General features: G+C 64.3%; 50 protein-coding genes and 2 pseudogenes (2 of these 52 cut by a window edge). 22 read left to right on the top strand and 30 right to left on the bottom strand.

The annotated features are described in order from the left end of the window. The 12 genes and pseudogenes from ACTIFP_RS16630 to ACTIFP_RS16575 all read right to left on the bottom strand — a co-directional run. On the bottom strand, positions 1–70 hold the beginning of the coding sequence (locus tag ACTIFP_RS16630; protein ID WP_439569806.1) for a MaoC/PaaZ C-terminal domain-containing protein. Its footprint begins 836 nt before the window's first position; the window shows 70 of its 906 coding nt (coding positions 1–70); the start codon lies at positions 68–70; its stop codon lies beyond the left edge, outside the window. After that, positions 30–941: an SDR family NAD(P)-dependent oxidoreductase gene (locus ACTIFP_RS16625; RefSeq protein ID WP_439569805.1), complete on the bottom strand. Its 912-nt coding sequence runs from the start codon at positions 939–941 to the stop codon at positions 30–32. Before ACTIFP_RS16625 ends, ACTIFP_RS16630 begins: the two co-directional genes overlap by 41 nt. 35 nt (positions 942–976) lie before the next feature. Beyond that, on the bottom strand, positions 977–1,756 hold the full coding sequence (locus ACTIFP_RS16620) for an SDR family NAD(P)-dependent oxidoreductase (protein WP_439569804.1): 780 nt from the start codon (positions 1,754–1,756) through the stop codon (positions 977–979). 54 nt (positions 1,757–1,810) lie between these two features. Then, the gene (locus ACTIFP_RS16615; RefSeq protein ID WP_439569803.1) at positions 1,811–2,782 is read right to left on the bottom strand and encodes a hypothetical protein; all 972 of its coding nucleotides are present in this window, start codon (positions 2,780–2,782) and stop codon (positions 1,811–1,813) included. A 210-nt stretch (positions 2,783–2,992) separates the two neighbouring features. After that, entirely contained in the window at positions 2,993–4,180 is a 1,188-nt protein-coding gene (locus ACTIFP_RS16610; protein ID WP_439569817.1) for an FCD domain-containing protein, read from the bottom strand. Positions 4,181–4,291: 111 nt separating this feature from the next. Further along, positions 4,292–4,483: pseudogene (locus ACTIFP_RS16605) on the bottom strand (hypothetical protein); the annotation flags it as partial. Between the two features lie 119 nt (positions 4,484–4,602). Then, positions 4,603–5,397 carry an enoyl-CoA hydratase/isomerase family protein gene (locus ACTIFP_RS16600; RefSeq protein WP_439569802.1) on the bottom strand — a complete coding sequence of 265 codons (795 nt, stop codon included), beginning with the start codon at positions 5,395–5,397 and terminating at the stop codon, positions 4,603–4,605. After that, on the bottom strand, positions 5,390–6,229 hold the full coding sequence (locus tag ACTIFP_RS16595) for an enoyl-CoA hydratase (RefSeq protein ID WP_439569801.1): 840 nt from the start codon (positions 6,227–6,229) through the stop codon (positions 5,390–5,392). The genes ACTIFP_RS16600 and ACTIFP_RS16595 overlap by 8 nt, the downstream gene beginning before the upstream one ends. Further along, entirely contained in the window at positions 6,226–7,335 is a 1,110-nt protein-coding gene (locus ACTIFP_RS16590) for an acyl-CoA dehydrogenase family protein (protein ID WP_439569800.1), read from the bottom strand. Before ACTIFP_RS16590 ends, ACTIFP_RS16595 begins: the two co-directional genes overlap by 4 nt. 5 nt (positions 7,336–7,340) lie before the next feature. After that, on the bottom strand, positions 7,341–8,528 hold the full coding sequence (locus ACTIFP_RS16585; protein WP_439569799.1) for an acyl-CoA dehydrogenase family protein: 1,188 nt from the start codon (positions 8,526–8,528) through the stop codon (positions 7,341–7,343). Positions 8,529–8,533: 5 nt separating this feature from the next. Next, the gene (locus ACTIFP_RS16580; RefSeq protein ID WP_439569798.1) at positions 8,534–10,882 is read right to left on the bottom strand and encodes a TonB-dependent receptor; all 2,349 of its coding nucleotides are present in this window, start codon (positions 10,880–10,882) and stop codon (positions 8,534–8,536) included. Between the two features lie 191 nt (positions 10,883–11,073). Further along, positions 11,074–12,309 carry a CaiB/BaiF CoA transferase family protein gene (locus tag ACTIFP_RS16575; protein WP_439569797.1) on the bottom strand — a complete coding sequence of 412 codons (1,236 nt, stop codon included), beginning with the start codon at positions 12,307–12,309 and terminating at the stop codon, positions 11,074–11,076. Between the two features lie 104 nt (positions 12,310–12,413). Here ACTIFP_RS16575 and ACTIFP_RS16570 point away from each other — a divergent pair, with 104 nt between their 5' ends. Then, positions 12,414–13,316 (top strand): SDR family oxidoreductase, encoded by a 903-nt coding sequence (locus tag ACTIFP_RS16570; RefSeq protein ID WP_439569796.1) that lies wholly within the window; start codon positions 12,414–12,416, stop codon positions 13,314–13,316. Positions 13,317–13,350: 34 nt separating this feature from the next. Here ACTIFP_RS16570 and ACTIFP_RS16565 read toward each other — a convergent pair whose 3' ends face one another. The 6 genes from ACTIFP_RS16565 to ACTIFP_RS16540 all read right to left on the bottom strand — a co-directional run bounded on the left by ACTIFP_RS16565 (position 13,351) and on the right by ACTIFP_RS16540 (position 19,621). Continuing rightward, on the bottom strand, positions 13,351–13,659 hold the full coding sequence (locus tag ACTIFP_RS16565; RefSeq protein ID WP_439569795.1) for a hypothetical protein: 309 nt from the start codon (positions 13,657–13,659) through the stop codon (positions 13,351–13,353). Positions 13,660–13,698: 39 nt separating this feature from the next. Beyond that, entirely contained in the window at positions 13,699–16,059 is a 2,361-nt protein-coding gene (locus ACTIFP_RS16560) for a CoA transferase (protein ID WP_439569794.1), read from the bottom strand. A gap of 36 nt (positions 16,060–16,095) precedes the next feature. Beyond that, the gene (locus ACTIFP_RS16555; RefSeq protein WP_439569793.1) at positions 16,096–17,439 is read right to left on the bottom strand and encodes an amidohydrolase family protein; all 1,344 of its coding nucleotides are present in this window, start codon (positions 17,437–17,439) and stop codon (positions 16,096–16,098) included. A 92-nt stretch (positions 17,440–17,531) separates the two neighbouring features. Next, entirely contained in the window at positions 17,532–18,656 is a 1,125-nt protein-coding gene (locus ACTIFP_RS16550) for an acyl-CoA dehydrogenase family protein (RefSeq protein ID WP_439569792.1), read from the bottom strand. 245 nt (positions 18,657–18,901) lie between these two features. Continuing rightward, positions 18,902–19,315 carry a ribbon-helix-helix protein, CopG family gene (locus ACTIFP_RS16545; protein WP_439569791.1) on the bottom strand — a complete coding sequence of 138 codons (414 nt, stop codon included), beginning with the start codon at positions 19,313–19,315 and terminating at the stop codon, positions 18,902–18,904. Positions 19,316–19,327: 12 nt separating this feature from the next. Next, positions 19,328–19,621, bottom strand: a complete 294-nt coding sequence (locus ACTIFP_RS16540) for a hypothetical protein (RefSeq protein WP_439569790.1) — start codon at positions 19,619–19,621, stop codon at positions 19,328–19,330. Between the two features lie 367 nt (positions 19,622–19,988). On the opposite strand from ACTIFP_RS16540, the gene ACTIFP_RS16535 reads away from it, so the two are divergent. The 12 genes and pseudogenes from ACTIFP_RS16535 (at position 19,989) to ACTIFP_RS16480 (ending at position 31,047) form a co-directional block, all read left to right on the top strand. After that, positions 19,989–22,235 carry a TonB-dependent receptor gene (locus tag ACTIFP_RS16535; protein ID WP_439569789.1) on the top strand — a complete coding sequence of 749 codons (2,247 nt, stop codon included), beginning with the start codon at positions 19,989–19,991 and terminating at the stop codon, positions 22,233–22,235. Between the two features lie 123 nt (positions 22,236–22,358). Beyond that, positions 22,359–22,838, top strand: a complete 480-nt coding sequence (locus ACTIFP_RS16530; protein WP_439569788.1) for a MarR family winged helix-turn-helix transcriptional regulator — start codon at positions 22,359–22,361, stop codon at positions 22,836–22,838. Next, a pseudogene (locus ACTIFP_RS16525) lies at positions 22,747–23,430 on the top strand (acyl-CoA dehydrogenase family protein); the annotation flags it as partial. The gene ACTIFP_RS16530 and the pseudogene ACTIFP_RS16525, both read left to right, overlap by 92 nt. Before the next feature lie 81 nt (positions 23,431–23,511). Beyond that, positions 23,512–24,015, top strand: a complete 504-nt coding sequence (locus ACTIFP_RS16520; protein WP_439569816.1) for an acyl-CoA dehydrogenase family protein — start codon at positions 23,512–23,514, stop codon at positions 24,013–24,015. Beyond that, positions 24,012–24,893, top strand: coding sequence for an SDR family oxidoreductase (locus ACTIFP_RS16515; protein ID WP_439569787.1), 882 nt, complete (start codon positions 24,012–24,014; stop codon positions 24,891–24,893). Before ACTIFP_RS16520 ends, ACTIFP_RS16515 begins: the two co-directional genes overlap by 4 nt. Next, positions 24,890–25,702: an enoyl-CoA hydratase/isomerase family protein gene (locus tag ACTIFP_RS16510; RefSeq protein ID WP_439569786.1), complete on the top strand. Its 813-nt coding sequence runs from the start codon at positions 24,890–24,892 to the stop codon at positions 25,700–25,702. Before ACTIFP_RS16515 ends, ACTIFP_RS16510 begins: the two co-directional genes overlap by 4 nt. Then, a complete protein-coding gene (locus ACTIFP_RS16505; protein ID WP_439569785.1) occupies positions 25,699–26,103 on the top strand; it encodes a PaaI family thioesterase in 405 nt (134 codons plus the stop codon). The genes ACTIFP_RS16510 and ACTIFP_RS16505 overlap by 4 nt, the downstream gene beginning before the upstream one ends. Further along, positions 26,100–26,876: an SDR family NAD(P)-dependent oxidoreductase gene (locus ACTIFP_RS16500; protein ID WP_439569784.1), complete on the top strand. Its 777-nt coding sequence runs from the start codon at positions 26,100–26,102 to the stop codon at positions 26,874–26,876. Before ACTIFP_RS16505 ends, ACTIFP_RS16500 begins: the two co-directional genes overlap by 4 nt. Further along, a complete protein-coding gene (locus ACTIFP_RS16495) occupies positions 26,806–28,461 on the top strand; it encodes an AMP-binding protein (protein WP_439569783.1) in 1,656 nt (551 codons plus the stop codon). The genes ACTIFP_RS16500 and ACTIFP_RS16495 overlap by 71 nt, the downstream gene beginning before the upstream one ends. Positions 28,462–28,547: 86 nt before the next feature. Then, complete coding sequence (locus ACTIFP_RS16490; protein WP_439569782.1) at positions 28,548–29,471, top strand: phosphotransferase family protein; 924 nt, start codon at positions 28,548–28,550, stop codon at positions 29,469–29,471. Next, positions 29,468–29,932, top strand: a complete 465-nt coding sequence (locus ACTIFP_RS16485) for a hypothetical protein (protein ID WP_439569781.1) — start codon at positions 29,468–29,470, stop codon at positions 29,930–29,932. Before ACTIFP_RS16490 ends, ACTIFP_RS16485 begins: the two co-directional genes overlap by 4 nt. Beyond that, the gene (locus ACTIFP_RS16480; RefSeq protein WP_439569780.1) at positions 29,932–31,047 is read left to right on the top strand and encodes a hypothetical protein; all 1,116 of its coding nucleotides are present in this window, start codon (positions 29,932–29,934) and stop codon (positions 31,045–31,047) included. Before ACTIFP_RS16485 ends, ACTIFP_RS16480 begins: the two co-directional genes overlap by 1 nt. Positions 31,048–31,215: 168 nt before the next feature. Here the strand turns inward: ACTIFP_RS16480 and ACTIFP_RS16475 are convergent, their stop codons facing one another. Then, the gene (locus ACTIFP_RS16475; RefSeq protein ID WP_439569779.1) at positions 31,216–32,130 is read right to left on the bottom strand and encodes an acyl-CoA dehydratase activase; all 915 of its coding nucleotides are present in this window, start codon (positions 32,128–32,130) and stop codon (positions 31,216–31,218) included. Positions 32,131–32,499: 369 nt separating this feature from the next. Here ACTIFP_RS16475 and ACTIFP_RS16470 point away from each other — a divergent pair, with 369 nt between their 5' ends. From ACTIFP_RS16470 to ACTIFP_RS16460, 3 genes are all read left to right on the top strand, one after another. Next, positions 32,500–33,291: an SDR family NAD(P)-dependent oxidoreductase gene (locus ACTIFP_RS16470; protein ID WP_439569778.1), complete on the top strand. Its 792-nt coding sequence runs from the start codon at positions 32,500–32,502 to the stop codon at positions 33,289–33,291. Between the two features lie 73 nt (positions 33,292–33,364). Continuing rightward, on the top strand, positions 33,365–34,546 hold the full coding sequence (locus tag ACTIFP_RS16465; RefSeq protein ID WP_439569777.1) for a 2-hydroxyacyl-CoA dehydratase subunit D: 1,182 nt from the start codon (positions 33,365–33,367) through the stop codon (positions 34,544–34,546). A 27-nt stretch (positions 34,547–34,573) separates the two neighbouring features. Then, positions 34,574–35,950 (top strand): 2-hydroxyacyl-CoA dehydratase subunit D, encoded by a 1,377-nt coding sequence (locus tag ACTIFP_RS16460; protein ID WP_439569776.1) that lies wholly within the window; start codon positions 34,574–34,576, stop codon positions 35,948–35,950. A gap of 64 nt (positions 35,951–36,014) precedes the next feature. Here ACTIFP_RS16460 and ACTIFP_RS16455 read toward each other — a convergent pair whose 3' ends face one another. Then, positions 36,015–38,177, bottom strand: coding sequence for a molybdopterin-containing oxidoreductase family protein (locus ACTIFP_RS16455; protein WP_439569775.1), 2,163 nt, complete (start codon positions 38,175–38,177; stop codon positions 36,015–36,017). Then, a complete protein-coding gene (locus tag ACTIFP_RS16450; protein ID WP_439569774.1) occupies positions 38,174–40,054 on the bottom strand; it encodes an AMP-binding protein in 1,881 nt (626 codons plus the stop codon). Before ACTIFP_RS16450 ends, ACTIFP_RS16455 begins: the two co-directional genes overlap by 4 nt. A gap of 285 nt (positions 40,055–40,339) precedes the next feature. Here ACTIFP_RS16450 and ACTIFP_RS16445 point away from each other — a divergent pair, with 285 nt between their 5' ends. After that, on the top strand, positions 40,340–42,574 hold the full coding sequence (locus ACTIFP_RS16445) for a TonB-dependent receptor (protein WP_439569773.1): 2,235 nt from the start codon (positions 40,340–40,342) through the stop codon (positions 42,572–42,574). A 41-nt stretch (positions 42,575–42,615) separates the two neighbouring features. Here the strand turns inward: ACTIFP_RS16445 and ACTIFP_RS16440 are convergent, their stop codons facing one another. From ACTIFP_RS16440 to ACTIFP_RS16430, 3 genes are all read right to left on the bottom strand, one after another. Next, entirely contained in the window at positions 42,616–43,335 is a 720-nt protein-coding gene (locus ACTIFP_RS16440; protein WP_439569772.1) for a TetR/AcrR family transcriptional regulator, read from the bottom strand. A 179-nt stretch (positions 43,336–43,514) separates the two neighbouring features. After that, complete coding sequence (locus ACTIFP_RS16435; RefSeq protein WP_439569771.1) at positions 43,515–44,657, bottom strand: CaiB/BaiF CoA transferase family protein; 1,143 nt, start codon at positions 44,655–44,657, stop codon at positions 43,515–43,517. 192 nt (positions 44,658–44,849) lie between these two features. Beyond that, a complete protein-coding gene (locus ACTIFP_RS16430) occupies positions 44,850–47,153 on the bottom strand; it encodes a TonB-dependent receptor (RefSeq protein ID WP_439569770.1) in 2,304 nt (767 codons plus the stop codon). 192 nt (positions 47,154–47,345) lie between these two features. Here ACTIFP_RS16430 and ACTIFP_RS16425 point away from each other — a divergent pair, with 192 nt between their 5' ends. Beyond that, positions 47,346–47,876, top strand: coding sequence for a winged helix DNA-binding protein (locus ACTIFP_RS16425; RefSeq protein ID WP_439569769.1), 531 nt, complete (start codon positions 47,346–47,348; stop codon positions 47,874–47,876). Here the strand turns inward: ACTIFP_RS16425 and ACTIFP_RS16420 are convergent, their stop codons facing one another. The 6 genes from ACTIFP_RS16420 to ACTIFP_RS16395 are packed head-to-tail and all read right to left on the bottom strand — an operon-like array spanning position 47,877 to position 54,258. After that, positions 47,877–49,487 (bottom strand): acyl-CoA carboxylase subunit beta, encoded by a 1,611-nt coding sequence (locus tag ACTIFP_RS16420; protein WP_439569768.1) that lies wholly within the window; start codon positions 49,485–49,487, stop codon positions 47,877–47,879. It abuts the gene before it with no gap. A 3-nt stretch (positions 49,488–49,490) separates the two neighbouring features. Further along, positions 49,491–49,952: an acetyl-CoA carboxylase biotin carboxyl carrier protein subunit gene (locus ACTIFP_RS16415; RefSeq protein WP_439569767.1), complete on the bottom strand. Its 462-nt coding sequence runs from the start codon at positions 49,950–49,952 to the stop codon at positions 49,491–49,493. Then, on the bottom strand, positions 49,952–51,430 hold the full coding sequence (locus tag ACTIFP_RS16410; RefSeq protein WP_439569766.1) for an acetyl-CoA carboxylase biotin carboxylase subunit: 1,479 nt from the start codon (positions 51,428–51,430) through the stop codon (positions 49,952–49,954). The genes ACTIFP_RS16415 and ACTIFP_RS16410 overlap by 1 nt, the downstream gene beginning before the upstream one ends. A gap of 4 nt (positions 51,431–51,434) precedes the next feature. Next, entirely contained in the window at positions 51,435–52,211 is a 777-nt protein-coding gene (locus tag ACTIFP_RS16405; protein ID WP_439569765.1) for an SDR family oxidoreductase, read from the bottom strand. After that, complete coding sequence (locus ACTIFP_RS16400) at positions 52,208–53,068, bottom strand: SDR family oxidoreductase (RefSeq protein WP_439569764.1); 861 nt, start codon at positions 53,066–53,068, stop codon at positions 52,208–52,210. The genes ACTIFP_RS16405 and ACTIFP_RS16400 overlap by 4 nt, the downstream gene beginning before the upstream one ends. Then, positions 53,065–54,258, bottom strand: a complete 1,194-nt coding sequence (locus ACTIFP_RS16395) for an acyl-CoA dehydrogenase family protein (protein ID WP_439569763.1) — start codon at positions 54,256–54,258, stop codon at positions 53,065–53,067. The genes ACTIFP_RS16400 and ACTIFP_RS16395 overlap by 4 nt, the downstream gene beginning before the upstream one ends. Positions 54,259–54,438: 180 nt before the next feature. On the opposite strand from ACTIFP_RS16395, the gene ACTIFP_RS16390 reads away from it, so the two are divergent. From ACTIFP_RS16390 to ACTIFP_RS16375, 4 genes are all read left to right on the top strand, one after another. Further along, complete coding sequence (locus ACTIFP_RS16390) at positions 54,439–55,971, top strand: AMP-binding protein (RefSeq protein WP_439569762.1); 1,533 nt, start codon at positions 54,439–54,441, stop codon at positions 55,969–55,971. Beyond that, positions 55,968–56,747, top strand: a complete 780-nt coding sequence (locus ACTIFP_RS16385) for an enoyl-CoA hydratase/isomerase family protein (RefSeq protein WP_439569761.1) — start codon at positions 55,968–55,970, stop codon at positions 56,745–56,747. Before ACTIFP_RS16390 ends, ACTIFP_RS16385 begins: the two co-directional genes overlap by 4 nt. Positions 56,748–56,891: 144 nt before the next feature. Further along, positions 56,892–57,335: a hypothetical protein gene (locus ACTIFP_RS16380; RefSeq protein ID WP_439569760.1), complete on the top strand. Its 444-nt coding sequence runs from the start codon at positions 56,892–56,894 to the stop codon at positions 57,333–57,335. Between the two features lie 103 nt (positions 57,336–57,438). Next, positions 57,439–57,671 carry the beginning of a TonB-dependent receptor gene (locus tag ACTIFP_RS16375; protein ID WP_439569759.1) on the top strand. Its footprint extends 1,939 nt past the window's final position, so the window shows 233 of its 2,172 coding nt (coding positions 1–233); it begins with the start codon at positions 57,439–57,441; the stop codon falls past the right edge of the window.

Below are 57,671 nucleotides of genomic sequence, written 5' to 3'. Positions count from 1 at the left end.
GCAGATACTGGGGATCGAAAGGCATCGGACTATACCGGATCCCAGGCAAAAATGTCGCCCGACCGCTCAAGCTTATGAAAGCTCGGCCGAAAGGCGGGCAGCAGATCGGAAGCAATGCTCTCCGGCGTCCAGCCTTCCGATCGATGCATCGAACGGATCGGCCTCGGAACCGAGAAGAGAAATATCTCGTTCTTGCGAACGGCAAAAATCTGCCCGGTCACATCTTTTGCGGCGTCGGAGGCCAGAAATATTGCGAGCGGCGCGATCTTCTCGGCAGACATGGATTTTATGCGCTCGACCCGTTCGCGCTCGGCATCATTCTGCGCCGGGATCGTCGCCGTCATGCGGCTCCAGGCGAAGGGTGCAATACAATTTGATGTTACGCCCGAACGCGCCATGTCGAGCGCGATCGAGTTCGACAGCCCGACTACGCCCATTTTTGCAGCCGAGTAATTCGCCTGACCAAAATTGCCGATCAGTCCCGAGGTCGAAGTGAAGTGGACGAATGCGCCGCTGCCTTGTTCCTTGAATTGCAGCGCGGCGGCTTTTGACGTGTAAAAATATCCATTGAGATTGATGCGGATCACATCGTCCCAATCCGGCTGACTCATCTTGTGGAAGATGCGGTCGCGCAGCACTCCAGCGTTGTTCACCAGCGCGTCGAGGCGACCATAGGTCCGCACGGCATCCTCGACGATCGAAGCCGCTCCCTGGGGAGAGGAAATGTCGGCAGAATTAGCAATGGCGCGTCCACCGTTCGTCTCGATCTCCTGAGCGACTTCGAGGGCCGGTCCGCGATCGGCGCCTTCGCCCTCCTGCGTCCCACCGAGGTCGTTGACGACAAGCGTTGCGCCCTCGCGCGCGGCCAGCAAGGCAATCTCCCGCCCGATGCCCCTGCCCGCACCGGTGACCGCCATCACCTTCCCATCCAACATTCCCATAATCGCTCGTCCCCGAAAATTGCGCCCCGGCGCCGCTACAGTTGCAATCCACCCGCGACCGGAAGCGAGGCACCGCTGATGTACCGCGACTGCTCGGATAAGAAGAAGACCACGGCGTCCGCGACGTCCGACGCCTCGCCGGCTTTCTGGAGCGGGATTTGGGCGGTGAATTTGCGCACATAACTGGCGTGCTCGTCGTTATCGAGATAGTGCGCGCCGAGTCCGGCGGCGATCCAGCCCGGACCGACACAATTGGCCCGGATATTGAAGCGGCCTTCTTCGCGGGCAAGGCCACGCATGAGGCACTGGATCGCGGCCTTGGGCGCTGCCGACATGATGTCCTTGGGTGGCGGACGGTCGGCCGCGCCCGTGATGACCGCCACATAATTGCCGCCGCCCCCCGCCTTGACGTGCGGGAGCGTCGCCCAGACCAGGTTGAAGCAGCCCTCGACATCGGTGCGCATGGTTTGCGCCCATTCGGCAGGCTGAATCGCGTTGATATAGGCAAAGTTGAAGGCCGGTCCCGCCGCATAGACCACCGAATGAAGCCGGCCGAGCTGTGCGACGGCCTCTTTCGTGAAGGCGTCGATCGCCTCAGGGTCGCGAAGGTCGACCTGGCCGACAAGCGCTTTGCAGCCGGCCGCCCGTACGCGTTCGGCCACGGCCTCGGCCGCGTCGCGGTTGGTCGAATAGGTGAGCGCGACGTCCGAGCCGCGGCGCGCCAGCTCTTCCACGACAGCGGCACCGAGCCCGCCACTGCCTCCAGCGACGAGCGCGAAACCGTTCGCGAATTCAGGGGAAGGTGTTTGTGTCATGATGGCAGCCTCGTTGATGATGGGATGGGCAAGGTCGTCGGTGAAGATCCGCGCCTACGGTCCGATGGGAAGCGGATGCCAGGCCGAACTGGGCAGATCCCAGTCCGCCGCCGCCGCGAGGCCTTCGAATGCATCTCCCACCAATGCTCGAAAGTCGCCGTGGTTCGTCATCGCTTCCGCATAGGCGGTATTTGTATATTCCCGGTGCGCGACGCGGTTGCCCCGATCGTCGAAGGTAAGGACTGTCGCGCCGTGATTGCGAAAGGTGCGGCCCGTGTAGAAGGTCGCCTGGCTGACCCATTCCATGAAAGCCGTCGAGCTATCGTCCGCCGCATCCCATGTCGAAAAATGCGTGAAGGCGAGCGAGATTTCGTCATCCTGTCCCGGCGGCGTGAACATGCGGATGAGCGCGGTGGTATAGGGGCTGGCTGGATCCATCGACAGCGATTCCGCCGGTGACCGGCCCGCGAGGACCCAGCATGTCCCCTGGAAGTCAGTATAGCCGTCGGGCGAAACGGGAAAGGGCGCCTCCTCGCCCATGACATGCCGGCCGAAATGCAGCATCGCACGCTGGCCGTGGGTCAAGGGCTTGGCATAGACCGGCGTCGGATCGCTTCCGAGGGTTGCCGATGGCGACGGCGCCCACGGCCGCCAGTCGATCGGCGGCAACGCGGCGCTGTGGTAGCCGGGGAGGTGAAGCAGCGTCTCGACGGGTAGCTGCTCAGCCCACCCAGCCAGACATTGTTCGACATGGGCGGTGTTCAGGAAGTTTCGGACGCGCCGCAAAGCCCCATCGTCGAATTCGAAGATCGCGAGGCCGCCATTTGCAAATGGGATGCCATTCCACGTTTCTCCCGCACAGCGATATTCGCAGAAGATCGTGTCGGCAGCGGCGGCCGACCAGATACGCGCTTCGGTGAACGACAAGCCGTCCGGAAAGATCGCGCGTTCGGCTTGGCGGATCGCCGCATGCTGCTCTGGCGTCGCGACAACCCCGGCGCGATGCCAGTTTGTGCCCTGATGCATCACGCTGAGATTAGGATGTAGGGCAACGCCCGAGGCCTCGATCGACCGCAGCGAATTATAATGAGACGGGTCGAGAAACGCCCGTAACTGGCTCCCATAGTCCATGTCGGCTGCAACTCTTGCTGCTTCGGAGGGCGGCATTCCGCTCCGAAAGCAGTTTAAACAGTATCCTATTCATCGAGTCAAGTCGGCGTTTGGAACCCACCCTTCCTAGCGCAGCGTCGACCAGGGATGAGCAAGCCGGACGTGGTCGACCATGAATCGGCGCGCCAGCGCCGGGTCGCCCGCAATGATCGCCTCGACGAGATTGCGATGGCTATCGTTGAGTTTTTCGATCACTTCAGCGGGGAGTTCGGGTGGCAGCGACGGCCAGATCGCGGCCATGATAACCCTCAGAAAGAGCGCGAGCGCCCGGTTGCCGCTGATATCGGCGACAAAGATCTGGATCATCGCGGCCGCCTCGATCAGTTCACCGCTTTCGCATTCATGCTGATGCCTCAGCATCTTGCGCAACATGTCCTGATCGGATGCCGTCCGGCGTTCCGCCGCCAGACTGGCGACCGCAATCGCAATCGTTCCGCGAAGCTCGTCGAGATGGACACGGGCCAATCCGAGATGCCGCAAATAGCCGCCCGCTACGCGCAATGTGTAAGCCGGGCTCGCTTGCCCCACCAACAGTCCGCCGCGATTTCCGCGGCGCGTGAACAGCAGGCCATGCAATTCCAAAATGCGGATCGCTTCACGAAATATGGCGCGGCTCACCCCGAATTGAGCGACGAGATCCGGTTCGGTGCCCAAATGATCGCCGAACTCGAAATCGCCGTGCACGAGCCGATGCGCCAGCCTTGTGGCGACGGTCTGGGCAAGCTTGGGACTATAACCCTCGCCTACCGGGCTTTTCTGCTGCTCGGGCAGCAGGCCTTCGCGTGCCTCACTTTCGTGCAAGCTCGCGAACCCCGCCGTGACACTTTTCTTGCGCAGGGCAATATCGGTCCGCATCGCATTCTCGGCACCGGCGGCATCGCGGGCGATGACCCGTTCGACCACCGCCTGTTTGGTCGCGCGCGCGACCTGAAAATCCTGCTCGAAATTATACTCGGCGAGGCTCAGCTCGCCCGCGATACTTTCGACTATCGAGCGATAAATGGCCGCGTTGAATGCCGCCAGCGCCGGATTGTCCGACATGGTCCCGATCAATTCGCGAATCCGCATGTGGATCGCCACCGAACCCGTCTCGGGATCGCTCGCGTTGAGCTCGTCCATCAATTGCCGAAGATGCTCGGCTTGGGCGAAATCGCCATGCTCGGCGGCGAGGATCGCGGCCCGCGTCTCGAGCGCTTCGAGCGCTTCGAACAATTCGTCGACGCTGACGTCGATGATCTCGAAATAGGTGGCCATCGCCTGAATCGAAAATTGTTCGGCCGTTCGGGCGACGAACAATCCGCCATTGCCGCCGCGCCGTGTCCGCGCCACGCCATGCGCCTCGAGCTGCCGAATGGCTTCGCGTAGCGTCGATCGGCTGGCGCCGAATTGGCGCATCAGATCGACCTCGGCACCGATCGGATGCCCCACGCCAAGGTTGCGATCGAGAATGTCCTCGCGAATGGCGTCGGCCACACCGCTCGCCCGCTTGTTGCCGGACGTCGAAAAGCGGGGAACGATGGACTCGAGCAGCTGACGTTCGTTCGGCACTAAAGCCATTTTTTGCCCGGTACTCCCGCTTCAACCGCGACCCCTTCTCGCGCCACAGGTGGAATAGGGGCGATCCCGGTTCAACGCAACCGGCGCCCGATCGAACGCAGCGGCGACGGTGCGGCCCCTCAATGCGACGCGAACGCAGGCCGCCGCTTTTCACGAAACGCCGTCACGCCTTCAGCGAAGTCCTCGCTGCCGAAGGCAACCGACTGCATGGCCGCTTCAAACTCGAGAAAAGCCTCAAGAGACATCTCTTCCCCGCGATTGAGAAGGCGCTTCGCCAGCCCCACGGCGTAAGGCGCACTGCCAAGTTCGGTCGCAATGGCAAGCGCTTCGTCGAACAGTTTGTCCGGTTGCGACAGATGCACAACGATACCGAGATCGGCAGCCTCGGCGGCATCGACGCGTTTGTTTCGCAGGAGAATATCGCGTGCGCGATATCGCCCGATGGCGCGGGGCAACAGATAAGCCAGGCCGAGATCCGGGACCGCGCCGATTCCGAGGAAACTCGAACGAAACACGGCGGCATGGGAGGCGCAGATGACATCGCCCGCGAGCGCGAGCGCAAAGCCGGCACCGGCGGCGGGACCATCGATAGCGGTGATGACCGGCTTGTCGCACGCGAGAAGCGGGAGCAGCCAGCTTTGGCTACCGAGCACGCGCGCGCGGGTGCTCACCGCGGCGCGATCATCGAGGCTCGCGACATCCGCGCCGGCGCAAAAGGCGCCGCCGCGCCCGGTTATCATCAAGGCGTGTACGGCCGGGTCCGCAATCGCACCATGGATCGCGGCGCCAAGAAGGGACTTGATTTCGCTCGTCAGCGCATTGCGGCGAGCAGGATCGTTCAACTCGATAATGGCGACAGCGCCTTCACGCCTGCTGATCAGGACGGCCTCACCACCCGCATTCGCTTCAGTCATCCAAGGGCCCTCGTTTGAGTATGGCGCCGATCTTGTCGAAGGCGCCGGGGTCTGCGGACACGCCGTGGAGTGCCCATTGCTGCGCGTGCGCCAGATGCTGGATCGCCATGGCGTGGCGCAGCGCGGAGTAGAAACCTTGCTCGTCCTGCGCGGCGTTGACGGCCATCTTCGCAAGGCGCGTCCCCATCGGCGGCATCGCCGCGATCGACCGCGCCAGCTCGAGACAATGCGCCTCCAGTTCGGCGCGCGGCACGACGCGATTGACCATCCCGGCGCGCTCTGCCGCCGCAGCGGTCAGTCCCTGTCCGGTAAACAGCATTTCCTTGGCCTTGCGGGGACCCAATTCCCAGGGATGGGCGAAATATTCGACGCCGTTGAAGCCCGCTCCGACGACCGGATCGGTGAACGTCGCATCCTCGCTCGCCACCACCAGATCGCAAATCCACACCAGCATCAAGCCAGCGGCGATCACCTTGCCCTGCACTTCGGCGACGAGCGGCTTGGGGATGTTGCGCCAGCGCCAGCAGAGTCCGAAATAGGCTTCTTCCTCGAAGGCCATATAGCCTTCCTGCGCCGGCTGATCGAACCCGCCCCAGACGCCCCGGAGATCGACATCGGCGAGATGCGGGTCGAAGTCCGCCAGATCATGGCCGGCGCTAAAGTGGCGTCCCTCCGCGGCCAATAGGATGACGCGCACGGCCGGGTCGCGCGATGCGTCGGTCAGCGCCTTGTCGAGGTCATAGAGCAGGCGATTATTCTGCGCGTTGGCCCGATCGGGTCGCGCAAGGACGATACGCCGAATGCCCTCTTCCGGATTCTCGATTTTGATCAAGATGATAGTCCTTCACGCGCCATTTCCGACTCCGGTGCAGGTGTGGTGCCATTGCCGAGCGCCTCATGTCCGAGCCGGGCCAGCCGCGCGTCGGGCGGTTCACCGAGTTGCTCGTTGAGCAGCGCCCGTTTCAGGAACCGATGCGCCTCATGCTCCCAGGTGAAGCCGATACCGCCGTGAAGCTGGATCGCGTCGGTGGCGACCTTGCGATAGGTTTCGCAGCAGAAGAGCTTGGCAGCGCTCGCCGCTTCCAATGCATCCGATGCGCCCTCGGCGCGTGCGACGCACGCATGACCGTAGAGCGCGTCGGCCGCCTCGATCATCGTATAATGGTCGGCTAACCGGTGTTTGATGGCCTGGAAACTCCCGATCGCACGGCCGAACTGATGGCGCAGTTGGACATATTCGAGCGTAAGTTCGAAAATCTGCCGCGCGCCGCCGACCGAATCGCCCGCGATACCCAGATCGAAGTGGCTGACGATCAGATCGTCCAGCGTCTCGCGGCGCTCCGCCAGCAGCAGATGCTGATCGGCCGCAATGCGGGTGCGATCGAAGCGGAACGCTCCCATGCTGCGCGACTGGTCCCACAAGGGTTGCTCCGCCGCACGGACGGCGAGAGGAAGCGCGACAGAAAACCAGGCATCGGCCCCCTCGAAGTCGGCTACCAGTAGTGCGTGGGTGGCGCCGGTCGTGAAGGTCATGTTCGACGCCGTTCCGTCGAGAAGGAGATCACTCCCCTCGCAGGCGGCGGACAGGCTCCGCACGCGCGGATCGGCGGGACTTGCAAAGCGGACGTTGCCCTTCGCAATCTCACGAAGCAGATCGTCGCCGCGACCCGTGTTCGTAGCCAGCAATATGTCGATTGCGATCATGGTCGGTAAAATTGCGGCGGAGCTGCGCGCACGGCCCATCTCGAGATAGACTGCCGCAAGCTGTACAGCGGACTGTTCGAGGCCGCCAAGCCGGCCGGGCACCGTCAGGCCTGGCACTCCAATCGCCGCCAGTTTCTCCCAGCCCATGTTGCCGCCGCTCGGCAATGCATCGTCCGCCGCCAGAGCGCTTCGGACCGCAGCCGTGAGTTCTTCTTCGTCAAGCAGTTCGGCCATGTCGCTCACGCGCGGGTTGACGCTGCGAGTTCGCGCGGCAGTCGGAGGACGCGTTCGGCGATGATATTTCGCTGGATTTCGTTCGTTCCACCGGCGATCGTCCACATGTAGCTGTTTAGAAAATCGAACATCCAGTTACCCGTCTCCTGTCCCGCGCCTCTGGCGAAGGGGTCGCTGACCTGGCCTTCCAGTCCGCGCGCGCGTAAGCCAAGTTCGGTGAAATCTCGCAGGACCGCAGCGTAGAATTGCTTGGCTACCGACGCATCGCCGTCCCGCTCGTTACCCGCCATGCGTCGCTCCATCAGGCGGGCGACGAGGGCGCGCAGCGCGCGGAGACGAATCATCGTTTCCGCGAAACGTTGAAAGAGCGCGGAGTCCTTGCTCTCCGCAACCGCGGTCCCGAGGAGCCGGCCAGCCGAGCCGCTCATCCGCTCGACGAACTCGACGAGAGTCAAACCGCGCTCGGCGGACAATGTCGTTTGTGCGACTGCCCAGCCCTGCCCTTCATCGCCGACGCGATTCACGATCGGGATAGAGACATTGTCGAGGAATATCTCGGCAAATTCCTCATCGCCGCTGATCTGCCGGATCGGCCGCACTTCGACACCGGGCGATGTCATATCGAGGAGCAGATAGGTAATCCCCGCTTGTTTCGGTCCGTCGCGCGAGGTCCGGACAAGCAGCATGCACCAGTCCGCATGCGCGCCCATCGTCGACCATATTTTCTGACCGTTGACGATATACGCATCGCCGTCGCGTACGGCGGTAGCAGACAGGGCGGCGAGGTCCGACCCGGCGCCAGGTTCGGAGAAGCCCTGGCACCAGACGGCCCCGTTCAGGATCTCGGGAAGATGCTTCGCCTTCTGGTATTCGGTTCCCCACTCCTGCAGCGTCATCGCCGCGTGATACAGCGAGAGGAAATGCAGTCCGAGGCGCGGCGCATCGGCGCGGGCGAGTTCCTCGAAGATCGCAACCTGCTCGCCCAGCGACCGTCCCCCGCCTGGCCAGTCCGCGCTCCAGTGACCCGTTACGAACCCCGACGGCACGATCTTCGCGAACCAGGCGCGCTGGAACGCGACGAACGCTTCGCCCGATGCGCCCACCATCCTGGCCCGCCAATCACCATCGAGATTAGCCTCGAGCCAAGCCCGGACCTCGCGGCGCAGGGGCTCCGATGATGCCTGATCGCTCACCCGAGCTACCGAAACCGATAGCTGAGGCGCAGCGAGAGCTCGCGTCCGCGCCCGACATAGCCGAGTGTATCGGCCCGGACGCCCGCTGCCGTGCCCGTTCCGGACCCCGTGAAGGGAGCGTCTGTGGTCCGCTGGAAATAATATTCGTTGGTCAGATTGCGACCGATGAGCGCGAGTTCAAGCCCCGAGTTCGTGCGATAACCGATCGAGGCATCGACCAGCCAATAGCTGTCCTGGATTGTCCCAGGCCCCAATGTCGTGTCGGTGAAATAGCCATCGGTGTAATTGGCGTCCGCCGACAGGAAGATCTTGTCGTCCACCCCGACCGGAAGCTCGTAAGTCGTGCCGACCCCGGCGGTCCATTCGGGCGCCCGCGCCAGCACGCGGCCGGAGAGGTCCTGCAACGCCGATGTCCCGACAAGGACACATCCCTGTGCCGGCGTCTGACCGGCAAAGCAGGGCGCATTGGCGTAACTGTCATAACGGGCCCGGTTATAGGAGGCGGCGCCGCGGAGCGAGAAGGCATCGGTGAGCTGCCATTGGGCGTCGAGCTCCAGGCCCTCGGACTTAGAAGAGGCAGCGTTGGTGATGTTCGTCTGCGCAAGCGCCGAATCGACCGACGAAACCTGCTGACCCTTGATGTCATAGCGGTATGCCGCGAAGTTGATCCGCAGGCGCCGGTCGAACAGAAGCGCCTTCACGCCGGCTTCAAAGCCTTCGACTGTTTGCTGATCATAGGAGCGGTCAAGCGCAAGATTGCCCGATCCGCCGTTGAAGCCGCCGGAGAGAAAACCCTGTTTATATGCGGCATAGACTGACAGATCGTCGGTCGGCTTCCAAGTGATCGTCGCTTCAGGAGAGAAGTCGCTCCACTCGCCGTCGGGTACGACCGTCCCGCCGGGAAGCGCCGGATTCACCGGTTGTCCGGTCAGCGCGAAGACCGGGCGGAACTGCTTCTCTTCGTGCGAATAGCGGCCACCGGCGGAGAGTTCGAGCGTCGGCACAGGTTCGAACGTGACCTGACCGAAGGCTGACCAAGCCTTGCCGTCCTGCTGCGCGATCGTCGGATCACCAAGTCCCGAATAGGTCGGGGCAAGGCCGTTGCGCGCGAGGACCGACAGATAGCTGATCTTCGTGTCCTGATAAAAGCCGCCGACCATGAAGTTCAGCGGCCCGTCGAAGTCGCTGGCGAGCCGCAACTCCTGGCTATATTCATCGAGTTCGACATCGCCCGCCGCAACGAGCAACCTAGCAAGCGCCGCCGGGCTGTCCGCCGAGTTGGCATTGAAATTATCAAAGAAATTGAGATCGGTACCGAAGTAGCTGCTCTGCGACGTGAGCGTCAGACTGTCGCTTGGCCGGAAGTTCATCTCCAGACCCGCGAGATATTGCTTCTGGTCGAGATACGGCACGCCATCGCGATAAATCGGATTGAGCACCCCGAAATTGGTGCCGATGTCGGCGCGGACGATCGTGTCGTTTGCGGTGCAATCGTCATTGGTGCCGATGCCGAGCTGCGCTGCTCCGAACGGGCATGCGACGCGCTGGGTGTTGGCAGCGATACCGGCGTTGCGGACCCGCCCGTAGGTGAGTTTCAGCCGTGCATCGAAGCTGTCCGAGGGCTCGAACTTGAGCGTCAGCCGCGCGCCGATCTCATTCTCGCTGGGCAGCTTGCGTTCGCGCGCGCCATATCCGGGAACCGCGGGAGCGACATTGTCGACCCAGCCTTCCATGTCCGAATAAAGCACCGCAAGACGCACACCCAAAGTTTCGCCGATCGGCGCCGACAAAAAGGCCTCGCTGCGAACCTGTTCGGCTTCAAACTCGTATCCGACATTAAAACCGGCCTCGAGCCGGTCGCCGGGATCAGCCGAGCGGATCACCACGACGCCGCCGGGGCTGTTCTTGCCGAAGAACAACGCCTGCGGGCCGCGCAGCACCTCGACCTGCGCCATGTCGAACGAACCAAGCCGCTTCGGCGACGAGCGGGCGATCTGGACGCCATCGATGCTGAAGGCGACGGCCTGGTCGCCTAGCGTGTTCGTTTCGCCGGCCCCGATTCCGCGCAGCGCGATGATGCTGCCCATCGGGCCGCCCGACGAGGGGCCGATGAAGAGATTGGGAACGACGCGCGCAATCGATTCAAGATCGACGATCTGCCGGCGGCTGAGTTCTTCGCTGCCGATCGCTGAAATCGCGACGGGAACATCGAGCGAGGTTTCCGCCCGCTTGCGCGCTGTGACGATGATATCGCCGTCGCGGGCCGACGCGCTTTCATCGGCCACGGCGGGAACGGGCTCCTGCGCAGCGGCCGCACCGACCATGCCCCCGAACGCCGCAACAAATGCAATCATACTGACCGACCCACGAATGGCCGGATTCGCCTCGTATTTCAGCATCACTTTTCTCCCAATGCGAATCCGCCCCAATTATGTCGGAGTCTGGATCGTGGCCGGGCCACAACGCTCGAACAGTCTACCAAATTTCCTCAATAGTGCACCATTAAAAATTTCAACGCATGATTTCGATGGTCCCGCCCTACGCGTCAGCCAATGATTCCACGTGTTTGGAGACCCTCCAGATCAGCAGAATCCACTCCGATTTCTTCGAGAAGCGAGGCCGAATGCTCGCCCAAGGCCGGCGCCGGCCGCGGTTCGCCGTAGCGCGCGCCATCTATGATGGCGGGATAGCCGATGTAGGTGAAGGGGCCCGCGGCGGGGTGGCTGGCGTCAATCATGATCCCGCGCTGTGCCAGGTGCGGGTCTTCCGACAGATCCGAAAAAACGTGCGATGGTCCCATGGGAATGTTGCGGTCGGCGGCGAGCTTCACCCATTCGGCCTGTGTCCGGCTCTTGAAAATACCGGCAAGCTTTTCGCGCAATCCATCGGCCCCGGCAAAGTCGACCGGCCCGGCGCCCGGTCCGTCGAACAGATCGGGGCGGTCGATCGCGTCACAGAAATTGCGCCAGAACTTCGGCTCGATCGCGCAGAACAGCAGGTGCTTGCCGTCGGCCGTCTCGTAGAGCTGATATTTGGCGGAGCCGGCGCCTTCGGGCGTCGCGCCCTCCCACAAGCCGGTGCGGTCGCGGATACGCGCGGCATTCAGCTCATAGACCGCACCGATCCATGATGCAGCGAGCACGCCATCGGACGCCGCGACGTCGATAAATGCGCCCTCCCCGGTGCGATCGCGCCGCGTCAGCGCGGCCAGCGCCGCCATGACGGCGAAGGGGGCGCCCTGCGCCGGCCCGGAGCCCGCATCCTCGGTTCCGCCCATGATCTGGCGGCCCCGGACGACATGCAATTGTCCCGAGCCATCCCGCTCGGCCGGCATCCCGCCAACGAGAGCATTCATCTGCTTTCCGTGGGTTGGTATCGCGGCATAAGGCCCTTCCGAGCCATAGCCCGAATATTGGACATAGATGATATCCGGCTTGACCGCCTTTTGCGCCGCATATCCGATACCGAGACGATCGGAGGCGTCGCCGGCGAAACCATCGACAAAAATATCGACGGTCTGCAGGAGGCGAAAGAAGAGCGCCCGCCCCTCGTCCGAGCGGAGATCGAGGGCCAGGCTACGCTTGTTCTTGTTCAGTTGCAGATGCGCCGGGCTCCAATGCGGAGCGAGCTGGCCGAGCATGTCGCGCAGGTAATCGCCCCGCCCGACCGACTCCAGCTTGATCACGTCGGCGCCCAGATCGCCGAGGAGCATCCCGACATTGCCGCCGTTCAGCAGCACGGCCGATTCCAGTACGCGAACGCCCTTCAGCAATCCGAACATCCGAACCTCTCCAAACCCGGTGCCTCGTCTCGCCACCTTGAATAGTATTCTATTCAAATGTAAAGCCCCGATATTGGAACGATGATCAAAGTGGGAGAAAAGACGTGGACGCCAGCCAGCTGATGTTTCGCAGCGACGTGATGAAGGGCGAACGGATTCTCGTCACCGGCGGGGGATCCGGTCTCGGTCGGGGCATGGCGGAAGCGTTTTTGCGCTGCGGCGCCGAAGTCATCATCTGCGGCCGGCGCGGTGCCGTCGTCGAGGCAGCGGCGCACGCCATGCGCGAGGCCTGCGGCGGGACCATTGTATCTTACGCCTGCGATATCCGCTCCCCCGACGCGATCGGCGCGATGCTCGATCAAATCTGGGCGGAAGGGCCACTGACCGGCCTCGTCAACAATGCGGCGGGGAATTTCCTGTCGCGGACCGAGGATCTGTCGATGGGAGGATTCGACGCCATCGCGAACATCGTATTCCGCGGCACTTTCGCCATGACGCTCGATATCGGCAAGCGCTGGATCGAGGAAGGCCGCGGCGGCAACATCCTTTCGATCCTGACCACCTGGGTCTGGAACGGCGGACCGTTCACCGTGCCCTCGGCGATGTCGAAGGCGGGGCTCAACGTCATGACCCAGTCGCTGGCGGTCGAATGGGCGCGCTATGGCATTCGCGCCAATGCGATCTGCCCCGGGACCTTCCCGACCGAAGGGATGACCGAGCGTCTTTATCCGGCCGGAACCGATGCGCCAGCCGACGTCACGCCGAAGTTCAACCCGATGGCGCGTGTCGGCGAAATGCACGAACTGTGCAATCTGGCGATTTTGCTGATGGCGCCGGGTGCATCGTTCATCAACGGCGAGACGATCGCGATCGACGGCGGCTCCTATCTGTCGGGCGGGCGCGAACAACGGCTGGCCAGCTGGACCGACGAGCAATGGGTCTCGGCCCGCGAGGCGATCCGGGCAGCCAATGATGCCGACAAGCGCAAACGAACCGCCGTGCCGTGATGATATGCAAATTCGGAAACGATCCCGGCCGGGATCAGTCGGAAGACGGAAGTTTCTTGGCCTCCTTAAGCGCCATCGGCCGGCCATCGAAAGAAAGCCCCCCCGCCCCGCCCCGGCTGCACAGCAGTTCCAGACCGCTCTCAAGATCGGCATAGCGCTTCGCGGTTAGCGTGCCCTGCTGCCAATCGTCCCCCGGACTGCCGCCTGGTTCACGAGGCGTACCGTGCGGCACCACCGCTTCCCCGCCGCAACGCAGTTCGCCGGCGGCCGAGGGCGGGCGCACGATGACAAACTCGCCATCGCAAACGCCGCTCGACCAACGCGATCCCGGCTTTATGTCCATCGTCGAATCCCCTCTATTGTCATTTGATGGACGGTGTCCTCATCGGACAACGCCCTCGCGCCGCAGCGTTTCAATGTCCTGTTTCGCATAGCCGAGCGACAACAGGATCGCGTCGCTATGCTCTCCCAAGGCCGGCGCGAGCCGATGGGGGGCACGCTCCGCGTCGCTGATGCACAGCAAATGGGCAATCTCGCGGACCTTACCCTTTTTAGGGTCTTCGACCTCGGCGACGCGCCCGGCCACGCGCTCGGCCGGATCGTTGAGAAAAGCGGTCACGAAATCTGCGCCGACCGGCTGGGCCATGAAGTCTGACGACGATGCAAGACACTCGGCGGTTGTCCGCCGCTCGAATGCAGCCCGGAGCCGGTCGGCAAGGGCATCGCGGTTTGCCAGCCGTGCTTCGAAGGTCGCGAACATCGGATCGGTCAGGATCGCCATATCGAGGAGCCTCTCAAGAGCGATGACGTGACGATCCTCGGAAGCAGCCACGCAAATCCAGCCATCGGCGGTCTCGTACAAACTCTCCAGCGCATCGGTTCCCATCTGGAGAACGTCGAGCCGCCCTGCGCCGACCGGTTCGCCGTCGGGTCCGCGAACGACGTGCGCCATCAGCCCCATCGCCGCGTTGAGCTGGGGATTCTCGGACGACAGCACGCGTCCTGTTCGTTTGCGCTCGATCAGCCCGATCAGCAACGCGACCGCGCCGAGGAGGCCGTTCCCCGGATCCTCGTTGCCGAGCGACGGCATCGGCTCGTTATATTGGCCCGCGACTTCCAGCGAGGCGCCCACATAGCCGGAGAGCATTGGCGCGAAGCTTTGACGCAGGCGATGCGGGCCGCTGGATCCCCAGCCCGGTGCGTACAGATAAAGGGCTTGCGGATTGACCGCACGAACTTGATCGATACCCAGGCCCAAGCGTTCGGCGGCGCCCGGACGCATATTGTGATGAATGGCGTCGGCCCAGCGGATAAGGCCGCCGATGGCAGGCGCCATTCGCGGATCCTTGAGGTTGGCGGAAAGCGAGCGCTTACCCGCTTGCGCCGAAAAGAAGGGCCGTTCGATCCCGCGCAATTGATCGCCGGCCGTTGTCTCCACCTTGATGACGTCGGCACCGAGATCGGCAAGCAGGCGCGACGAATAGGGCCCGGCATAAAATGCCCCGAGATCGAGAATGCGCACGCCATCGAGCAACGGGCGACGATCAATCTCAAAGCTGGCTTCCCGACGCCAAGGCGAGATGATTTCGGGCTCGTCGAGTGCCGCAAGCAGCGCTTGCGTGTGTTCGCCCGAACGGGGCGCCGGCGCCGGCGCCCCCGGGGCCGCCTCGCCGCCGAAGCGGATCGCGGGCGCAACCTGCTCGACGCTTCCGAGCACGGGATCGTCGACCTGCACTGTCATGCGGTTGTTCCGGACTTGCGGCTCGTCGAAGACCCGCGTCGGCTGCAGATGCTCGATCGCACAGACATCGGCTTCCATAAGCCGCTGGACCCAATAGGAGCGGGGGTACGAAGCGAATATATTGTGAATATTGTCCTCGATATAGCTGGCCTCGTCGGGCGTCAGCGGCGTGCCGACGTCGCCGCCGCCGGCGGTCGCGGCGATGCGATCGTCGAGGCCCAGAACCGCCATCAACCTACCGAAGGCCCCGACCGCCGCGGTGTGGATCCCGATATATTCGCCGTCGCCACACAGAAACGAGCGCGTGATCATGCGCGTCCTGCTCGCCCCCCGCGTCGCGGCGGTGTCGATCGTCGCGGCTGCCGGGTCCACTACATCCTTTTCGCCCCAGAACATCGAGTGAAAAGACAGGGCGCCGTCGAGCAGCGAGGTCTGGACATGGCGGCCGACGCCATCGTCGAGCCGCCGAAACAGCGCCGCGAGCGCCCCGATGACGGCAAGTTGAGCCGCGCCGAGGCTGGCGAACGGGATTGCCTGGAAAATGGGCCCGTCGCGATGACCTGGCTGAAGCGCCATGGTCGCGCAAAGCGCGTGGATCAGCGCTTCGCTAGGCGCGAGATCCCGATACCGCGGATCTTCGCCCGCCGCAGTGATCGAACAGCGGATCAGGTGAGGATGGTCCTGATGCAATTGGGCGAACCCCAGGCCCAAAGCCTCCGCTTCACCGGGACCGAAGCTGTCGATCATGATGTCGGCACGCGCAGCGAGGCGCAGCAGCCGCGCGCGATCGGCGGCCGACCCGCCGATATCGAGAGTCACGCTTCGCTTGTTGCGGTTGAAGACCGACGCGGCGGCCGGGTGCCGCGCGCGCGCCGGATCGCCGCCGGGCGGTTCGGCCCATATGACGTCGGCGCCATAATCGGCGAGCAGTCCGCTCGCCTGGGGCCCGGCCAGCCCGAGCGAGCAATCGAGCACCCGGAGCCCGGCAAGGGGTCCATTCATTCTGCTATCCTCATCGGCATTGGCGAAACATGCCCCTCAGGCAGCAGACGACCGCTCGTCTTCCAGCGGATCCATGAGGTTCTTGGGGAACAGCTTCATGATGTCGCTCGCGCGGACGACCCCGTCATGATCGCGCGGCGGTACCCCGCCACCGGTGATCGGCGTGAGATCGACCGATTTCCCCAGTTCACGAAGCATGGCGACGTTGCAGTTTTCGCGGCCGAGGCGCTCGACCGCATCCCAGCGATATTCGCGCGCCGCATTGCGGAAGGTGATCTTGTCGATATCTTCCTGACCGATCGCGCCGTCCTTGAACTCGCCGGACCAGAGCTGCTCGGGCGTGTTGGGCCAAGTGATGTCGGCATGGGGATAGTCGTTTTCGAACGTGATCGTGTCGATCCCGATCTGATGGCGCATCTCGACGCCGCGCTCGTCCTGGATGAAGCTGGAGATGAAATGCTCGCGATAGACATCGGTCGGGCGTTTGCCGTCCTTCCAGACGTGCCCCATCCAAGGGCCGTGGTTATGCTCGACCTGCTCGGCGCGTTCGAGAAAATAGGGCAGCCAGCCGATACCGCCTTCGGAAAGGATGATCTTGAGGTCGGGATAGTCCTGGATCGGATCGGACCAGAGCCATTCCGAAAAGGCCGCCATCGCCGACATGTGGCACTTGTTCAAGAATGACGCGACCGGAGAGTCGGCGCTGATATGTTCGGACCCCGTACCCGACAGGGCGCTGACGTGAATCGACAGCGGGAAGCCTTCGTCGTTGGCCACCTTCCAGAGCGGCGCCCAATAGGGGTCGTGAATCGTCGGGAAGCCCAGTTGCTGGGGCAGGGTCGGAAAGGTCGCGGTCCGCGCGCCCTTGGCGATGCCGCGCTTCAGTTCCTTGACCGCTTCGTCGACATCGAACAGCGGCAGGCCGACGATCGGGATAAAGCGATCGGGTGCGGTCGCGCACCATTCGTCGATATGCCAGTCGTTATAAGCCTGGATCAGCGCGAGCGCGAGCTTGCGGTCCTTATGGACCTGGAATAGCTCGAGCGCGAAGCCCGGGAAGGTCGGAAAGTTGACGCCGGCGAAAATGCCGTTGACGTTCATGTCGTCGATCCGCGCCACGGGATCGTAACAACCCTTGCGGATATGGTCGAAGCTGTTCGGCTCGAACCCGAGCTCTTCCTTGGGCCGACCGGCGACGGCGTTGAGCGCGAAGTTGATCGTGAACTTGCCCTCGAACTCCCAGTTGAATTCGCCATTGTCGGTTTCCCGGCATTTGGGCGCGCGATCCTTGTAGATCAGCGGCAGATGCTGATCGAAAATATGGGGCGCCTCGACGATATGATCGTCGACGCTGAAAATGACCATGTCTTCCTTGCGCATAACTCTCTCCCGAGACCGTTGGTCGGCATCTTTCGATATTAGTGCACTATTCAAGAGGTGATTGCAACGGCCTTCGACGCCAAACCTGTCTTTCAGAGCGAGCGTGCGATGATCAATTTCATGATTTCGCTGGTTCCGCCGCCGATGCGCGACACGCGCGCGTCCTTGAACATCTGGGCGATGGGATAATCGTTGATATAACCATAGCCGCCGTACAACTGGAGGCAGCGATCGACGATCCGGCCCTCCGTCTCCGTGATCCAGAGCTTGGCCATCGCGGCGGTCACCGAATCCAAGGCTCCGTCGAGTTGCATCGCGATGCAGTGATCGGCCATCAACCGCGCCAGCACCGCCTCCGTCTTGCACTCGGCAAGCACGAAGGCGCTGTTCTGGAACGCCAGGATCGGCCGGCCGAACACCTCGCGACCCTTCACATATGCGATGGTTTCGCGCAGCGCCCGATCGATCAGGGCGACCGCTTCCAGGGTGCTGATCATGCGTTCGGGCACCAGATTGTGCGTCATCTGGCGAAACCCCTCGCCTTCGCGCTCGCCGAGCAGGCAGCTATCCGGAACCTCGACCTGATCGAAAAAGAGTTCGCATGTTCCGTAAGGGGTGACGCCGATGGTCTCGAGCGGCTTTCCGCGGCTGAACCCCTTTAATTCCGCGGTTTCCACCATGAACAGCGATATGCCCTCGCGCCCTGCGTCCGCGTCGGTCTTGCACGCGACCATCAGCAAATCGGCGATATTGCCGAGTGTGGTGAAGATTTTCTGGCCGTTGATGACATAGCCATTGTTCGTGCGGCGCGCCGTTGTACGAATTGCCGCCAGGTCGGAGCCGGCGCCGGGTTCGGTCATCGCCATCGCGCCAATCATCTCGCCCGACGCCATCTTCGGAATCCAGCGGCGCTTCTGCTCTTCGGTCGCGAATTCGACGATATAGGGAGCAACCCCTATATTCTGCACACCGATGATCATGCCGGAAGCACCGTGCGCGCCGAACCGGTCGATGATGATCGCCTCATGCGCGAACGTGCCGCCGCCGCCGCCATATTCGGTGGGCGCGCTGGCCATAAGCAGTCCGGCGGCGCCGGCTTTGCGCCAAGTCTCGCGCGGCACGGCATGGTCCGCGCGCCATCTTGGAATTTCCGGCACGCATTCGCGTGTCACGAAGCGGTCGACCATATCCGAGAACATCTGCAGTTCGGAGGTCATCCAGGGCGGCGAAGATACACGGTGAGCCGACATCATGGTGCGCCTTGTCCGTACGCGCTTCCGGCGCGATGATCACCGCAGCCAAAGGCGATGAAGTGTAACAAATGGGATACTATCCGGCACAGGCGGATACGCGCAAGGCCAAAAGTGTTTGCCAAGATCCGCGGGATCATCCGCGCCTCCACGAAGGGCAATTCTCGCATCCTGCCAATATTGTACGGCCTCTCGACCGATGCATCATCAGGTCAACTGTCCCTGTCGCGCGACACTTCATCGGACAGCTTCGGTCCTGCCTCCATGCGACGGCTCAAGGAATCGACGAATGCCTCCCATCGTTTTCGGCCGGTCGCCTGCGCGGCGGCCAACGCTGCATCAGGCAGCGGCGTCGTGTAGATAAGCCAATGGCGCACGAACAGCGCAAGCGCCTCGCCTGTCAGCTCGCCATGCCATTCGAGCAGGTCGAGCTGCCGCGACATCCGGTCAAGCCGCCGCGTAAAGACCGCCCCGATTCGCTCGCCATGATCGGACGTGAGCAGCGAGGTCAACGCGGCTTCGACAACCTCGGCGCGCGTCACCCGCCGTTGGCGCGCCCGCTCGGCGACCAGTTTCACAAGTTCGGGATCGAGCCGGAAGACCTGTTTGATATGCGGTTTCGTCACCGTTCGATCCCGTCATCGGGATCGAACGACGCCGTGCGCGCATTGCGCGCCAGGCGCCTGTCCGCGGCGGTGCGCAAGCGGGACCCAGGCTCGAGGCACCGCGTACCCGTAGAAGCGGGACAGCACGAACGCATGGAGCACGGCGACATAGGCCGTGTCCGGGCTCTGCGCGAACGCATCCTGAAGAGCGAGCGTGCGCCATGCGGTGAGATCGGACACCAGCCGCTCTGACAGCGGCTTCAGCCCGGTCTCTTCCTCTTCGGGTTCGGCGACAGCCTGGTCGGACGTCGCGGGCGCCGCGTCCACGCGCTTGACTGCTCCATCTTCGCTCGGCGCGTCATCACCGGCTTCCTCGCCCCCCACCGGTTCGGCTTCGGGCTCAAGCTCGGCCGAGGGCGCCTTCTAGGGCAGACCTCGGCCGCCGCCGGCGCTTTGGAACGCCATGCCTTAGCAAGGTCTTTAACCCCTTTAAGAAACACGTTGACATTAGATAAAGTGGTTCACTAATATCGCCACTCCAGAAGCGCACATATTCTGGCAGCCAAAGGGCGCGACGCTACGGCATGAGCCGTAACGTTAGACACCCGGTTATGGGAGACGGATTATGAACAAGATTAGCAAGTGGGGTTTGTTCCTTTCATGCGCTTCGACTCTTGTCGGCGTGCAACCGGCTGTGGCGCAAGATGATGCTCCATCGGAAACACCGGCGGCCGCTGAAACTGACGCACCCGCCTATGGAGACATTCTCGTCACCGCGCAGCGGCGCGAGGAGCGCATCCAGGACATCCCGATCGCGATCACCGCGCTCGGCGGCGACCAGCTCTCTAGCGCCGGCATGGTAAGCCTCGATTCGATCGCGCCGCGCGTCCCGAGCGTCTATTTCGGGAGCTTCGGAGCGTTGCGCCCGCAGCTTTACATCCGCGGCATCGGCACGCGTTCCTTCGATCCGGGTTCCGAGAGCTCGGTCGGCGTCTTCGCCGACGAGGTATATCTTGGCCGATCGAGCGGCTCCTTCGGATCGCTCAAGGATATCGAGCGCGTCGAAGTCCTGCGCGGCCCTCAAGGCACGCTTTACGGACGCAACACGATCGGCGGTGCGATCAATGTCATCACCAAGGCGCCGACCGCGACCTTCGAGGCCGTCGCCGAGGCGGGGATCAGCAATTTCGACGGCTGGGAAGTCTTTGGCGCGGCAGGCGGCCCGATCACGTCCAACGGGACGATCCAGTTCCGCGTTGCCGGCTGGCACACCGAACGCGATGGCTATGTGACCAACCTCGCGACGGGCACCAAGTTCCAGGGGGTGGACAACACGGGCGGGCGAATTCGGCTCGCGATCGAGCCCACCGATGGTTGGCGCATCGACCTGACCGGCGAATATCTTCATGACGGCGACAAGGCGGGGTTCGGCGGCATCAACCAGGGCACCGGCCGTACGGCTGGAGGCGCTCCCGCCAACCCCGGGTCGGTCTTCTTCGCGTCCCCTGCGCGTCTGCCCAACCTGATCCGGCCCGAAAGCCTGCGTGCCGGCTTCCTGAACTTTGACCCGACGCTTGATCGCGACAGCTACAGCGGTGTCGCGCGGGTCGAGGGCGATCTTGGCTTTGCGACGCTCACCTCGATCAGCGCCTATAAAAAGCTGAAAGTACGGGACAGCCGCGACCTCGACGGCTCCTCGCTCGATACGCTGAGCCAGATCGGTATCGAACGGTCGAACCAGTACACACAAGAGCTTCGCCTGACCTCGAATCCCGACGGCGCGACCTCTTTCGACGGCAAGCTCGACTGGATCATCGGGGCTTTCTACTACAAGGACAAGAGCTCGCGCGATGACATCTTCCGGGTAGGGGTGGACAGCGCGCCGCGTGTCGCATTCGCCGGCGCGCAAGTACCGCCGGTCGCATCGACCCCGGCAACCGACACTGTTTCGGCCGACTATAACATCAAGAGCTACGCGATCTTCGGCCAGGCGACCATTCACTTCACCGACGCGCTCGAGCTGACCCTGGGCGGTCGCTACACGGAAGACAAGAAACGGATCGCTTTCGTCGACACGACCACGGATGCGCTTCCGATCATCGCTGCGGCTTTCTCAGTCAATGTCGCGCGCAAATATACGAGTTTCGACCCGCGCGCGGTGCTCAGCTACAAAATTTCGCCGGACCTCAGCGTTTACGCCAGCTACTCGACGGGGTTCAAATCGGGCGGCTTTCAATATGCACCGTTCAATGCCGCGGCAGCCGGAACAGTCTTTGCGCCCGAAGACATCAAAACTTATGAGATCGGCGTGAAATCAGACTGGCTCGACCGCCGTCTGCGCGTCAATCTTTCGGCCTTCCATTATGACTATGCCAATCTGCAGGTATCGCGCATCATCGACACCGCTTCGGGGCCGCAGACGCTGATTACCAATGCGGCGGGCAGCAAGGTCGACGGGGTCGAGCTCGAAGTCTCGATGCACCCATCGGATAATCTCGATTTTGGCTTCAACTACGGTTATCTCGATGCGAAATATGACAATTATGTCTTCAACCTCGGGCAGAATCTGACGTTCGATGGCACGACACTTGTTCGCGCGCCCAAGCACAGCATCAGCGTCAACGGCGAGTGGCGAATTCCGTTCGGCGATAACAAGGTGACGCTCGCGGCGAGCTATTCACTGCTCAGCGACTTCTTCCACGAACCCGGCGAAGGCAATCCCATCTTTGGCTCGGGAATTCCGCTCACCGCGGAGGAAGGCTATGGCCTGCTCGACTTGCGCGCCTCGGTCGATTTCGCCTCCAACTTCCGGCTGACCGCTTATGCCAGCAATGTGCTCAACACCGATTACCGCCGCACGGTAAATGCCCTCGGCGCGACGGTCGTTGGCTTTGCCGGGCAACCCCGGATCATCGGCCTTCGCGGTACTTTCACCTACTGATAAAAGGGGAGCCGGTACGCGGCGTCCCATCGCAGTGTCCCGGCAAGGTCCCCAGATGATTGGAAGGTAGAAGGAATGCGTGGAGCGGAGCGGCTGGCGGCAGTAGACAAAAGTGTGGCACCGATGGCTGCCGCATTGCCCGACCTGCCTATGGACGAAACGATCATGGTGCGGCTTCTACGCATTTGCGTGGTCGGTCTCGGGCAATTTTTCGAACCGGTTTTCCGCCACATGGGCCTGTCGGAAAGCTCGTTCCACGTGCTCTGCCTGCTAATGGCCGAACAGGATGGTGAAGCACCGCCAGCCAAGCTCAGTGAGCTCATCGGGGCTAGCCGTGCCCATATGAGCCAGATTGTCGACGTGCTGTCCCGCGATTCCCTGGTCGAACGGATCAGCGACCCCAACGATGCCCGGCGCCATAGCGTCCGGATAACGTCCAGCGGACGCGCGCGAACGCAAAAGGGCCTTCGCGACTTCGCCGCGCCGATGCAGCGCGCGTTCGCCGGGCTGAATGCCGACGAGTTCGCGCAACTGGCCGCTTTGCTCCGCAAAGCGGTCATATCCTTCGACAACGACGCCTTCGAACCGCAACGCGACACATGAGAGACGAGACAGCATGATTTTCACGGACGACCAACTGGCCCTACAGGATGCGGCGCGACGCTTTGCCCGTGAGCGGCTGTTGCCCAACTATCTCCAGCGCGAAATTGATGCGGCGCTCGAGCCGGGCCTAGTACGCGAGATGGGCGAGATGGGCCTGCTCGGAATAGACCTGCCGGAAGCCTATGGCGGCATGGGCGCAAGCGCTGTGACCGCGGGAATCATTGCAGAAGAACTCGCCTATGGCGACTTCAATGTCTCGGCGCTGGCGGTGGTCCAGTCGCTTTGCGGGACAATTGTCGTTCGCAACGGGACAGATTCCGTTAAGGATGAATGGCTGCCCAAGGTCTGCCGCGGCGAGGCAACGCTAGCCTTGTCCATCACCGAACCCCATGCCGGGTCGGACGCCACCGCTCTGCGTCTTCGTGCCCGCAAGGACGGGGACGATTATATACTCGACGGCGAGAAGGCGTCGACCAGCTTCGCCGGCCAGGCAAGCGTTTACGTCGTCTTCGCGCGCATTGGCGACGGGACGGGATCCAGCGGCGTCACGGCTTTCCTGGTGCCTGCCACGGCCGAGGGGCTCTCGACGACGCGATACCGCGACGTTGGCAGCCATGCCTCAGGCCGAGGATCGGTCTTCTTCGACGGCGTTCGCGTTCCCGCTTCGCATCGGTTGGGGGCCGAAGGGCGCGGCTTTACCGAAGTCATGGCGGGCTTCGATTTCAGCCGCGCGCTGATCGCGCTGCAATGCATCGGCGCAGCGCAGGCCTCGATCGACGAGGCGTGGGCGTATTCGGCCGAACGCGAGGCATTCGGCGGGCCAATCGCCCAGTTCCAGGGAGTAACCTTTCCGATCGTCGAGGGCGAAACGCAGATCGCGGCGGCGCGCCAACTGGCCTATCATGCCCTCGCGCTTCGCGACGCAGGACAGCCGCACACGGTCGAGGCGGCGATGATCAAATGGTTCGGACCGCGCACGGCCTTCGATGTGATCCACCAATGCTTGCTGACCTTCGGACATTATGGATGGTCGATGGATCTGCCGCACCAGCAGCGGATGCGCGACGTTATGGGACTCGAGATCGGTGACGGTACCGCGCAGATCATGAAGCTTATTGTCGCTCGCGCGCGTGTCGGGCGCGCCGCCGACCCCAAGCGTCAGGCGGTGACCGCATGAGCTACGCATCGATCTTTCGCCCCGGCCTCTATGCTGGCCAGATCGTGGTCGTCACCGGCGGCGGCAGCGGAATCGGCCGTTGCACCGCGCACGAGCTCGCGGCGCTCGGGGCCACGGTCGCGCTGGTGGGGCGCAAGCTGGAGAAGCTGGAGACGGTAAAGGACGAGATCGTCTCCGATGGCGGCAAGGCCTCGACGCATGTCTGCGACATTCGCGACGAGGAACAGGTGATCGCGATGGTCGATGCGGTACTGGCAGCGCATGGCAAAATCGACGGGCTGTTCAACAATGCCGGCGGACAATATCGCGCGCCGCTGCGGGACATCACGACGCGCGGCTTCGAGGCCGTGGTGCGCACCAATCTGACTGGCGGCTTCATCGTCATGCGCGAAGTCTATGTCCGGTGGATGGAGGAACATGGTGGAGCGATCGTCAACATGATCGCCGATATCGAGAATGGCTGGCCGAATTATGCGCATTCGGGCGCTTCGCGCGGCGGCATGCTGACCCTGAGCGAAAGCGCAGCGAGCGAGTGGGCGGCTGCTAATGTGCGGGTGAATTGCGTTGCGCCGGGTGCAATCGCCTCGAGCGGCCTCGACACCTATGACGCGGCCGACACCCCCTATATACAGAATGACATCGCGCGCGAAATTCCGCTGCAGCGCTTCGGGTCCGAAGCCGAAGTGTCGGCCGCGATCGTCTTTCTGCTTTCGCCCGCCGCCGCCTTCGTCACCGGCGCGACGATCCGCGTCGATGGAGGGGCGCCCAATGCGCGGCGCGTCTGGGGACCGCTTACACCATCCGACAAGAGCCAGCCGTATGACGGCTTTCATCGCGCGGCACCGCCCGCCATCCTCGCCGCCAAGGACAAGTCATGACCGAGAAAGTTCTGTACGATAAACGTGGGCCGATCGCCTATATCACCCTCAACCGGCCAGAGGTGAAGAATGCCATCGACCTCGATGTGCATGATCGCCTGCGCGAGATCTGGATCGACTTTCGCGATGACGAGGATCTGCGTATTGCGATCCTCACCGGTACCGGTGATGCCTTCTGCGCGGGTGCCGATCTCCGTACGCATGTTCCCGAGTGGGACGGGGTCGGTCCGTCGCTCGGCCGTGACAAGCTCGACGACGGTTTCGCCGGCGGCATCACCCGCGGGCTTCACCGCATCTACAAGCCGATTATCGCCGCATGCAATGGCTGGGTGCTCGGCGGCGGGCTCGAGCTGGCGATGGCGTGTGATATCCGCATTGCATCGGAGCGCGCGCAGTTCGGCTCCTTCGAATTGCGCCGCGGCATGCATCCTGCCGACGGTGGCATCGTCCGGCTGGTCAATACCTGCGGCGTCGGCATCGCGCTCGAAATGGAGCTCACCGGCGAACCGATCGACGCGCAGCGGGCGTTGATGACGAATATGGTCTCGAAGGTTGTGCCGCACGATGCGTTGATGGCGGCAGCAGAGGATATGGCGGCCCGCATATTGCGCAACGACCGGCGCGCCGTCGAGTCGGCAAAGGAAACGATTTTCGAAGTTGTCGGACGGACGCTCGACGAACAGCTGAAGGTCGAATGCCTGTTCGGCTATGCGCTGTGCGGAGGCAATCCTGAACTCGTCCGTCGATCGGAAGAATTCCTGGCCAAGCAGGACCGCGGCCGCGTCGGCAAGAATGCGTCGGCGCTGTGAGCAAGGATGTGCCCGAAGGGTTCGAACCGCTTGTTCTGGACTGCGGGTACAACGACGCGTTCGGCCCCGCCTATGTCAATCTCGCCGAACACAAGATCGGTTTCCGCGTCGGGCCGCAGCATCTGAACCCCGTCGGCGGCTGCCACGGGGGCGCGATGGCGACCTTCGCAGACATGCAGATCAGCGCAGTCGGCCCCGAAGCCTATGACGCGCATCGTGCCACAATCAGCCTGACGGTCGAGTATCTCGCGCCGGTCGGGCCGGGGGTGTGGGTCGAGGCCGAGGTCGTCTGCCCTAAGGCCACGCGAACGCTGGTCTTCACGCAGGCGATCATCACGGCCGATGGCGAGCCGGTAGCGCGCACCTCGGGCATTTATCGCAACGCGAGCAAGGCGCCATGATGGAGAAGCCGCTTTGTGAATGCGGGGTCGCCATTTTGGGCGGCACGGCGGGTGTCGGGTTCGAGGCGGCCGCGCAATTTGCCGAAACCGGGGCGCGTGTCGTTGTTCTCGGTCGCAACGACGACCGCGGCGCGGCGGCCGTGGCCAAGCTGCTAGCGCGTGTACCCGGCGGTTCGATCGCCTTCGTTCGCGTCGACGCGGCCGACGCTCAAGACGCCGTGCGCGCGGAAAACGAGGCGCGCGTCCTTCTCGGGCAGATCGACGTCCTGATGTGCACCACCGGCCCCAGCCACCCCCCGGAATTGCTCCACGAAATCCCCATCGACGAGGTCATGCCGCGGATCGATGAAATCACCCGGCCGCCGCTCCACATGATGAGTGCCGTGCTTCCGGCGATGCGCGCCGCCGGCGGCGGCGCGATGGTTATCGTCGCATCCGATGCCGCCAAGACCGCCACCCCAGGCGAAACGCTCGTGGGAGCGGCGATGGGGTGCATCGTGATGTTTGCACGCGCCGCCGCGCTTGAGGAAAAGCGCCGCGGTATCCGCATTAACCTGCTGACGCCGTCGCTGATCGCCGACACGCCCGGGGCGGCGCTCATCGACAGCAGTCCCTTTGCTGCCAAACTGTTCCAAAAGGCTGCTGCGATGGCGCACCTGGGCGTCGCCGACGCAAGCGACCTGGCGGCGATGGCGCTCTACCTTGCCAGCCCGGCCGCACGCCGCATCACGGGCCAGGCGATCAGCATCAACGGCGGCATCTCGGTGGCCTGATATGAACCAGCACAGCCTTTCCGATTCCCAACTCGCCAACTGGCAGTTCGACAATATCCGCAGTATCGCCGATATCGCACCTTATTGGGCGACCAAGACGCCCGACGCGATCGCGCTTATCGATGGTGACCGTAGGCGCAGCTATGAGTCGTTAGACGAGCGCAGCAACCGTATCGCCAGCCAGCTGATCGCAATTGGCGCAGGACCAGGGGCGCTAGTCGGCTATTTCGGCAAGAATAGTATCGAGTTCTGGGAGCTCTGGTTCGGCGCAAGCAAGGCGGGCTGCGCGCTCGCGCCGTTCAACTGGCGTTGCGCGTCCGCCGAACTGGTCCAGATCGTCGATAATGCCAAGCCCGCGCTGGTCGTGGTCGCCGCCGAATTCGAGACGGTGTTTGCACAGGTCCGCGATGGCTGCTCCACCCATTTCCCGATCATTATGTTCGGTGCGGAAGACGATGCCTATGGTGACTGGCTGGCCGCAGGAGATGCCGGCGCGGTGACCCGCGACGTCGATGCGGATGAAATCGGTCTCGTCTCCTTCACCTCCGGCACCACCGGCCTGCCCAAGGGCGTCGCCACGACGCAGGGCAATTTCGCCTGGTCTTTCCTGTGCACCGCACTCGAACCCGCGCTGGCTTGGGAGGCAGGCGACGTCATGTTGATGGCCATGCCCAATTTTCACCTCGGTGGCAGCTGGCTGTGCCTATACGCGCTGCTCAACGGAACGGCGATCACCATGGTGCCACAGTTCGACCCCGACCTGTGCATCGACGCCATCAACCGCGACCGGGTGAGCATGGCGCCGATCGTTCCGGCAGCGATCCAGTTACTGCTCGATCATCCCCGCGCCTCGCCCGAGGCATTCGCGGCGCTTCGCTCGATCATCTATTTCGGTTCACCGATCGGCGCGACGACGATGATGCGGGCGCGCGCCGAAATTGGCTGCGACCTGATCCAGGTCTATGGCACAACCGAGGCCAATTTTGTCACGATCCTGCGGCCCGAGGACCATTTCACCGACGATGCGGCGATCCTGGCTTCGTGCGGCCGCGCATTGCCGCTGTGTGTGATACGTGTTGTCGATGCCGACGGCCATGTCGTGCCAGCGGGCACCGTTGGCGAGGTCGAGGCGCGCAGTCCGATGGCGTTTGCCCGCTACCTGGGACGTCCCAGCGCAACGGCCGAAGTCTGGCGAAGCGGCTGGTATCGCACTGGCGATCTCGGACGAATGGATGCGGCGGGATTTCTCACCATCGTCGATCGCGCCAAGGACATGATCATCAGCGGCGGAGAGAATATCTACTCGGCCGAGGTCGAAGGCGCGCTCGGCAAGCTCCCCGGAATTCGCCAATGCGGCGTCGTCGGCCTGCCCGATGCGAAATGGGGTGAGCGGGTGACGGCGGCAGTGATTGTCGATCCGGCCGCTGGACTGACCGACGCCGCGATCATCGCGCACTGCCGCACGTTGATCGCCGGCTACAAGGTTCCCAAGCAAGTGCTATTTCTCGAGGCGCTACCGCAAACACCGACCGGCAAGGTGCAAAAAGCAGCGCTGCGCAAACTTCTCGCGGAGTCCGGGGCTTGAGCGTCGCTTCCGCCTCTGACCTGCCCGCGCGGCTGGAGCCCTGGTTCGCGCAGCATGGCGTCGTCGCTCCGCGCGTTGGCGGCATGATGCAATTCCCTTCGGGATTTTCATGGATCACCTATGCCTTCACACTGAAATCCGAAAGCGGCTCCCAGGACCTCATCCTGCGCATCGGCCCCGGAAACGGCCTTTACGCTCCCTATAGCGCTGAGCCCGAATTTGCTGCGCTCGCGGCCGTTCAGGGATCATCGGTCGCGGCGCCGCGTCCGCATTACTGGTCGGACGACGACACCATTCTGGGCGGTCCCTTTCTTATCGTCGACAAGGCAAAGGGATCTACGCCGATCCCATGGGGACACGACGATGGCTTGTCGGACTCGGCGCGGGCTACAATCGGTGCACAGTTCGCCGACGCGCTCGGGGCGCTCCATGCCATCGACTGGCGGGGCAGCCCGCTCGCCCGCTTCGGCGACGGCCTCACCAAGGAAAATGTGGCACTGCGCGAGGTCGAACGTTGGGAGGCCGGATACCGCCGCTGGGCCCTACGGCCGCATCCGATGCTCCACAAGCTCATCGGCTGGCTGCGGGCTAACCCGCCCGTCGCCCCGCGGCTCAGCATCATCCACGGCGACTATCGTCTCGGCAACTTCCTCGAGGTCGACGGGCGGATTACCGCGATCCTTGACTGGGAGCTCGTACATCTTGGCGATCCGCACGAGGACATTGCCTGGACCTGCCTCCCGCAATATCGCGGCGGTACGCCGCTAATGTCCAAGCTGGTATCGCGCGAGGAGCTTTATAATCGCCATGCGGTAAGGACCGGCGTAGCAGTCGATCCAGCCAACGTTCATTATTACACGCTGTTCTCGTTGCTCAAGCTTGCTGTCACGCATATCGCGGCGGCCTATGCGTTCGAGCGCAACGGGTTTCGCGATATGCGCATGCCGGCAATGGCTACCCAGATCGCGCCCACCTTGCGCCAGATCGAGAAATTGCTGGTGGCGGCATGAACAACAGCTTTGCCCGCCTGATCGAGGGCATGGTCGACGTGCTGCGCCGCGACCTGATCCCCGTAATGGACGGGGAGTTCGCGCGGGGTCAGGCATATGGGGTGATCTTCATGCTCGAAAGCCTGAAGCTGCGCGGCGACTGGTCGCCAGCCTTTCTAGGCGAGCAGGTAGCGGCGCTCCGCGAGCTCCACGAGGCGATCGCTGCCGTGCCGAACCGGCCTGCCGGTATGCCGTCGCTGTCGATACCGCTAGCGGCCGACGTTCCATCGCGCGACCTTGGCGACCGGGAGGTGGCCGCTCTCATTGACTGGCTCGCGGTCCAGTCGGCGCCTCCGGTAGCGATACAGGACGCCCTCGACGCCTATCTGACCCGCCAGATCCGATATGAGCTCGCGACCAGCGCGCGCCCGATGTTTGCCGAAATTTCGCTGGGCCGCGAACCCGATAAGGACGAACCATAATGCTGACCCCACAGGACGATCTGATCGGCCACCAGACGACGACGACTTTCGATCATGTCCAGTCGAGCGATCCGGCGTGGATGGAGCGGCTGTGGTACACCGGCCATCCGGTTCCGGGCGGCGATGTCATTTTCGACATCGGGCTCGGCTATCATCCGAACCGCAATGTGATGGACGCCTTTGCCGGGATCACGCGCGGCGGCGAGCAGATCGATTTTCGCGTCAGCCGCCACTCACGGCCCAATCCGCTCGATACGGCGCTTGGTCCTCTGGCGATCGAGGTTGTCGAAGGGCTGCGCCATCACCACCTTTCGCTCGGGGAAAACGAGTCCGGCTTGACCTTCGATCTCGATTTCCACGCGAGCATGAATGCCCATGAGGAAGAGGCCCATTTCCGCCGCCGCAAGGGACGGGTCACCGAAGACATGGCGCGCGTCCAGCAACTCGGGCGGTATCGCGGCTGGATCGCACTCGATGGCGAACGATGGGACGTGACGCCCGAAACTTGGTGGGGACAGCGCGACCATAGCTGGGGTATCCGGGCCGAAATGCGCACCGATCCGGCGCATCCACCGATGACCTTCTATCCCTCCTTTCTGTTTCTCTGGATCACGGTTCAGTTCGCCGATTACGGCCTGCAGCTTTTCCTCAAGGAACGCGCGCCGGGCGACATCATCTACATTACGGGCGAAGAAGTTAGGCCTGTCGAAGAACGGCCGGGCGGTACGCGGCGACTGGTCGCGATGACCCACGACATCGACTGGGCCGATGACAGGATGGGTCAAACGGTCCGGTCCGCGCTGCTCGAGCCGATCTTCAGCGACGGAAGCCGGCGGAAGCTCGACGTGCGCGCCCTGCCCGCACGCTATTTTCTCAAGGGTGGTCTCTATGGCGGGCTCGGTGGCTGGTTCCACGGCGACGACAAAGGCAAGCTGTTTGCAGATCATGGCCGCTGGAAACTGGACAATGCCGCCGATCGCGCTGCGTTGCGCACCTTGTCTGACCATGTCATCGAGGTTCGCGACGGTGACAATATCGGCTGGGGCATCATGGAATATGGCGTGGGCGAAGGCTATGCCCGCTACCCGGGCGTACAGGAGTTTCCTCCGATCTAGAGCGCGCTCATCGACAGCTCCGCGGCGGGCCGACGTCCGACGATCGGAAAATCCTCGGCTGGCGCGCCAGCGAAGCGCTGGGGGCGCGTTGCCGCAAGAATGGAATGGCGCGTGCCATCAAAATTTGCGCGGCGGGCGACTGTAGAGGGATGAACGGCTCAATTGGAACTAACGCGAAGGGTGAGCGCCGGCGACCGCAGCGACCGGATCTCCTTTGCACGCAGGAGCGCAACTCCCCGGAATTCCGATCCGGCTCTCGAGGTCGTCATCCTCCTCGGGCGCGGCCAATTTGCCAAGCGAAGCCTTATAGTCGTCGAGTGCCAGCAGCGCCGCGCCCAGCGCGCCCGCGATCTGTGGCTGCTCAGGCAGCAGGAGCGGCATGCCGAGGACTTTTTGGATATGGTGGACCGCCGCCGGATTCCTTGCCACCCCGCCCGTCATCGCGACAGGACCGACCTTTCCGACCCTGCTCACGAGCCCCAGCGTCCGGTTGGCGATCGCGGCATGAACCGCGGCAAGCACGTCGGGCTTTCCATGTCCCTCCGCTAGCAGCGAGATGACCTCGGTCTCGGCGAAGGTTGCGCACATGCTCGAAATCTTGAGCTCCTGCTCGGCTTCGAGTGCGAGGCCGCCCATGCGGTCGAGCTCGATTTCCATCGCGCGCGCCAGCACCTCCAGAAATTTGCCCGTGCCGGCCGCGCACCGATCGTTCATCGCGAACTGGACCACGAGGCCGTTTGCGTCGACCGCGATGACCTTGCTGTCCTGTCCGCCGATATCGATGACGAGCCGGGCTTCGGGCACCATGGCCACCGCGCCGCGCGCATGGCAGGTGATCTCGGTATAATTTTTCTCGGCGATATCGAGCATGCGTCGGCCGTAACCGGTGCTCACGGTGCGGACCATATCGACCTGCCTGAGCCCTACCTCGGTCAAGGCGTCGGCAACCGACGCGGCCACTCCCTGGCCGCTCACCGCCCCCATATGGGCAACGTTGGAAGCAACGATCTTCCCTTCCACGTCGAGGATAACCGTCTTGGCGGTTGTCGATCCGAAATCGATCCCCATCACAAAGGCGTTCATCTCTTACCTCTCCATTCGACGAGCCGGTTCAGCGGTCAGCAGCCGGCGGCCCTCAGCGCTTTAGCGCGCGCTCGAGCCGGGCCGCGGTTGAGCATGACCTGTGTCGAGCATATAGCATTAATAAATGTAACTCATCAACTATCAACTGTTGATGAGGCCCTGCCCAACGAAGTCCGCGCCATCACGGAGGTTCAACGCCACCCTCCCATCGCTTCCAAGCCACCGTCCCAAAAATGAATCGCAAGCTTTTCCCGGTTTTTCCTGCAGCATCCCTCAGAAGAATCCCCGGCATGACAACAAAGGACAAATCCCCCATTGACGCCTAATGAGTTTTACTCAACAATGAGTCGCGAGAGGACGGAAGCAGCAATGAACGACAGAGCGGGCGCCAAACCCTATAGTGAATGCGGCGTGTTGATAGCCGGCGGCACGTCGGGCGTGGGACTCGCCTCGGCCATCGGCTTCGCGCGCGAAGGCGTGCGCGGCATCGTTCTGCTCGGCCGCGATGCGGAGCGCGGGATAAAAGCCGCAGCCGCTGTTCTGGCGGCCGTGCCGAATGCCAGCGTAGACTTCGTCAGCGCCGATGCGTGCGACATCGCCGACATAACGCGCGCTGCCGAAGAGGCGCGAGCGAAGCTCGGTTCGATCGACATTCTCCTCAATTCCACCGCGAGCAATTATGCGCCCGACCTTCTGATGCGGACGCCGATCGAGGACATATCGGGCATTTTCGATCGTCTCGTGCTTCCCCCCATCTACCTGACGCGCGTGGTGCTCCCATGGATGCGCGAGCAGAAGAGCGGCTCGATCATCAACATGGCGTCGGACGCGGCGAAGACGGCGACGCCCGGCGAAACGATCGCCGGCGCCGGCATGGCCGCGATCGTCATGTTCTCCCGCACGCTCGCGATGGAAGCGAAGCGCGACGGAATTCGCGTGAACGTCCTCACGCCTTCGCTCATCGCAGGAACCCCGACGGCCGATCTCGTCACCGGCGGCGGATTTAGCGCGAAGCTGTTCGAGAAGGCGGCCGCGATGGCGCATCTCGGTGTCGCCGTCCCCGAGGACCTTGCCGATATGGTCGTCTTCCTCGGCGGGCCCCAGTCGGCGCGGCTCACGGGTCAGGCGATCAGCATCAACGGAGGCATATCGGCGGCATGATGCCTCCTTATCAATCGGGTCCGACGTCGGACCATGGCGAACGGGACTGCAACTCCGTCGCCCGGAGAAGAAAATGAACGGCGCAGACAAAATCAATCTCATCCTCGGCGAACTCGCCGGAGTTGCCAGCGACCCGCATGGCTATGCCGCCGCGTGGAAACGGGAAACCGGGCGGAAGGTGATCGGGGTCTTCCCGATGAACTTCCCGTCCGAGCTCGTCCACGCCGCGGGCGCGCTTCCGCTCGTCGTCCAGGAAGACGAGGCGCCGATCACGCTCGGGCGCAGCCTGCTCTATGAATTCTACTGCGGCTACACGCGCAGCATCGTCGACCAGGCGGCAACCCGGAAGTTCGACGTCTACGACGCCTTCTATCTCGTCGATCATTGCGTCGCGCTGCTCGGCGCAGCCGACGCGCTGCGCTTCGAGATACCCGACAAACCGGTCTTCCTCGCGCAATATACGGCCTCGATGGACGAGGCGTGGACGCCCGCCGAGATCCGGAAGCGGGTCGAGGACTTGCGCGGCGCTCTCGCGGAATTTTGCGATGCCACCCTCTCGGACGATGACATCGCAGCCAGCATTGCGGCCTATAATCGCAACCGCGACATGCTGCGGCAGATTTATGCGCTCCGCCGCTCGGGCAAGATCGCGCTCACCGGCCGCCAGATGCAGATATTGGTGAAATCGAGCATGATCATGGAGGTCGGGGCGCATAACACTCGTCTCGATGCGCTCCTGCCCTTGCTCGAGACCGGCCTGCCGGCACCGGCCAATCTCGTGAAATTGCATCTCTCGGGCCATTTCTGCCATGCGCCGCGACCCGAGCTTCTCGACATGATCGAGGATTGCGGCACGGTCATCGTCGACGACGACCTCTTCACCGGCTTTCGCTTCATCGCGACCGACGTTCCGGCCGATAGCGACCCGGTCGCAGCGCTCACGCGCTGGTATTTCGATCGCAACACGCATGTCCCCTGCTCGACGCGCTCGCAAATGACCGTCGACTGGGAGGATTATCTGACCCGGTCGGTCCATGCGAGCGGCGCCGAAGGCGTGCTCATCCTGCTCGCCAAATTCTGCGAGCCGCACATGCTCTACTATCCCGAGCTGCGCAAAGAGCTGATGCGCAGCGAAATCCCGCACCTGCTCATCGAGACCGAGCATGAGGGTCTGGCGCTCGAGATGCTGCGGACCCGGGTCGAGGCGCTCCTCGAGACGATACGCCTCAGAAAATTGCAGCCCGTCCTGGCCTGACCGGCTCGAACCCGAAGGAATGATCTGATGTCGCTGATAACGGAAAATGCACAGCCGAAGCTGGTGATCCCGCAAAAGGGGGCACCCGCCAATCGTCTCGTCAGCACGCGAAGCGGCGGCAAGATGGTGAAAGATTATTGGGACCGGCTCTTCTCCGCACGCGAGCGCGGTGCGACAGTCGTCTGGTATAATGGCGCGGCGCTCAACCCCATCTTCCAGGCGGCCGGGATCGAATGGTGCCACGGCGAGGCTTTTGGCGCGCGCCTTGCCGCGATGCACCTCGAAGGTCCCGCGCAGCGGATGGGCGAGGAATATGGCTATAATCAGGAGCTTTGCTCCTATGCGCGCACGACGCTCGGATGCGCGGTGCTGACGCAGAAGGAAGCCGCAAAATATGTGAATGCGGGCGATGGCGCCGACGTGCCCGATATTCCGAGCCAGGAGGTCCTGGCGAGCAAGCTGCCACCGCCCGATCTCTTCGTGAATGCCTATGCGGGCTGCAGCACCGGCCAGCAGTGGGACGAGATCTCGTACCGCCTGTTCAACAAGGAGCTGCCCTTCTTCAAGGTCTCCTACCCGCTTCTCTGGGGCAACAAGGCGGACGCCGGCTATCTGCGCGGCGAGGAGTGGATGGAGGCGTCGCGCTATGTGGCGGCGCAGATCCACAAGCTTATCGAATTTCTCGAATTTCATACCGGGCGTCCGTTCGACTGGGACGCCCTCCGCCAGTCCATGCACTATATCAAGAAGGCGGCGCAGCTCCGGCTCGACGCGCTCGCGCTGTGCAAGGCGACGCCGACCCCGGCAGTGTTCTGGGACTGGGTCGCCAGCATCGCGCCGATCAATTTCCTCCCCGGGAACCAGGACCTCGTCGACTATTTCGCCGGGGTGAAGGCCGAGATCGAACAACGCGTGATCGACGGGGTCGCAGCGCTCCCGGGCGAGCGCTATCGCCTCGCCTTCGACGGCATCATGAACTGGAACAAGGTCGGCTGGCTCGCCAACCAGTTCGCCGACCATGATGCGGCGGTGATCTGCGGCCGCTATACGCACAGCTCCTTCTGGAACGAGCCGCACCTGATCGACGAGGATGATCCCATCCTAGGCATGGCGCAGCATTATCTTCTCTGCCCGTTCAACCACAGCACCAAGACGCTCGGCGAACTCCTGCTGCGCGACTGCGAAACCTATGGCATCGACGGGGTCGTCTTCCACGCCACGCGAACCTGCCGTTCTGCCTCGAACGGACAGATGGTGATGGCGAAGATGGCGCAGGCGCGCGGCATCCAGACGATGGTCCTCGAAGGCGATGTCGCCGACGCCTCTTTCTACAAGGACGAGATTTTGATGAGCCGCCTCGAGGCAATGCTCGAGACGATCGACGTTCGCCGCCGCAATTTCTGATCCTCGCGGCTAAACAGACAAGCTCCCATGCGGGCGTCGGCGGAAACGCCGGCGTCCCGCCTTTTTATCCGGGTTCGTCCGAGGTGCCCGTCCGGCGCACGACGTCGACCGGCACGTTCGACATCAGCGGCTGGCCCGAATAGCGGTCCCATATCTCGTCGTTCGAGATGAGACGCGTCGTGTTGCTACCGAGAACGCGATAGTCTGCGTCCTGCTCGGGCAGCGCACCAAAGCCGAAGCTCATCGACACCGTACCCGGCCGCAACGCCTCGTCGCCATGCGCGATTCCCGCGATGGCGCCACGATCGGATATGACATCGACGCTCTCGCCCTCCTCGATCCCCAGCTCCGACATGTCGCCGGGGTGGAGAAAGACCGGGTTATAAGGCCGTGCCGAAGGCGGCAGCGCGCCAACGAAGCTGCTGTTGTAAACATGCATCATGCGGCGGCACAGCAGGCTAAACCCGCGCGCCTGCTTCGCGCCAGAGGCAGCGTCCGCTTTCAGGTCGGCGATCATGTCGGGTGCCGCGAGATCGAAGCGGTGTTGCTCGCCCTCGCCTTCGCCGACGAAGACGGGATCGCCCGGGAAGATGGCGCCGCCCTCAAATTTGCGAACCTCGTCGAGCGCGACGCGCGAGCCTTCGCACAGCTGCGCCAGCACCGCGTCGGTGCTCGGCTTCGCGTCCATGTCGACCGGGCGCGCCGGCATGCCCGCCAGTCCCGGCGCCACCGAGAGGCTGAGCCCCATCGCGCGCGCGAGCTCGTAGAAGAATTCCCATTCCTCGACGAGGTCGGAGCCCGGCGGCGGATCGAGCAGTGCGGGCGAATATTGGGCATAAGGATCGGACTGGCCGTAGCCGGTGCCGTTGCGTGTCAGCCAGTCGAGTACCTGCGAGGTCCCGGGGACCTCGAGCCAGATCCGCGGCGCGATGACGAAGTCCGCGACCCGCGCGGTGGCCGACATCCAGGGATCGATCTGGACGAGGAGGTCGAGCGCGTCCATCGCGCGCAGCGTCTTTGCCTGGTCGGGCCAGGCGCCGACCGGGTTGCCGCCGCAACTGATGAGCGCGCGGACCGGCATCTTGCCCACGCCGAGAATGAGGTCGGGCAAGGCAGCGGTCGGCATGCCCGCCGCGGTATTGCCGAGCGCGCGCACGCCAAGATCGGGGCCGAACGCATAGGCCGGACCGAACGGCCGCACCTGCGCGCGGGCGGGAACCGGCGCGGCGAGCGCGCCTGGATGACGCACGTGGTCGCCCGCGCGCAGCCAATATCCGCACAGGGTGTGAAGATTGAGGAGCAGATATTCGATCAGCGTGCCGCGCCCCGACATATTGGGGCCGGTGCCTGCCATGATATAGCCGCGCCGCGTGCCGCCGAGGATCCGCGCCGCCTCGACGAGCGCATCGGGGTCGATCCCGGCGCGCGCGGCGACCGAAGTGGCGTCGAAGGCGGCCACCGCTTCGGTGAGGTCGCCCAGCCCCTGCGCGTGACGCGCGATAAACTCCGGATCGTAAAGCGCTTCCGCGATGACGATCCGGATCATCGCGGCGATGATCGCGACATCCTCGCCCGCTTTCGCCTGCAGATGGATGTGCGCACGTTTGGCGACATCACTGCGCCGCGGGTCGAGAACGATCAGGCGCGCGCCCGCGTCGAGGCGCTCGTTCAGCCATTTGCCGGGATTGCCATAAGGAAAGCCCGTGAAGCTGATCAGCGGGTTCGAGCCGATCAGGAAAATCACTTCCGGATCGTCGAACCCGACCGCGGGCGCATCCCAGTCGCCGTGCAGCGCCTGTGCGATCTTCTTGCCCGGCTTGTCGATCGTGCCGGGACTGAAGGCCATGGGGCTCCCGAGCGCGGCCATGAAGCCGCCGAAGAAGGGCATGGTCGCGGCCGATGCCGCGAAATAGGTACCGAGATAGCCGGCGATCGCTTCTCTGCCGTGGCGCGCGGCGATCGTCTCGAGGCGCGTGGCGATCTCGCCAATCGCGTCGCGCGAACCGATCGGCTCGAAACGTCCGTCGGGCTTGCGGCGAAGACTGTGACGCAGCCGGCGGGGATCGACGAGCAGCCTGCCCTGTTCGCGCCCCTTTACGCAGGTAAAACCGCGGTAGACGGGATTATCCTTGTCGCCGCCCACCTTTACCGCGACGCCGTCCTCGACTTCGACCTTCAGCGCGCAGCCGTTGAGGCAGAGCCGGCAGAAGCTGTGGTGCAGAGTCAAGTGACGGCTTCCGGCCGCGCCTCCGCCGCAGCGGGTTCGACACGCGCCGAGAAGGCGAAGCCCTGGAGCGCGGCGGACAGCCGGGCGCACAGCCCATCGTCGGCCTCCGCGATGCGCACGACGACGTCAGGCCGCGCCTTGCCGGTGACGATCTCGATTCCCGCGATCTCGCCGTCATAATGCGGGCCGAGCGCCGCACCGACCGCGCGGCGTATCGCGAGCTCGCGCAGTGCCGGCTTGAAGATCTTGCCGACGGGCGTGAGCGGCAGGCCCGGCAGCAGGACAACGGCAACGGGGCATGCGGCGCGCTCGGGGATGGCGGTCCGGCAATATTGGACCAGCTCGGCTTCGTCGACGACGGCACCCGGCGCGGCCTCGACGAACGCGAGCGGAAGCTCACCCTTCTCGCGATCGGGGAGCCCGACCGCGGCGGCGAGGAGAATGTCGGGACGCCGCACCAGTGCCTCCTCGATCAGCGCGGGGTCGATGTTATGCCCGCCCCGGATGATCACATCCTTCGCGCGGCCGTCGATCCAGACGAACTGGTCTGCGCCGACGCGGCCAAGGTCGCCCGAGGATCCCCACGAGCGGCCATCCGGGCCGCCCTCGACGAAGAATTGCCGGTCGGCGGCAGCGTCGACATAACCGAGCGCGAGACAAGGACCCGAGCCGATGATGACCCCCTGCTCGCCCGGCGCCATTTCACGCACGAAGCGATTATGCTCGTCGACTTCGACCGCCTTGATGCCGTGCCAGGGCGTGCGCACACCAACCGATCCGATGAGCGGGGGCATGGCGTTCGGCATGCAACCGAGGAAGCCGTGAAACTCGGTCGCGCCCCAGACTTCGCGCAGCTCGATCCCGAAGCGTTCGGGAAAGGCGCGCCCAAGTTCGAGCGGGATGGTGCTGCCGCCCGAACTGAACGTCCGGATCGGATGGCCTTCATGGTCGGCGCCCGGGCTCGCATGAAGCGCGGCCGCCGTGGTCGGCGTCGCGATGAGCGACGTGATCCCGTGTGTCTTGACGATCGGCCAGAAGTTGCCGACGACCCCGCGGTCGCGAAAGCCCGCGGGACTGAGCAGGACCACCGTCTGACCGAGTACCGCGGCGCGCAGCGCAAGCATGAGCATGCCGCCGACGTGGAACAGCGGCATGCCAAGCCCGATGACCTCATCTTCCTCGGCCCCCATCACCGCGCCCGCGATCCAGCCGCTCAAGGCCATTCCGCCTTGGGTGAGGCGCGCGAGCTTGGGAACGGCGGTGGTGCCGCCGGTGGGCAGATACATGGCCTCCGAGTCCCATTTCCCTTCGGGCTCGAAATCGAGCGCGTCGCCGTTTCGACTCTCGATTGCGCCGGAAAAGTCGGACGCGGGATCGTCGCCGCCGACAAGGAAGACATGATCGAGCCCCGGCACCGCCGCGACGATGTCGGCGAGATGGTCGGCGGCGCTCGGACCGTGCGCGGTCGTGGTCACGAGCGCGGTGGCGCCAACGGCCTTCAGGATCGAGATGACGAGCGCGGGCTCGAGGTGCGGGTTGATCGGGTTGACGACGCCAGCCGCGGTCGCGCCCCAGGCGGCGACGAGCGCCTCGGGGACGATGGGAAGCATGAGGGCGACGACGCTTCGCCGATCGCCGGCAAGATGGTGGAACAGATTGGCCGCCGCGGTCGAGCGGCGAAGATAGTCGCCATAGGTCAAAGCCGCATCGACGTCGCCCGAGCCACCGGGCGCAAGCGCGACGATCGCGGTCCTGGCAGGGTCGATCCGGGCCGCCGCGGCGAGGCAATCATAAACGGTCTCGCCGGCGAGGACCGAGCGCGCAGGCAACGACTCGATGGCTTCGACATCGGCGATTCCCTCGATCCGGCCGCGCATGAAGGGCGAGCCTGGTCCGGCTCCGGCAACCCAGCCCCGGCTTTCCCGTCCCGTCGAACCCATTTCACTCTCCCGAATCATGTCGTGCAGACCATCATCTTGCCGCCGCTCACTCGTTAATGAGTTTAATTTCAACAGCAAATCGGCGGGTAAATTTGCATAGAATCCCCTAGAAAGCAAGCCATTCAGCAAAGAGATAAACTACTTGACTTTTTTTCCGCTCGGCAACAATCTCCTTAATGAATTCAATTCACCGCCGCAGAGCGGTTAGCTAGGGGAGAGAAAATGCGGCACGGCTTCAAGGCATGGTTGGTTTGTAGCACCGCGGCAGCGGCTGCTTTGTGGACGCCGGCGGCGCTCGCTCAGGAGAGCGGCACCGACAGCGGCGAGACCCAGGCCGAAACGGCGACGACGACGGCACGCGGCGCCGCGGCCGCTCTCGAGTCCGAAGACATCGTCGTGACCGCGCTCAAACGCTCGGACAATCTCCAGACCGTCCCCGTCGCGATCTCGGCCTATGGCGAAGAGCAGCTGCAGGCGATCAACTTCCGCGACATCGGCAGCCTCGGATTCACCATGCCGAACGTCGCGCTCGACGACAATGGCACGTCGAAGGGCTATGCAAACTTCTCGATCCGCGGCATCGGCGTGAACAGCTCGATCCCCTCGATCGATCCGACCGTCGGCCTGTTCGTCGACGGCGTCTACCAGGGCATCAACGCCGGCCAGGTCTTCGACAATTTCGATCTCGAGGCGGTCGAGGTGCTGCGCGGCCCGCAGGGCGTGCTGTTCGGCCGCAACGTGACCGGCGGCGCGATCCTCGTGCGCAGCCGCAAACCCACCGACGAATTCGACATGCGCGGCCGCATCGCGGTCGAGACGGGCCTGCGCGTCGTCGCCGATGCCTCGGTTTCGGGTCCGATCATCGAAGGCAAACTGCAGGCGAAGATCGCTGCCTATTACAGCTATGACAATGGCTGGTTCACCAACCTCTTCGACAATAGCGAGTTCGGTAAGGACCGGCAGTTCATCGTCCGCCCGATGCTTCGCTTCACGCCCTCGGACAATGTCGAAGTCCTGCTTCGCTACGAGCATGGCGAGGCGAACGGCGATGGGCCGGCAACGCAGAACCATGCGCTCTATTCGCGCGATTCGCACGACTTCCTCGTCAACGACCGCGGCTTCTTCCACAACAAATGGGACTCGCTCACCGGCGAGATCAATGTCGATGTCGGCTTCGGCGACGAAGGCACAATCACCAACATCGCCGGCTGGCGCCGCTTCAAGGGCGACACGCTGTCGGACCTCGACGGCGTAAACACGGTGCAGTTCAACATCGGCACCTTCACCGACCAGGAGCAGTTCAGCAACGAACTGCGCTACGCGGGCACCTTCGGGCGCCTGAAGCCGACGGTCGGCGTCTATTATTTCACGCAGGACCTCACCTATCTCGAGGACCGCACGCTCGCCGGCGGCGCGGTCCGCCGCGCAGGCGGCGGCATCGGCACCTTCCAGACCTTCGGCGCCTTCGGCGCGGTCGACTGGGAGTTTATCGACACGCTGACCCTCAACCTCGGGCTGCGCTATACCTGGGAGAAGAAGGAGGTCGAGATCGCGACCGTGCGCGCGGGCGGCGCCAATTACCCGGCCCGCACGATCGTCGCCGACTTCCTCAGCGAGAAGAGCTGGAACGATCTGTCGCCGAAGATCGGCCTCCAATGGCAGCCGAGCAACCGGACGCAGGTCTATGGCTATTTCGCCAAGGGCTTCCGCAGCGGCGGCTACAACTTCCGCAACACGCTGCTCGGAGCGCCTCCGGGACCCTTCGACTCGGAATCGCAGGATGCCTATGAGTTCGGCGTGAAGCAGCGCATTCCGGGCGGCCGCGTCAGCCTCGCGGCTTTCCAGAACACGATCAAAAATATCCAGCGCGAAGTGCAGGTCCCCGTCGTCGGCGTCGGCATCGCGCAGTTGATCCAGAATGTCGGCACCGCGCGCGTGCGCGGGTTCGAGGGCGAGGTGCAATTTTCGCCCGTAGACAATTTCGTGCTCTCGGGACAGGTCGGCTATACCGACGGCAAATACATGTCGCTCCTCGTCGATCTCAACGGCGACGGGGTGATCAACGCGACCGACTTCTCGCTGAAGCTGCCGCGCCAGTCGCCCTGGACCTATGGCGCGAGCGCCACGCTCGACATTCCGATGAGCTCGGGCGTCGTCTCGGCGCGGGTGTCGTTCAATCACCGCGACCCGGCGTTCCACACCGACAACAATCTCGGCTTCTACAAGGCGGTCGACCTGCTCGACGCCAATCTGAGCTACACGCTGGACGACGGGTCGGTGACCTTCAGCGTCTATGGCAAGAACCTCACCAACGAAACGACCTATGGCAATGACGCGGTCCTGCCCGACACCGCGGCCTTCGGCGGCGACGGACCGGCGGGTCCGCGTCCCTTGCCGACCTTCTCGCCGCTCGGGCGCGGACGCGTGATCGGCGGCGAAATCAGGTTCAACTTCTGACGGACCGCCGCCGGCGCCGGCAGTTGGGGAACTGCCGGCGCCTAGCGCGCTTCGATGCGCGCGATCGCCGCTTCCATCCGTTCCATGCGCGCCGCCATATCATCGGCGCCGGTGCCGCCAGCCAACATCGGCTGCATGCCGCGGAACACCACGGAGGTGATGCCGTCGGTGGTCTCGTCGACCGAGAAATCGCCCTCCTCGCGCAAAAAGGCCCAGGTCTGATGCTCGATCGCGCCGAAGATCATGTCGCGCAGCAGCGGCAATGACAGCGCACTGTCGATCTCGCCCTTCGCATGGGCTTCCTTGAGGACCTGCATCACCCCCGACACGAAGGCGCGGTTCAGCCGGTAAAGCCGAAGATTCTTGTAATCGGGGTCGGGCCTTAGTTCCATCAGCACGAAGCGCGTCAGCGCGGGCTCGTGGCGGATGATCGAGAGCGCGCGGCGGATCGTGCGGCGGAGCCGCTCCTGCGTCCCGGCGACATGGGCAACGTCCTCCTGCTGCCCGAGCAGTTCCTCGAACCAGCTTTCAGCGACCTTGATGAAGAGATCGCGCTTGTTCTCGAAATAGCGGTAGATGGTCCCCTCAACGACCCCGGCGCGCTCGGCGATATCGCTGATCACGCAATTCTCGTAGCCGCGTTCCGCGAGAAGCGCGCGCGCAGCGGCGATGATTTCGGCGATGCGCCGCTCGGGCGGGAGGCGGTTGGCGGGACCGCGGCGCGGCGCGCGCGGCGCCCTGGCAGGCTGTAAACTCGTCATCCCCTACCTATGACGCGCGCCCCGGACCCTGTCGACCGCTTTGTAATGAACTGGCCTCATTAGACCGCCAGCCGCTTTTCCGGTAAAATGGGCGATAGTCCGGCACGCCGAGGCACTCGACGGTGACGCTGGTTCAGTGACCGTCCGGTCGAGGCCGGACACGCCCGCCATCGTGCCGCTCAGCCGAAGGCGCCGCCGGCGCGGCAGGCGTCGCGTTCGCTTTCGGCGACGCCCCAGTCGTGCAGGATCGCGTCCGTGTCGGTCCCGGGCGCGACCGGCGGGCGCGGGGGCCCCGCGGGCGTTCCCAGGAAACGTGGCGCGGGCGCGGGCTGCGCGACACCGTCCACATCGACGATCGCGCCGCGCGCGCGGTTATGCGGATGCTCGCGCGCTTCGGCGAGCGTCAGAACGGGCGCGAAGCAGGCATCGCTTCCCTCGAGCAGGTCGCACCATTCGGCCTGGGTTCTTGTACGGAAGGCGTCGGCGAGGCGGAGCCGAAGCTCGGGCCAGGCCTTGCGGTCGTTCTGCGAAGGGAGGTCCGCTCCGGCCAATCCCATCTTATCGACAAGGATAGCGAAGAATTTCGGTTCGACCGGGCCGATCGCGACACGGCGGCCGTCGGCGGTTTCATAGGTGTCGTAAAAGGGGGCGCCGCCGTCGATGAGGTTGGTGCCGCGCCCGCCGCCCCAGGCCCCCATCTGGGAGAAGGCATATTGCATCGTCAGCAGATGGTTGACGCCGTCGACGATCGCGCCGTCGACGACCTGCCCTTTCCCGCTCGCCCGTGCGTGGGTGAGCGCTGCGAGCAGCCCCATAACGAGATAGAGCGACCCGCCACCGAAATCCCCAACGAGGTTTAGCGGGATCGTGGGCGGCGCGCCCTCGCGCCCGATCGCATCGAGCGCGCCGGTGATCGCGATATAGTTGATATCGTGCCCGGCGCTCGGCGCGAGCGGACCCTCCTGCCCCCAGCCGGTCATCCGGCCATAGACGAGCGCCGGATTTTCGGTTTCGAAGCTTTCGGGGCCGAGCCCGAGCCGTTCCATAACCCCGGGGCGGAAGCCCTCGATGAGCATGTCGGCGCGGCCGATGAGCGCGCGGGCCACACCAAGGCCCGACGGATTCTGAAGATCGATCGCAATCGATCGTTTCGAACGGCCGAGGAGATCGTAGCGGGTCGGGAAATCGACCCCGAGCCCCGATTTGCCCGTGCGATCGATCCGGATCACCTCGGCGCCGAGATCGGCCAGAAGCATCCCGCAGAAGGGCGCGGGACCGATGCCCGCCATCTCGACAACACGGCATCCTGCCAGCGGCCCCATCGCATCATCCTCACATGTTAACTGATTTACTAAATCATTTCTGTGAGGAATTTGCCTCTCGATGCAAGCCCTAAAATCCGAGGACCGGCGCCCGGTCGCATTTCCCGCCGCCGAACAGGCGGCGGCGGGTGCGATGAGACACGCGTGACCAAACGGCTCAGCCTGATCGAGCGGCAGGAGAGAGGACCGACCCTAGAAAGAATAGCCGACCTTGGCACCGAATATCCTCGGCTGACCGGGATAGTCGCTTGCGGTCGAACCGAGCGCAAACACCGTACGCCGATAATCGGTGTTGAGGACATTGGTCACGAACCCGGTGACCTTGAACGCACCGAAATCGACACTCGCGCGAAGGTCGAGCAGGCCGTAGCCATCTTCGCCGGCGAGGCTCGACGCGCCGCCATATATCGGATTGGCCTCCCCGGGTTCGTGGAAGAAGTCGCTGAGCATTGCATAGTCGGCGCGCAGCATCAGCTGCGAGTCCGCGCCCAATGGCAGGCGCCATTCCGCCCCGACGTTGAGCGTATGCTTCGGGGCGCGAACGAGGCGGGTGCCCGAATAGATCTGCGCCGGTGTCGGCGTCGTCCCCGGCGCATTCGTGGTGTAGGTGTCATATTTGGCATCGAGATAGCCATAGGCGACGCTGACGTCGAAATTGTCGCTCGGTCGCAGGACCAGTTCCGCATCGATGCCCTTGACCTTCGAGGTCGCGGCATTGTCGATCAGCGATGCGGCCGCGCCGCCGCCGAGGTCGACGATGCGTGACACCTGCAGATCGGTGTAGTCGTAATGGAACGCGGCGAGATTGAAGCGCACGCGCCGGTCCATGAACTCCGACTTGAAGCCGATTTCGTAGGTCGTAATCTCCTCGGGCGCGAACAGGACATTGGCTTGCGCTGCCGCAAAGGGCACATATTGGAAGCCACCCGATTTGAAGCCCGTCGAGTAGCTTGCATAGACATTGACGTCGGACGAGACCTTGTAGGTCAGGACCAGACGCGGGTCGAACGAGGTATAGACGGCGCTGTTGGAGACCGAGAAAGGCGCCGCGATCAGCGGGGCCGCGTCGGTCGTCGTGCCCGACTGGACTGCGCGCTTCTCGTCGCGTGTGTATCGCGCGCCGACGGTGACATCGAACTTCTCGCCGAGATGCACCGTGGCCTGGCCGAAGGCCGCGTAACTGTCCGACTTGAAGTCGGCGATCGTAACGTCGGTGGCCGGCGTCCCGGCCGCCGCGCGGACCGCGCTGTCGATGCCGAGCTGGAAGGTGTCGATGCGCAGCGACTTGTCGTGATAGTAGAAGCCCCCGATCACCCAATCGACCGCGCCGCCGAACGACAGCGCACCGTCGGGGTTCGAGGCCAGGCGGAACTCCTGCGTGAACTGCTTCGAACGCTCGCGGCCGAGCTGGTCGAGCACGCTTCGCGACGAGCCTTCGAGGTCGCGCGCTTCGTCGGTGGCGAGCTTTCGATAGCCGGTGATCGAGGTCAGCGAGGCGAAGCCGAGATCGAACTCGCCGCGCGCAATATAGGTCTGAGCTTCGCGGTCGAGCCTCGGGTCGACGGAGACATAGCCGCTGTTGCCTCCCGGATTGACGATGGGCGTCCGCCCGGGGGCACCGAGGAAGATCGCAGCGGGGTTGGCCGGGGTCCGCACGCCGGTGACCGGATTGACGATCGGGCCGCTGCCGCGGTTGAAACCGGCAAAGGCCGCCTCGTCCCCATCGGTCGTATATTCTGCGGTCAGTTCGATGCGCACCGCATTGCTGGGTTCGAAGGCCAGCTTGGCACGGCCGCCCGTATTGTCGATGCCCTGGAAGGTCGTGCCGGTCGTCAGATTGGTGAGATAGCCTTCGCGATAGTCGCGCCACCCGGCGACGCGAAACTGGACCGTGCCGCTGCTCGTCAGCGGCCCGCCGACGGCACCGAAGACATTATAGCCCTTGTAGTTGCTGACCCCTGCTTCGACCTGCCCCTCGAAACTGGACGTCGGCGACTTGGTGATGACATTGATCGCACCGCCAATCGTGTTGCGTCCGTACAGCGTGCCCTGGGGACCGCGCAGCACCTCGATCCGCTCTACGTCGCGCAGCGACGCAAAGGAACCGCTTGCGCGACCGAGATAGACGTCGTCGACGAACACCCCGACCGAGCTTTCGGAGCCCGGATCGAACGAGCGCGTGCCGATGCCGCGAATATAGAGCTGCGGACGCGTTGCGCCGAAGCTGCCGAAGTAGAAGCTCGGGACGCGCGGCGCGACGGTCGAAATGTCGGTGATGCCCTGGCGCTCGAGCTGCTCGGAACCGAAGGCGCTGATCGCGACCGGGATATCCTGCAGCCGTTCCTCGCGGCGCTGGGCGGTGACGAGAATTTCGTCGAACCCGACACTTTCCTGTGCCGTCTCCTCGCCTTCGCTCGCTTGCGCCATTGCCGGGACCGCCCCCAACAGCGCCATCACCAATATAGACGCACCCGCGCCCCGCATCGCTCTTTGCATCGTCTCTCCCTTCACGCCGGCGTCGTTGGCCGACCTCGCCGCGCCGCCCCTCGCAGGTCGACTTCGACGCCCTGATAACTGCACCCGCGAAATAATGCAAGAATTGAACAATCAAATAATTGCACTGTTGAGTTTTTGGTATCTATGGCACAGTCACGCCGGGAGAGGACGGGTATGGGCAAGGCTGACACGGTGACAAAGGTTTCGGCCGAAGGCGCGGCTGGCGACGAAAAGTGGCGCACAAGCCTCGGAGATCTCCTCTCTTTCTACTATCCCATGCACTACCGGATCGGTATCGACGTCGAGACGGTGATGGGTCAGGGCCGGATATCGCGAAAGCAGGGCACGATCCTCTGGCTCATCCATTCGCGCGCCGACAAGGACGGATGGCTGCGCCGCAAGATCATCGAAAAGCGCCTTTCGGCCTGGTTCGAAATCAGCAACTCGAGTGTCTCGAACCTTCTTCGCGAGCTCACGCGCCCACCGCTCGAACTCGTCAAGCAGATCGAGAACCCGACGTCGGGCCGCGAAAAGCTCGTGAGCCTGACCCCCGAGGGCCGCGCCTTTCTCGACGAGTCCATCCGCCGTTCGATCGACTATCTCGGGACGCATCTCGAGCATATCGACCAGACACAGCTCGACCGTGGCATCCAGTTCTTCAAGGTCGCATTTCAGCCGCTGAGCAGCGACGCGCCGCCGCCCGACACCGAAGCGTCCGACTGATTACATCCGGAACACGCCAAAGTGCGCCGGATCGTCGATCGGAGCGTTGAGCGCCGCCGATATCGCGATCCCGAGTGCATTGCGCGTCGCTACCGGGTCGAGAATCCCGTCGTCCCACAATTCGGAGGTCGCGTGCCAGGCGCTTGCCTTGTCGGCATATTCGGCGAGGATGGGCTCGCGGATGGCCGCCGCCTCGGCCTCGCCGAGCGTGCGATCCTCGCGCGCGAGCTGGCGCATCTTGACCTCGGTCAGCACATTCGCGGCCTGTTCGGCGCCCATGACGCCGACCTGCGCATGCGGCCAGGAGAAGAGGAAGCGGCTGTCGAACGCCCTGCCCGCCATCCCGTAGGTTCCCGCGCCATAGCTTGCGTTGGCGTTGACCGTGAACTTGGGCACGCTCGCCCCCGAGACCGCCATGATCATCTTGGCGCCATCCTTGGTGATGCCGCCGCGCTCATAGTCGCGCCCGACCATGAAGCCGGTGATATTCTGGAGGAATAGCAGCGGCGTGCGATCCTTGTCGCAAAGCTGGATGAAGTGCGTTCCCTTGAGCGCGCTCTCCGAGAAGAGCACGCCATTGTTGGCGAGAATGCCGACCTTGTAACCCCAGATACGCGCAAAGCCGCAGACGAGCGTCGTGCCGAAGGCGGGCTGATATTCATGAAAGCGGCTGCCGTCGGCGATCCGCGCGATCACCTCGCGCATGTCGAACTGGGTCCGCGGGTCGCGCGGGAGGATGCCGTAGAGCTCCTCGGGATCATAGGCCGGGGGCTCGGCGGCCGCTTCGTCGATCCGGGTCTTCGGGCGCGGCGCGAGCGAGGCGAGGACCTCGCGCGCCAGCGCAATGGCATGGGCTTCGGATGCCGCGGGATAATCGGCGACCCCCGAGACGCTGGTGTGCATGTCGGCGCCGCCGAGTTCGTCGACGCTCACCACTTCGCCGGTCGCGGCCTTGACGAGCGGCGGCCCGCCCAGAAACACCGCGCCGGTGCCGCGCACGATCACCGAATAATCGCTGAGCGCGGGAATATAGGCGCCGCCCGCGGTGCAATGCCCCATCACGATCGCGACCTGCGGGACGGCGAGCTTCGAGAGGATCGACTGGTTCCGGAAAATGCGCCCGGCATGATAGCGATCGGGAAAGAAATCGGCCTGGAGCGGCAGAAATCCGCCCGCACTGTCGCACAGATGGACAACGGGGAGCCGGTTCTCGATCGCGATATCGAGCGCGCGGACGATCTTCTTCACCGAATGCGGATACCAGGCACCGCCCTTCACAGCAGGGTCGTCGGCGCGGATCATCACCTCGCGGCCGCCGACGATGCCGATCCCGGTGAGCTGACCCGCCCCCGGCACCTCGCCGCCATAAGCGCGGCCCGCGGCCAGGGTGGAAAGCTCGAGGAAGGGCGTGCCCGGGTCGAGCAGAGCATCAAGCCGCTCGCGCAGCCCCATCTTGCCCTGCCGTGCCAGCCGCTCGCGATCGCGTTCCGGCCGGTCATCGCGCGCGCTGCGCTGCCGTTCGGCGAGCTCGGCCGCAATGGCGCGGTGATGCGCGGCATTGGCCGCAAAGTCGGCCGAGGCCGTCGAAATCCTGCTGATGATGCGCCGCATATGTCAGTCCTTCGGCGTGATGGTGGCGAGCGGCGCGCCGCGATCGAAGCCCTGCCCGGCCGCGACATGCAGCGCGAGAATACCGTCCGCCGGCGCGCGCAGCGTCGTCTCGAGTTTCATGCTCTCGATCACGAGCAGAGGTTCGCCCTCGGTAACGTCCTGGCCCTCCGTAGCGATCAGGCGCACGACGACGCCAGGCATCGGCGCTGCCACGATATTGTTGATGCCGCCTGCCGCGGCCGCCTCGTGGAAGGCTACGGGATCGACCCAGACAAGCTCATGGATATGGCCGCCAAGATGGACCCATAGCCGGTCGCCGTCGCGCGCATAGGCGATTGGCCAGCGCCGGCCGCCGATGTCGAGCCAGTCCGCCCCGAGCGATGCGAGCCGGCCGTCGGAGAGCCTTGGACCTTTCGAGAGCGCGAGCGGGGCGATTGTCTCGCCGATGCGCAAATAGCCCTGCATCAGTTGCGCCACCTTCCCATTGCCGCGTGCCTGTCGGGGACCGCGTCGAGCGCGGCGCCGACGTCGGGAATGACGAGCGCCGCAAGCGCGGCCAACGCATCGATCGTCTCGGCGCTCGGCGGCGGCTCGGCAGCCAGCCCGGCTTTCTCCGCGATGAGCCCGGTATGCATCCGCCCAGCCGCGACATCGGGATCGGCGAGCAGGCGGCGGAGATAATTGATGTTGGTGGTCACCCCGAGGAGGGTGAGACGCGCGAGCGCGCTATCCATTGCGGCGAGCGCAGCCGCGCGATCCGCACCATGGACGATGAGTTTTGCGATCATCGGGTCGAAAGCGGCATGCACGCGTTCACCTTCGATCAGGCCGGCATCGAAGCGGGCGCCGGCGGGCGGGACGAGGCGAAGCACAGGTCCCGTGGTCGGCGTGAAACCGGCCGCCGGGTCCTCGGCATAGATGCGCGCCTCGATGGCATGACCTGCGCGCATGAGACCGTCTTGCGCGACGGGCAGCGGGGCACCGGCGGCGATCGCAAGCTGCTGTTCGACGAGATCGACGCCGGTGATCATCTCGGTGACCGGATGCTCGACCTGGAGCCGCGTGTTCATCTCGAGGAAGTAGAATTCGCCGCCGCCCCCGTAGATGAACTCGACCGTTCCCGCGCCGCGATAGTCGCAGGCGCGGGCGATGCCGGCCGCTGCCTCGCAGATGCGCTGGCGCTCGGTTTCGTCCAGCGCCGGCGACGGGGCCTCCTCGACGATCTTCTGGAAACGGCGCTGCAGCGAGCATTCGCGCTCGAAAAGATGCAGCGCGCCGCCTTTTCCGTCGCCGAGGACCTGCACTTCGATATGACGGGGATTTTCGACGTAGCGCTCGATGAACAGGCGCCCGTCGCCGAAATAGCGCTCGCCCTCCGACCGGGCGGTCGCGATCTCCTCTTCGAGCGTATCGAGATCGCGCACGATGCGCATGCCCTTGCCGCCTCCGCCCGCCGAGGGCTTGATCAGCAGCGGCGCGCCGACCGCGCGCGCATGCGCCGCAAAATTGTCTGGCTCGTCTTCCTCGATCACCGACGGCGCGACGGGAAAGCCACGCTCCGCAACGAAGCGGCGCGCCGAAATCTTGTCGCCCATGAGATCGATCGTCTCGGGCGCAGGGCCGATCCAGACGATACCTGCGGCCACGACCGCGCGCGCAAAGGCGGCGTTTTCGGACAGAAAGCCATAACCCGGATGGATTGCCCCGGCACCCATTGCCTTGGCCGCCGCGATAATCGCCGCGCCGTCGAGGAAGGCCGCGACCGGCGTATCGCCCTCGAGCAGGATCGTCTCGTCGGCGAGCGCCATGGCCGGGGTCCGGCCGTCGACCGGGTGCGCGACGAGCAGCGCGCGCAGCCCTTTTGCCTTCACGGTGCGCAGGATGCGCGCCGCGATCTCGCCGCGATTGGCCACGAGCACGCTGTCGAAGGGATAGTCGGTCATGGTGTCACCGTGAGGCGGAGGGGACGGGCAGATCGCCGAGGCGCATGCCGCCGTCGCAGTCGAGGATCGTGCCGGTCACATAGCTCGCGGCATCGCTGCACAGAAAAGCGACGGCGTCGCCGACGTCGCTTCCGCGCCCGAAGTAGGGAAGCGCGAGCGCCGCCTGCACGCGATCGGCGAGATCGCCGTCGCCCGTCAGCCGCGCCAGCCCTTCGGTACCGGCAATCGGCCCCGGCGAGACACCGTTCACCCGAATGCCGTGGGCGCCCCATTCGAGCGCGAGGCATTTGGTGAGCATGTCGACGCCCGCCTTGGCGGCACAGGCATGCACCTGGTTGCGCATCGCGCGCTGCGCCTGCGGCGCCGAGATCGCAACGAGCGACGCCCCCGGCGTCGCGAGATGCGCGAAAGCGGCCTTGAAGACGTTGAAGGTGCCGATGAGGTCGATTTCGACGACGGTGCGAAAGCCGTTGGCGGACATCTCCTCTGCGGATGCGAAGAAATTCCCCGCGGCGCCCGAGACGACGATATCGATCCCGCCGAGATGGCGCGCCGCCTGCCCCGCCACATCCTCCATCGCGGCCGCGTCGCGCACGTCGCCCGCGATCCCGATTGCGTCGAGACCATCGGCGCAAAGCCCCTCCGCGGCCGCCGCGATACGCTCGGGCGTCCGGCTCGCGACGACGAGGCGCGCACCATGCTCGCCGAGCCGTTTCGCGATCGCGAGATTGATCCCGCTCGATGCGCCCACGACGAGCGCCCTTTTACCCGACAAATTCACTGTTCCGTTGTTCCTCGATCATAGGGGCTGGGCCGATGGGTCCAAAGTTCGCCCGAAAGCGCGCCGCCGCCGTCGATGACCAGCGTGGTGCCGGTGACGAACGATGCGGCCGGGCTCGAAAGAAAAGCCACCGCCTGCGCGACCTCCCAAGGATCACCCGACCGGCGCTGGGGATTGGCGTTTGCAAAACCGGCGCGCGCCTCCTCCGGATAGATGTCGAGACCTGGCGTCTCGATGAGACCGGGGGCGATGCAATTGACGCGGATGGCGTTCGGAGCCCATTCGACCGCCGCGGTCTTGCTCGCGTTGATCAGCCCCGCGCGCGCGGCGCTGCTGTGGATGATGCCGGGCATGCCGCGTTCGTTCGATGCGACGATGTTGACGATCGAACCCGGCAGCCTCGCGCCGATCCAGCGCGTCGCGGCGGCCTGCATCATGAGCCAACTGCCGGTCAGGTTGGTCTCGACGACCGCGCGCCAGCCCTTGGGCACGATGTCCGCGGCCGCCTGAGGATATTGGCCGCCGGCATTGTTGACCAGGGCATCGAGCGTTCCGAAGTGCCCGATGACCGCTTCGAACAAGCGCTCGACCGCCTCCTCGTCGCGGATGTCGGTCGGCAACCAGAGCGTGTCGATCCCGTGCACAGTCATGTCGGCGGCCACCTTCTCGAGCCGCTCGGCCGAGCGCCCACAGATCGCAACGCGGGCGCCAAGCCGGCCGAAGAGCCAGGCGATCGCCATGCCGATGCCGCTCCCCCCGCCCGAGACAAGCACCGTGCGGCCGGCGAAGAGATCGGGGGCAAGCGCATGCGGCTCGCGCGCGAGCCGGTCCGGCGCGATGCGCGCGGCGCCGCTCATTTGAGAAGATCGGCCGCGATGATGAGCTTGCGCACTTCGGTCGTTCCGGCGCCGATCTCCATCAGCTTGATCGAACGGAAGAGCCGGTTGATCTCGCTTTCCCAGATATAGCCGGTGCCGCCATGGATCTGCACCGCCTCATTGAGAACGCGATTGGCGGTTTCGGCGGCATACATCACCGACGCCGCGGTGAGCGCATGGATGCGTCCGCGCCCGCCCTCGCCGTGCGCGATCGCCGTACATTCGGCGAGCACCTGGTAGGTGAAGCTGCGCATCGTCTCGATCCAGACGAACATGTCGGCGAGCTTGGCCTGGATCATCTGGAAGCCCGCGATCGGCTGGCCGAACTGTTCGCGCGTCTTGGCATGCTCGATCGTGAGTTCCAGCGCACGCTCGCAGATACCGAGCATGATCGGCGAGATGATCGCGCGCTCGAGATCGAGCCCGCTCATCACCACTGCGACGCCCTGATTCTCCCCGCGCAGCCGGTTGGCGGCGGGAACCCGGCACTCTTCGAAAACAAGCTCGGCAGTCTGGCTGCCGCGAAAGCCCATCTTCCTGAGCTTTTGCGCGACCTTGAACCCCGGGGTGTCAGTTTCGACGACGAAGGCGGAGATGCCCTTGGGCCCGGCCGCCATGTCGGTCTTGGCATAGACGAGGACGGCGTCGGCCACAGGCCCGTTGGTGATGTAGATCTTGCCGCCGTTCAGGACATAATCGTCGCCCTCGCGCCGCGCGGTCGTGCGCATCGAGCCGAGCGCGTCCGACCCGGCACCGGGCTCGGTGAGGCCGAGCGCCCCGATCCATTCGCCGCTGAGCAGTTTCGGCAGGAAGCGCGCACGCTGCTCGTCGCTGGCATTGGCATAGACGTTGCCGAGGCAGAGATTTTCGTGAACGACCCAGGCAAGCGCGAAGGCGTGGTTCGAGCGGGCAAACGCCTGCGCGACGAGGCCGGTCGTAAAAATGTCGGCGCCCGTACCGCCGAGCTCGGCGGGCACGCTGATCCCGAAATAGCCGAGCTTGCCAAGCGAGCGAAAGACCGCGTCGGGCCACCATTCGTCATCGTCCATCCGCGCTGCGAGCGGCCGGAGCTCGGAGCGGGCAAACCGGTCGGCTTCGTCGAAGATCTGCTGATGCTCGGGCGAGAGCGCCGTGCTCCACGGCGCCATATCGACTGCATGGCTGGCCAAAATCTTCTCCCCAATCCGTCTTTTGCTGTTGGAGAGTCTCCTATGCAAGATTGTTCAATATCGCAAGTGTTCAATATTTGCATAATCTACCGAGCCGCGCATAATGGGGAGAATCGACAGGCTTTGGGAGAGCGAGATGAGGGTAACGAACGACGCGGTCGCGCCGGTGGAAGCGGGGCGATGAATCCGCAGGTGATCGCGCAGACAGCGCCCGATCGCCCGGCGACGATCATGGCGGCGACCGGCGAGACAATGACCTATGGCGAGCTCGACAGCCTTTCGCGCAGGCTCGCGGGCCTGCTCCGGCGGCTCGGCTACGGGCCGGGCGATCATCTCGCGATGATGATCGACAACGAGATCCTGTACCATCCGGTCGCATGGGGCGCCTGGTATGCGGGCCTCTATTTCACGCCGGTGAGCACCCGGCTGACGGCGAGCGAAGTCGCCTATCTGGTCGAAGACAGCGGATCGCGCGTCTTCATCGCCTCGCTGGCCTATGAGGCGCTGATCGCCGAGCTGAAACCCGGGCTGCCGCAGGTCGAGCACTGGTTTCTGACCGGCGCGGGAACGGGCGCAGCAGAGCCCTTGCTCCCCCTCCTCGACGCCGAGACCGAACTTGCCATCGGACCGGCCGACGCGGTCGGCGCCGACATGCTCTATTCCTCGGGAACGACCGGGCGGCCGAAGGGGATCAAGCCGCGCGGCGGGGCCACGCGCGACGAGCCGAATCCGCTCGCCTCGCTGCTGACAAAGCTATACGGGTTCGACGCCGCGACGCACTACCTGACCCCCGCCCCGCTCTATCATGGCTCGCCGACCAAATATTCGATGGCTGTCCACCGTGCCGGCGGTACCAATATCATCATGGAGGGCTTCGATGCCGAGGCTGCGCTCGCCGCGATCGAGCGTCATCGCGTGACCCACAGCCAATGGGTGCCGACGATGCTCCACCGCATGGCGCGGCTGCCCGATGAGACCAAGGCGCGCTACGACCTGTCGAGCCACCGCGTCGCGGTCCACGCTGCCGCGCCCTGCCCGCCCGAGCTCAAGCGGCAGATGATCGACTGGTGGGGGCCGATCGTCTGGGAGTTCTACGCGGGCTCCGAGGCGGTCGGCTATACCTCGATCGGCAGCGCGGAAGCGCTCGCGCGCCCGGGATCGGTCGGCAAGTCGGTCTTTGGGGATCTCCATATCCTCGATGGCGAGGGCCAGCCGCTCCCGCCCCGCGAAATCGGCCATATCTTCTTCGCCAATGGCCCGGCGATGGAATATCACAACGACCCGGCCAAGACCGCGCGCGCCTATAATGAGCGCGGCTGGGTCACGCTCGGCGACATGGGCTCGCTCGACGAGGAGGGTTATCTCTATCTGGCCGACCGCAAGGATTTCATGATCATCACCGGCGGGGTCAATGTCTATCCCGCCGAGATCGAGCAGCTGCTCGTCATGCATCCGGGTATCGACGATGCGGCGGTCTTCGGTATCCCCAACGAGGAGTTCGGGCAGGAAGTGAAGGCGGTGGTCCAGCCCGCCGCCTGGCCCGCCGACGAAGCAGACTATAAGGAAGAGATCATCGCCTATTGCCGCGCGCATCTCTCGCGGATCAAAGTGCCCCGCTCGGTCGATCTCTCGACGGAACTGCCGCGCCAGCCCAATGGCAAATTGTACAAGACCGCGCTGCGCGCCGCCTATCTGAAGGAAAGCCAGACATGACCAGCAAGGCCGAAAGCGAAAGCGTCGTCACCGAATATGAGGCGGGGCTGCTCCGGATCAATCTCGACCGGCCGGCCAGCGGCAATGCGATTACGCCGGGGCTCATCGCCGAGCTCATGGGCGCGGTAGCCGAGGCCGAGGATCCGGCGGTTCGGGCCGTGCTGATCGCGGGATCGGGCGCCAATTTCTGCGCGGGAGCCGACCTCAAACATTTCGCCGGGAAGCTCGACCGCGTCGCGGACGAACTGCAGGAGATGGCGACCGGATTCCACGCGATGCTCGAGCGGTTCTATCGCCTTTCCAAGCCGGTCGTGGCCGCGGTGCAAGGCAATGCGATCGGGGCAGGCTTCGGGCTTGCTCTCGCGGCGGACCTTGTCGTCGCGGGGAAGTCCGCGCGCTTTTCGACCGGCTATGCGCGGCTCGGGCTCAGCGCCGATGCGGGTGTGAGCTGGTTCCTGACGCAGGCGCTCGGCCCGCGGCAAGCAGGCGCTCTCCTGATGACGGCGCGTTTCCTCGCCGCCGAGGAGGCGAGGTCGCTCGGGCTCGTCGACGATGTGGTCGAGGATAATGCGCTCGCGGCCGCCGCCGAGAGTGCCGCGCGTGCGTTCGCCGAGGGGCCTGCGGGCGCCTATGCGGCGATCAAGCTGCTGACCCGGGCGGCGCGCGGCAATGATCTTCCCGCGCAGCTTGCGCTCGAGGAAGCCCATGTCGTCCGACTCGCCCGCGACCCCGCGGTCGCCGCTGCAATGGCCGCGCTGCTCAAACCGCGCGGCTAGACGCAGGATGCCCCTCACCCCGCTTGCGCCGTCCCCGTCGCATCGTGCAAGGTGGCAGCCGAAGGGGACATTGCGCCAATGCAAGAGAGTAAAACTGGAGGGAAGCGCGCGCGACGCGCCGGGCCCGACGCCTTTGCCGAGCGCGTGCTCGGCTATTTCTATCCCGTCCACTACCGGTTCGGCATGGAGATGGAGCAGGCGATGGGCCAAGGCCAGCTCGGCCGCAAGCAGGCCGCCCTCCTCTGGCTCCTGCATTCCGAAGCGGGGGCCGATGGCTGGATGCCGCGCAAGGATATCGAGGCGACGCTCGGCACCTGGTTCGAGATGAGCCCGCCCAATGTCACCAAGATCATTCGCGACACGGCCAGCCCGCCGCACGAAATGATCGAGATTATCGAGAGCCCGGGCTCGGGGCGCGAGAAAATGCTCCGGCTGACTTCGGCGGGCCGCGAGTTCGTAAGTACGATGATCGACTCGGCGACGAAATTCCTCACCGGACGCGTCGGCCATATGGAACAGGCCAAGCTGGCCGCCGGTCTTGCTTTCCTCGAAGAAGCCTTTGGACAGGAAACCAATTTACCAATTTGAAACTTCCAACTTGGAATCTTACAGAAACTGCATAATATAGGCGGCGCAGCTTGACGCTGCACAGGCGAGTCGCATCAGCGACCGCAGTTCGGGAGAGGACAGGATGGAATTTCGGAAACTGCGCCGCCGCGCGCTCATGGCCTTGTGCGCGAGTGCCGCCTTCTGCCCCGCCGCGGCGTGGGCGCAAAGCGAGAGCGACGGCGCCGCTGCTGCCGACGACGGCATGATCATCGTCACCGCGCAGAAGCGCGAACAACGCCTCCAGGACGTGCCCGTCTCGGTCACCGCACTCGGCAGCGCCCAGCTCGAGGCGGCGGGGATCGACAGCGGCACAGA

The organism is Sphingopyxis sp., from assembly GCF_051861155.1.
GTDB lineage: Bacteria > Pseudomonadota > Alphaproteobacteria > Sphingomonadales > Sphingomonadaceae > Sphingopyxis.
The sequence above is the reverse complement of the archived record's forward strand: the minus strand, read 5'-3'. Positions and strand labels throughout refer to the sequence as shown.

Excerpts from the sequence above, each read along its gene's own strand:
- ACTIFP_RS16390 (WP_439569762.1), top strand. The coding sequence starts at position 54,439 with ATGAATCCGCAGGTGATCGCGCAGACAGCGCCCGATCGCCCGGCGACG.
- ACTIFP_RS16445 (WP_439569773.1), top strand. The coding sequence starts at position 40,340 with ATGCGGCACGGCTTCAAGGCATGGTTGGTTTGTAGCACCGCGGCAGCG.
- ACTIFP_RS16430 (WP_439569770.1), bottom strand. The coding sequence starts at position 47,153 with ATGCAAAGAGCGATGCGGGGCGCGGGTGCGTCTATATTGGTGATGGCG.
- ACTIFP_RS16575 (WP_439569797.1), bottom strand. The coding sequence starts at position 12,309 with ATGTTCGGATTGCTGAAGGGCGTTCGCGTACTGGAATCGGCCGTGCTG.
- ACTIFP_RS16600 (WP_439569802.1), bottom strand. The coding sequence starts at position 5,397 with ATGACTGAAGCGAATGCGGGTGGTGAGGCCGTCCTGATCAGCAGGCGT.
- ACTIFP_RS16510 (WP_439569786.1), top strand. The coding sequence starts at position 24,890 with ATGACCGAGAAAGTTCTGTACGATAAACGTGGGCCGATCGCCTATATC.
- ACTIFP_RS16530 (WP_439569788.1), top strand. The coding sequence starts at position 22,359 with ATGGCTGCCGCATTGCCCGACCTGCCTATGGACGAAACGATCATGGTG.
- ACTIFP_RS16590 (WP_439569800.1), bottom strand. The coding sequence starts at position 7,335 with ATGGCCGAACTGCTTGACGAAGAAGAACTCACGGCTGCGGTCCGAAGC.
- ACTIFP_RS16615 (WP_439569803.1), bottom strand. The coding sequence starts at position 2,782 with ATGCATCAGGGCACAAACTGGCATCGCGCCGGGGTTGTCGCGACGCCA.
- ACTIFP_RS16485 (WP_439569781.1), top strand. The coding sequence starts at position 29,468 with ATGAACAACAGCTTTGCCCGCCTGATCGAGGGCATGGTCGACGTGCTG.
- ACTIFP_RS16440 (WP_439569772.1), bottom strand. The coding sequence starts at position 43,335 with ATGACGAGTTTACAGCCTGCCAGGGCGCCGCGCGCGCCGCGCCGCGGT.
- ACTIFP_RS16560 (WP_439569794.1), bottom strand. The coding sequence starts at position 16,059 with ATGAATGGACCCCTTGCCGGGCTCCGGGTGCTCGATTGCTCGCTCGGG.
- ACTIFP_RS16515 (WP_439569787.1), top strand. The coding sequence starts at position 24,012 with ATGAGCTACGCATCGATCTTTCGCCCCGGCCTCTATGCTGGCCAGATC.
- ACTIFP_RS16470 (WP_439569778.1), top strand. The coding sequence starts at position 32,500 with ATGAACGACAGAGCGGGCGCCAAACCCTATAGTGAATGCGGCGTGTTG.
- ACTIFP_RS16625 (WP_439569805.1), bottom strand. The coding sequence starts at position 941 with ATGGGAATGTTGGATGGGAAGGTGATGGCGGTCACCGGTGCGGGCAGG.
- ACTIFP_RS16500 (WP_439569784.1), top strand. The coding sequence starts at position 26,100 with ATGATGGAGAAGCCGCTTTGTGAATGCGGGGTCGCCATTTTGGGCGGC.
- ACTIFP_RS16580 (WP_439569798.1), bottom strand. The coding sequence starts at position 10,882 with ATGATTGCATTTGTTGCGGCGTTCGGGGGCATGGTCGGTGCGGCCGCT.
- ACTIFP_RS16610 (WP_439569817.1), bottom strand. The coding sequence starts at position 4,180 with ATGGCCACCTATTTCGAGATCATCGACGTCAGCGTCGACGAATTGTTC.
- ACTIFP_RS16450 (WP_439569774.1), bottom strand. The coding sequence starts at position 40,054 with ATGCGCGGCCGGATCGAGGGAATCGCCGATGTCGAAGCCATCGAGTCG.
- ACTIFP_RS16400 (WP_439569764.1), bottom strand. The coding sequence starts at position 53,068 with ATGAGCGGCGCCGCGCGCATCGCGCCGGACCGGCTCGCGCGCGAGCCG.
- ACTIFP_RS16465 (WP_439569777.1), top strand. The coding sequence starts at position 33,365 with ATGAACGGCGCAGACAAAATCAATCTCATCCTCGGCGAACTCGCCGGA.
- ACTIFP_RS16415 (WP_439569767.1), bottom strand. The coding sequence starts at position 49,952 with ATGCAGGGCTATTTGCGCATCGGCGAGACAATCGCCCCGCTCGCGCTC.
- ACTIFP_RS16555 (WP_439569793.1), bottom strand. The coding sequence starts at position 17,439 with ATGCGCAAGGAAGACATGGTCATTTTCAGCGTCGACGATCATATCGTC.
- ACTIFP_RS16565 (WP_439569795.1), bottom strand. The coding sequence starts at position 13,659 with ATGGACATAAAGCCGGGATCGCGTTGGTCGAGCGGCGTTTGCGATGGC.
- ACTIFP_RS16435 (WP_439569771.1), bottom strand. The coding sequence starts at position 44,657 with ATGGGGCCGCTGGCAGGATGCCGTGTTGTCGAGATGGCGGGCATCGGT.
- ACTIFP_RS16460 (WP_439569776.1), top strand. The coding sequence starts at position 34,574 with ATGTCGCTGATAACGGAAAATGCACAGCCGAAGCTGGTGATCCCGCAA.
- ACTIFP_RS16475 (WP_439569779.1), bottom strand. The coding sequence starts at position 32,130 with ATGAACGCCTTTGTGATGGGGATCGATTTCGGATCGACAACCGCCAAG.
- ACTIFP_RS16480 (WP_439569780.1), top strand. The coding sequence starts at position 29,932 with ATGCTGACCCCACAGGACGATCTGATCGGCCACCAGACGACGACGACT.
- ACTIFP_RS16550 (WP_439569792.1), bottom strand. The coding sequence starts at position 18,656 with ATGACCTCCGAACTGCAGATGTTCTCGGATATGGTCGACCGCTTCGTG.
- ACTIFP_RS16490 (WP_439569782.1), top strand. The coding sequence starts at position 28,548 with ATGCAATTCCCTTCGGGATTTTCATGGATCACCTATGCCTTCACACTG.
- ACTIFP_RS16420 (WP_439569768.1), bottom strand. The coding sequence starts at position 49,487 with ATGCGGCGCATCATCAGCAGGATTTCGACGGCCTCGGCCGACTTTGCG.
- ACTIFP_RS16620 (WP_439569804.1), bottom strand. The coding sequence starts at position 1,756 with ATGACACAAACACCTTCCCCTGAATTCGCGAACGGTTTCGCGCTCGTC.
- ACTIFP_RS16385 (WP_439569761.1), top strand. The coding sequence starts at position 55,968 with ATGACCAGCAAGGCCGAAAGCGAAAGCGTCGTCACCGAATATGAGGCG.
- ACTIFP_RS16410 (WP_439569766.1), bottom strand. The coding sequence starts at position 51,430 with ATGACCGACTATCCCTTCGACAGCGTGCTCGTGGCCAATCGCGGCGAG.